Here is a 57,671-nt window from a genome sequence, read left to right on the forward strand (position 1 = left end):
ATGACTAAAACTGCTCAATCGGTATGGGAAAACTGTTTGTCCTTTATAAAGGATAATATTCAAGACCAAGCATATAAAACTTGGTTCGAACCAATCAAATCAGTTGAGCTAACCGATAACGCATTATACATTCAGGTTCCGAGTAAATTTTTCTACGAATGGCTCGAAGAGCATTACGTAAAATTATTGAAAGTTGCGCTTACCAAAGAACTGGGAAAAAACGCAAAGTTACTCTATAAAATTAAAATGGAGAACACTTATGGCAATAAACAGCCGTTTACCGAGCAGCTGCCAAGTGCCAACAGAGTGCCAATGAAACCGCAAGAGGTTGATGCTCCGTTTAAAAACTTAAATCCTGAACTAAAAAACCCGTTTGTAATACCTGGAATTAGAAATTTAAAAATTGAGTCTCAGTTAAATCCGAACTACAGTTTTGACAATTTCTTAGAAGGAGATTCCAACCGTTTGGCTCGTTCTGCAGGTATGGCTGTTGCCAACAAACCTGGAGGAACTTCATTTAATCCGTTATTGATTTTTGGAGGAGTTGGTTTAGGAAAAACACACTTAGCGCATGCTATAGGTGTAGAAGTAAAAGATAAATATCCAGAAAAGACCGTTTTATATATTTCTGCTGAGATTTTCACACAGCAGTATATTGATTCTGTAAAAAAGAACAATCGTAATGATTTTATTCACTTTTACCAATTAATTGATGTTTTAATTATTGACGACGTTCAGTTCTTATCTGGAAAATCAGGAACACAAGATGTTTTCTTCCATATTTTCAACTATTTACATCAAAACGGAAAACAAGTAATCCTAACTTCAGATAAAGCACCTGTTGATATGCAGGATATCGAACAAAGATTATTATCTCGTTTTAAATGGGGATTATCTGCAGAATTACATCAGCCTGATTACGAAACCCGTATTTCTATCTTAAAAAATATTTTATATCGTGATGGTGTTGAAATGCCAGAAGATATTTTAGAATATGTTGCTCGAAACATTAAATCAAATGTTAGAGAATTGGAAGGTGCAATTATTTCCTTAATCGCTCAATCTTCTTTCAACAAAAAAGAGGTTACGATTGAATTAGCAAAAAGCGTTGTAGAGAAATTTGTTAAAAACGTAAAGAGAGAAATCTCTATCGATTATATTCAAAAAATCGTTTCAGATTATTTCCAATTAGATATTGAAACACTTCAGTCTAAAACCAGAAAGAGGCACGTTGTACAAGCAAGACAACTAGCAATGTTCTTTGCTAAAAAATTCACTAAAGCTTCTTTGGCCAATATTGGTTCACAAATTGGAGACCGCGATCACGCAACTGTTCTTCATGCTTGCAAAACAGTTGATAATTTAGTTTCTACAGACAAACAATTTAAAAAGTTTGTTGAAGACATCAATAAAAAACTAACGCTTTAAGACGCATCATGCCTGTAAAAATCTTAATGGTATGTTTAGGAAATATTTGCAGATCTCCTTTAGCCGAAGGAATTTTAGCTTCTAAACTACCCCAAGATATTTTTTTTGTAGACTCTGCTGGCACAGGTTCTTGGCATGTTGGTCATTGTCCAGATAAACGCTCTATCGAAGTCGCAAGAAAAAACGGAATTAACATCAGCGCACAAAAAGGGAGACAAATTCAAGTTTCTGATTTTGATGAATTTGATTATATCTATGTAATGGATAATTCTAATTTTCGAGATGTATTGCATCTAGCCAAAACTCCCGAACACAGAAACAAAGTTCGTTTAATTTTAAACGATTTATTTCCAAACGAAAACGTCGATGTTCCAGATCCATATTACGGTTCGGCAAATGGTTTTGATAATGTTTACCAAATGTTAGACGAAGTAACTGATCTTATTGCAGATCAATTACTTAAAAAACACTCCTAATTCGATTCAATTATTTCTAAAAAAGAGATAATTGAATTTTTTAATTTTAAAGATAAACACATGAAACTTCTCGGAAAATTATATTTAATTCCAACCACAATGGGCGAAAGCGATCCGATGGATGTTTTACCGCAAACTGTTAGAAGAACAATAGAAGTTATTAACCATTATATTGTTGAAAACGACAAAACGGCGAGAAAATCTATAAAAGCAGTTTATCCAGAGAAAAAACAATCAGAACTGGTTCTTTTTACTTTGAACAAAAGAACAGAAGCCAGCGAACATTTAGATTTCATCAAACCTTTATTAGAAGGAAAAAGTATGGGATTAATGAGTGAAGCTGGCTGTCCTGGAGTTGCAGATCCTGGTGCTGCTATTGTAAAACTGGCTCATGAAAAAGGGATTCAAGTTGTGCCATTGGTTGGCCCCTCTTCTATCCTATTGGCAATGATGGCTTCTGGAATGAACGGCCAAAGTTTTACTTTCAACGGATATTTGCCAATTGATAAAGATGAAAAGAAATCGGCAATTCGTCATTTCGAGAAATTATCTTACGATAAAAATCAATCGCAATTATTCATTGAAACTCCATATAGAAATAATAAACTCATTGAAGACCTTTTGCAGATTTTAAGTCCGTCAACACATTTATGTATTGCGACTGATATTACTTTGCCGACAGAATTCATTAAAACCCTAAAAGTTTCGGATTGGAAGAAGTTAAAAATTGATATTGATAAGCGCCCGACTATTTTTATTATTCATAAAATGTAAACTAACTTTACAACCATCATTCATGAAAAAGTTTTTATTACTAATTTTAATTTGTTCGGCACAAAATATATTTTCTCAAAGTGACGAAGGCAGACCGTATATAAGTGATGCTGAAAGAGCTGCTTTTGAAGAAAATCAAATTTACAATACAGCAGGAATAGAAGTTAAACCTGAATTCCCAGGTGGTCAAGAAGCATTAGAACACTTTTTAAAAGACAATTTTAAAAATGCAGAAAAAGACTTAAAAGGAAAAGTATATGCCACATTTATTGTTGAGAGAAATGGATCTTTAAGTGATATAAAAATTTTGAGAGATCTTGGATATGGAACGGGTGCTGAAGCAATTAGAGTTTTAAAAAAATCTCCTAATTGGATTCCAGGAAAACTTAAAAACAAAACAGTTAGAGTTTTATATGCTTTACCTATAGTTGTAAATTAACACCTTCAACTTTTTGCAAAAACTACTGCTCTATAACCAGACTTTAATTATGAGTAAACTCCCAAACGTAACCACAAGCATATTTACGGTAATGTCAAAAATGGCAGCCGAATATAATGCAATAAATCTTTCGCAGGGATTTCCAAATTTCCCTGTAGATGAAAGATTAACTGATATTGTTTCGAGATTAGCAACGGAAAACGTACACCAATACACACCAATGGCAGGTTATCCTCCATTGATGAATAAAATTGCCAAACTAACTTTAGATTCTTATAAAAGAACGATAAATCCTGAAACAGAACTTTTGGTTACGGCTGGCGCTACTCAGGGAATTTTTACCACAATTTTAGCTTTAGTGAAAGAAAATGATGAAGTAATTATTCTTGATCCGAGCTACGATTCTTATGAATCTCCAGTTTTACTTTGTAAAGCTAAACCCGTGAGAGTTGCCCTAAATGATGACTATACTCCAAATTGGGAAACGATAGAAAAAGCCTGTTCTGCTAAAACCAGAATGATGATTATCAACAATCCTCATAATCCGACAGGGAAAATTTTAACCGAAAATGATTTTATTCAGTTAAAAAATCTTCTAGAAAAATATCCTGACATCATCATTTTGTCTGATGACGTTTACGAATACATTACTTTCGAAGAAAAACATATTTCGGCACATACCAAAGATTTCCTTTTAGATCGTTGTGTAATGGTTTCTTCCTTTGGAAAATCTTTTCATATTACAGGCTGGAAAATTGGCTACACCATTGCTCCAGAACATTTAATGAAAGAAATCAAAAAAGTTCATCAATTTTTAGTTTTTAGTGTAAACAGTATTTCACAATTTGCTATCAGCGAATATTTAAATATTGTTGACGTTAATCTTCTTGGAAAATTCTATCAAGAAAAAAGAGATTATTTTCAGAAACTGCTTCAAAACAGCCGTTTTGAGTTGAAAGCTTGTGAAGGAACTTATTTTCAAGTTGCTTCTTATGCCAACATTTCAGATGAAGACGATGTTACTTTTTGCAAAAATCTTATTATCGATCACGGAGTTGCTGCAATACCTATTTCAACCTTCTATTCAGATCATAAAGACCAAAAATTAATTCGTTTTTGTTTCGCAAAGGACAACTTCACATTAGAGTCTGCAGCAAAAAAATTATCTGAAATATAATTTTTTTCAAAATTTTATAACATTATTATGCATGCATCCTATTTTATTTAACTAATATTGCAAAAAAAGAAAAAGTATGAGCTACACAGATAAGATGTTACGTGATGATGCTTTACAAGGCAAAGTCATTGTCGTTACGGGCGGCGGAAGCGGTTTAGGTAAAGCTATGACCAAATATTTTCTCGAATTAGGAGCTCAAGTAGCCATAACTTCTAGAGATCTAGAAAAGTTAAAAACTACGGCTGCCGAACTGGAAAGCCAAACTGGGGGCAAATGTCTTCCTTTGCAATGCGATGTTCGTCATTACGAAGAAGTAGAAAATATGCTTCAGGAGACTTTAAAAGTTTTCGGAAAAGTAGATGTTCTTTTAAATAACGCAGCAGGGAATTTCATTTCTCCAACAGAGAGATTATCTGCAAATGCATTTGACACTGTGATAGATATTGTATTGAAAGGTTCCAAAAACTGTACACTTGCTTTTGGAAAACATTGGATCGATACGAAACAAAGTTCTGCCACGATTTTAAATATTGTTACAACTTATGCTTGGACCGGATCTGCTTATGTTGTTCCTAGTGCTACGGCAAAAGCAGGAGTTTTGGCAATGACAAGAAGTCTAGCTGTAGAATGGGCAAAATACGGAATTCGTTCTAATGCCATTGCTCCAGGACCTTTTCCAACAAAAGGAGCTTGGGACAGATTATTGCCAGGTGATCTAGCCGAAAAATTTGACATGGCTAAAAAAGTGCCTTTGAAGAGAGTTGGCGATCATCAGGAATTGGCCAATTTAGCGGCTTATTTAGTTTCTGATTTTTCATCTTATATCAACGGAGATGTAATCACAATTGATGGAGGCGAATGGTTAAAAGGCGCTGGACAGTTCAATTTATTAGAAGCAATTCCAGAAGAACTTTGGGATCAGCTTGAAATGATGATTAAAGCAAAAAAGAATAAATAATTACAAGTGCTTACTAAATTCAGAATATTTTTTTTAAACTATACTGATTGCACGAAATCCCGAAGGTTTACTTTCGGGATTTTTTTTTAAAATAAAAACAAACATTTTAACCATATAAGTGATATAAGTTCAGTTAAGTACTGTTTTGCTTAAAAATTTTTCCACTTAAATTTACTTATATTACTTATATGGTTTAAAACAGATAATATGTTTAGCGATTCAGTTAAATTATTATTTTTGCGAAACAAATTATAACATCAAATTTATGCTCATTATAGGAATTGCAGGAGGAACAGGAAGTGGAAAAACAACAGTAGTACATCAAATCATGAACGAATTGCCACATACAGAAGTGGGGGTAATTTCTCAAGATTCATATTATAAACAAACCGATAATTTATCATTTGACGAAAGAGCATTAATCAATTTTGATCACCCACGAGCAATTGATTTCGAATTATTGGTTAAGCATTTAAAAGCGCTAAAAGCAGGTGAAACAATTGACCAACCCGTTTATTCTTTTATTCAGCATAATAGAACAGACGACACCGTTTCGACACATCCTAGAAAAGTAATGATTGTGGAAGGAATTTTAATTCTTACCAATCCAGAATTAAGAGATATGTTTGATATTAAAGTTTTTGTTCACGCCGATTCTGATGAAAGATTAATTCGTCGTTTAAAAAGAGATATTTCAGAACGAGGACGTGATATTGATGAAGTTTTAAACCGTTACCAAACAACTTTAAAACCAATGCATGAGCAATTTATAGAGCCTTCTAAAGCTTTTGCAGACATTATTATCCCGAATGACAAATACAATACGGTAGCCATTGATGTAGTTCGCGCTGTAATTAATCAGAGAATTTTATAATTTTTATCGTAAATTTAAACCATAATAATTAGGAGCTGATTCCCGCTTTCGCCTTTATCTTTTTATGGTCTCGTTAAAGAAACGACACCATAAAAAGGATACCGGCTCTATCGGGGCTAAAAACACCAATCGATTCAAAAGAAATATTCGTTTAAGATGAAATTTAAAAATCCATACAAAGACAAAAAATGGTTCAAATACCTAGGAAACAAATACGTTTGGGTTTTGCTGTTTTTTATTGTTTGGATGTTATTTCTAGACAATTATTCTTATTTTGATCATCGCTTTTTAGACGAGCAAATTCATGAACTTGAGGATAATAAAAAGTATTATCAGGACGAGATCAAAAAAGATCAAGAGCAGATTAAGCAACTCAAGAATCCAGAACAAATAGAGAAATACGCTCGAGAAAAGTATTTCATGAAAAAAGACAGCGAGGATATTTATATCATACAATTTGAAGGAGACACCATTCAAGAAAAAGAATAATCAAACAAAATACAATGGCCACTAACCTATTCGACGATTTTAATCCGATTTCATCCAAACAATGGAAACAAAAAATTCAGTTTGAATTAGATGGAGCCGATTACAATCAGACTGTTATTTGGAATTCTCCAGAAGATATTCAGGTAAAACCTTTTTATCACAGTGACGAATTTACAAAAGCAGCAAATGTAAATACACAAGTCTCAGATTTTAAAATCTGCCAGAATATCTTTGTTTTCGATTTAGAAAAATCTATCGAACGGGCTTTAAACACTTTAGAAAGAGGTGCAGAAAGTCTTCGTTTTACTATCGAAAACGATAAAATTGATATTGAAAAATTATTAAACAATCTTCCTTTAGAAAACACAACAGTTTACTTTAATTTCAATTTTATCTCAATCGATTTCGTTAAAAAATTAGACACTATTTCAATCCAGAAAAAAGCCAATTTGTATTGCAATTTTGATCCAATCGGACAATTAGCAAGAGAAGGAAATTGGTTTACAACGTCGGAGAAAAATAATTTTGACACTTTAGATCTATTCTTTAAAAATACGACCAATTTAAATCTGCTTAGTGTAGATTTAGGATTGTATCAAAATTCGGGAGCTAATATTACACAGCAAATTGCTTACAGTTTAGCCCATGCAAACGAATATTTAAACCGTTTTTCTGCAGAAACAAAATCAATTGTTTTTCAAATTTCAGTTGGAACGAATTATTTCTTTGAAATTGCCAAACTTAGAGCGCTTCGAATGCTTTTCGATTTAATTGCTAGCGAATATAATTCCAAAATCGAATGTCATTTATTAGTAACACCAACCAAACGCAATAAAACTATTTACGATTATAATGTAAATATGTTGCGTACTACAACTGAATGTATGTCGGCAATTTTGGGCGGTGCTGATGCAATTGCCAATTTACCTTATGATGCTTTATATCACAAAGACAATGAATTTGGAGACCGAATTTCACGAAACCAGCTTTTGATTTTAAAGCACGAAAGTTATTTTGACAAAGTTAATAATCCAGCAGACGGAAGTTATTATATCGAAAGTTTGACCATGCAGCTGGCTGAAAAAGCTTTAACCTTATTTAAAGATATAGAAGCAAACGGAGGTTTCTTGAAACTTTTAAATGATGGAACAATCAAAAAGAAAATTCAAGAAAGTGCCAATAAAGAACAAGAATTATTCGATTCTAAAAAAGAAATTTTATTAGGCACCAATAAATATCCGAACAAAGAAGACAGAATGAAGCATGATTTAGAACTGTTTCCTTTTGTTAAAATCAAACCAAGAAAAACATTAATTACGCCAATTATAGAAAAGAGATTGGCAGAAAAAATGGAGCAAGAGCGATTAGAGCTCGAATAATCTCTTAAAAAAGTAATTAATCACAAATTCAAACAAAGCGTCTCAATGATTAGAAAAGACCTTACACATATAAAGCTCGAAGTTAAAAGTCCGAAACCAGAAGTTAATTCTAGTTCTGACAACTTTACTACTGCCGAAGGAATTGAAATCAAAAAAAACTATTCGGAGAAAGATATCGAAGATTTAGAGTTTCTTGATTTTGGAGCTGGCTTTGCACCTAATTTACGCGGGCCATACGCTACAATGTATGTTCGACGTCCGTGGACGATTCGCCAGTATGCAGGATTTTCTACAGCGGAAGAAAGTAACGCTTTTTATAGAAAAAATTTAGCGGCTGGTCAAAAAGGACTTTCAATCGCTTTTGACTTACCGACACATCGCGGTTACGATTCTGACCATGAAAGAGTTGTTGGAGACGTCGGAAAAGCAGGTGTTGCAATCGATTCTGTTGAAGATATGAAAGTGCTTTTCGATCAGATTCCATTAGATGAAATATCTGTTTCCATGACCATGAATGGAGCTGTTTTACCTATTATGGCTTTTTATATTATTGCTGCAGAAGAACAAGGCGTTAGTCCAGAAAAACTGGCAGGGACAATTCAAAATGATATTTTGAAAGAGTTTATGGTACGAAATACCTATATCTACCCTCCAACTCCTTCGATGAAAATAATCGCAGATATTTTTGAATTTACGAGCAAGAAAATGCCAAAATTCAATTCTATCTCTATTTCTGGTTACCACATGCAGGAAGCTGGCGCAACGGCTGATATTGAATTGGCTTATACTTTGGCCGATGGTTTAGAATACATCAGGACAGGATTATCTACAGGAATGACGATTGACGATTTTGCTCCAAGATTATCCTTCTTTTGGGCGATTGGGATGAATCATTTTATGGAAATTGCTAAAATGAGAGCCGGCCGTATGATCTGGGCTAAATTATTAAAACAGTTCAATCCCAAAAGCGATAAATCTTTAGCATTAAGAACACATTGCCAAACTAGTGGCTGGAGTTTAACCGAACAAGATCCGTTTAATAATGTGGCCAGAACTTGCATAGAAGCTTCTGCCGCGGTTTTTGGAGGAACACAATCTTTGCATACCAATGCTTTAGATGAAGCTATTGCGCTTCCAACAGATTTTTCTGCGAGAATTGCTAGAAATACCCAAATATTTCTTCAAGAAGAAACCAAAATTACCAAAACAGTAGATCCTTGGGCTGGAAGTTATTATGTTGAAAGTTTGACAAACGACATTGTTGAAAAAACGTGGAAGCTAATTGAAGAAGTCGAAGAACTTGGTGGAATGACAAAAGCGATTGAAGCTGGAATTCCGAAACTTCGAATTGAAGAAGCAGCTGCGAGAAAACAAGCAAGAATTGACAGTGGACAAGATATTATTGTCGGCGTTAACAAATATCGTTTAGAAAAAGAAGATCCGTTGGATATTCTCGATGTAGACAACCAATTGGTTCGTAAACAGCAAATTGAACGTCTGGAAGAAATAAAAAGAACCCGAGATTCTGAAAAAGTCAATCAATCACTAGAAAAATTAATCCTTTGTGCACAAACTGGACAAGGCAACTTACTCGAAATTGCCGTTGAAGCTGCAAGAAACAGAGCTACATTGGGCGAAATCAGTAATGCGTTGGAAACTGTTTTTGGCCGTTTTAAAGCACAAATCAAATCTTTTAGCGGAGTGTATAGTGCAGCAATAAAAAATGACGAAAATTTTGAGCGAGCAAAACAACTTGCAGATGTTTTTGCTAAACAAGAAGGTAGACGTCCTAGAATTATGATTGCCAAAATGGGACAAGACGGTCACGACCGAGGTGCAAAAGTAGTTGCAACAGGTTATGCAGATGTAGGTTTTGATGTAGATATAGGTCCGTTGTTTCAAACTCCATCAGAAGCAGCAAAACAAGCGGTAGAAAATGACGTTCATATCTTGGGAGTTTCATCACTTGCCGCTGGTCATAAAACATTAGTTCCGCAAGTTATAGAAGAACTAAAAAAACATGGGCGCGAAGATATAATGGTAATTGTAGGCGGTGTAATTCCGCCTCAGGACTATCAATTCTTGTTTGATGCCGGAGCATCAGCCGTTTTTGGTCCTGGAACTAAAATAAGCGAAGCAGCTATAAAAATATTAGAAGCTTTAATAGATTAGAGTTTACAGTCTAAGTCTCGGCTTTCAGTTATTAGCAATAGAGAAGTAAATAACGATTTTGAGGATTGCACATCAAAATTTTCGATTCATGAAATAGAAAAAGAGGTTGTTCCACATTTGTGAAACAACCTCTTTTAATTTAGTCGTTTACTGTTGCGTTACTGTCTGCCTCTATAAAAGAAAGATCGTAACCTGCAAAATCTCTCATATAGCTTTTTAAAGAAGTCCCGAAAGCATCTCTAAAATGTCTGCTTCCTTTGTTCTTGAAAAAATTCTTTACAGAACCAGCACCACCTAAATGCGCTGCAGCTAGAATTCCAGATTCGGTAATTTCAATACCACTGATGATTTTACCTTGATACTTTTCGATTTCGTAACGTAAAATCCATTTGTTTTTGGCTAACAAAGCTATAAAAGCTTTTTCTTGTAGAGCAGGATCTTTTAAAAAGGCTTTATTATCATTAATTCCGATTGCTCTTAAAGCTTTAGAACCAAATTGATATTTACCCATATAACCAAGAGAATTTACTAGTCTGTATTGCCCTTGCGATTCTTTAAAAGCTACTGCCTCTTTAAATCCTATTAGATGATTTCCTGTGTATGGGACGTTGGTGTTCGGATAATCATCCTTTTCTTTTGATGGAAAAATATATTCTGATCCATCTGTTTTTTCAATTAAAAACCAAGGTTTGGTTTCATGGTTAGAGGGAATAAATCCCAAACTTAAAAATGTAATAATAACGACTAAACTCGCATAAAAATACCATTTCTTTATCATAAATTGTTTTTCTTCAAGACGCTGTCACCCTCTTGAAATTTCTACGGTGCAAAGATAAGTTATTTCAAAAATATACTAAAAACCAGCAGTTTAGCGTTTTTTACGTAAAAACGTAAATCGCGATGATCCCAGTTATGATAGTGGTTTCCGAAAGATTTGAAGCTTATTTTTTTGGTCGTAAAAATTGAAAAATGGGGTCAAAAAAAATCGCATTTTATATAAATTTTAAGCTTTTTTAATAAAAAAGAAAGAATTATCTTGCATAATTATCTTGATTTTTTATGCAAATCTTGAAATGCTATTTTCGAATTTTATAAAATTCATCATTAAAAAATGTTTATTTTATTAATAAGATAAAGTACAAAATCTTCAAAATAGTAATTTGATAAATTTTAGTTCTACCGACATTTCCACCTCAAAAAGAAAATAAAAAAACCGAAGCAAAATTGGCTTTGGTTTTTAATATTATTTTATAAACTAAATTATCTTGTTACGCCCTGACTAGCGATCCAGTCTGAATATTTTTTTGCGTTTACATTGTGTTCTGCCAATGTCGCAGCAAACTCGTGATATCCGAAACGATCAACACTTGCACAGAAATAAATATAATCATTCTTTTCAGGATTTAAAACTGCTTCTAAAGCTGTAATATCTGGCATTGCAATTGGTCCTGGAGGAAGTCCTTTGTTTACGTAAGTATTATATGGAGATCTCATTACTAAATCATTATAAAAAACTCTTTTTATAACTTGATCAAAATCGTTATCTCTCAATTTTAAAGCATAGATAACTGTTGGATCTGCTTGTAATGGCATTTCTAAACGCAAACGGTTCAAATAAACACCAGCAATACGAGGTCTTTCGTCTTTTTTAACGGACTCTTTATGTACAATTGATGCTAAAATTGTGGCCTGAACTGGAGTTAATCCTTGCGCTTTTGCTTTAGCAATTCTATCAGCTGTCCAGAAATTATTATATTCTTTAATCATCTTATCGCGGAACTTTTCTGCCGAAGTATTCCAATAAATTTCATAAGTATTTGGAATAAACATTGCAAAGACGTTTTCTTCATTAAATCCGTTTTGTGCTAAAAATGTAGAATCTTTTATAGCTTTCATTAATGATAAACTGTCAGCTTCGATTTCTTTTCCGATTCTTCCAGCAAAATTTTCTAAACGCTCTTGGTTATTAAAAACTAATTTAACTGGAATATTAGAACGCATTGCACGAACTAGATCGATGTTGTTCATATCTTTCTTTAAAAGAAAACGACCCGATTTTACATTTTGCGGATAATCTCTTTTTTCAGCAACCATTTCAAAGTTGTCAAAATTCTTTATATAAGGTGCTAAAATTTTCTTTACATCGCCATAACTAGCGTCTGTAGGAACGTAAACATATACTTCTTTCTCTTCAAATTTAGTATTAGAACTAAAAATTTTGCTTACTAGAATAAAACCATATATCAATAAAACTGAAATAATGGCTACGGCACTTATTGTGATTATTTTCTTTAGACTCAAAGCTTAAAATTTAAATTTGTTTATTAATTAACTGATAAATTGCCTCATCATGATAGTGGTTATGAAACAAAATCCAGTCTTTTTTGATTCCGATTTTCTTAAAACCAAATTTAGTAAAAAGTGCAAGACTGGCTACATTTTGAACACCAATATTTGCATACAATTGATGGAGATTTAAATTGTAAAAAGAATACTTTATTAAAAGCTCTAAAGCCTCAGAACCAATATTTTTTCCTTGATTTTCTTCTTTCTGAATGACAATACCAATTCCTGCCCTATTATTTCTAGGATCAAAATCAAACAAATCAATCAATCCGATAGCGGGAAAATCTTCATCCTGACAGATTGCTAAACGAAGCTGTTTTGCCTCATAGATGTCTTGATGAGCATTTTCTAAGTATTGTTTAATCAAAAAACGGCTATAAGGAGTTTGCGTATTGCTAACTTCCCAGATATTTTCATCATTTTCTATCGAATAGATGAACTCTAAATCTTGAGGCTCAAGTGCACGCAAATAAATCGAATCTCCTTTTAATGTTATCATTTACAATTTTAGATTTTTGATTTCAGATTTTAGAATGTCAATTGGAATTTGGAACTTAAAATATTGGAATTTAACATTAAATCTCAATTGTTCCTTTAAAAACAAATTTTGCAGGTCCGGTTAAGAACACATTTGTGTAACCATCATTTTCTTTATCAAAAGAAACAACAAGTTTTCCGCCTTCAACATTTAAATTAATTGAGGTTTTATCTGTTTCGCCAATTGCATTCATCGCTATTGCAACTGCAGTTGCACCCGTTCCGCATGCCAATGTTTCGTCTTCAACACCTCTTTCATAAGTTCTTAAAGAAAAAGTATCATTATCTACTTTTTTCACAAAATTGATGTTGCTGCCTTTTTCTCCGTATAATTCTCCGTAACGAATTGCAGCTCCATTCTCCTTTACATTATAATGTTCCAAATCATCCACAATCTGAACATGATGAGGAGAACCTGTATTTAGGAAAGTATAAGAATCTTTTTTCTGGATTTCATTAACATCAATCATTTGTAAAGAAACAATTGAATCGGCATTAACAGAAGCATGATGTAATCCGTCGGTTGCAATAAAAGTTGTTTTGTCATCAATTACTCCCAATTGATTAGCGAAAGCAACAAGGCAACGACCACCATTTCCGCACATCGAACTTTGGTTTCCATCAGAGTTATAATAAACCATTCTAAAATCGGTTTCGGTATCATTTTCTAAAAGAATTAATCCGTCAGCTCCAATTCCGAAACGTCTGTCGCATAGACGTTCAATAAGTTTTACATCCTCTTTTGGAAAGAAATTGGAACGGTTATCAATCATTACAAAATCATTTCCTGTGCCCTGATATTTATAAAATTCTATTTGCATTTTTTAGTTGTTAGAAATACAAAAGTACAAACTATTAATTAATGAAATGTTAATCATTGTTAAAGAGAGTTAAACCGTTTTTACAAATAATTTTTTGAAGTAATTTTACGTTAAATAAAACATGAAACTTAAATTCTAATAACTTAATTACAAATTCTAATATGAAAAGATTTTCAGCCTTATTTTTAGTATCATTATTAAGTGGTGCTATTACTCTTGGTGCTTACAAGTTATTATTTGAAAGCAACAATTCTTTTTTTGGAAAAGGAAATTCTGTTGTAACTCTTGCCCCTAACTCTTATGGAAAAAATGTTGGTTTAGGTGCTGAAATACTAGATTTTACCGAAGCCGCAGACAAAACTGTCCATACCGTTGTTCACGTAAAAAATGTTTCGAGAAGAACCGTAAGCAATCCGATGCTTGAATTTTTCTATGGCTACGGAGGACAACAGCAGCAAGAACAAGTTGGTACTGGTTCTGGTGTAATTATTTCTGAAGACGGATACATTGTGACTAATAATCACGTAATTAAAGATGCTACAGAAATTGAAATTACTTTAAATAATAAAAAATCATACAAAGCGAAGTTAATTGGTACCGATTCGAAAATGGACATTGCCCTTTTAAAAATTAATGCCGATGAGAAACTTCCTTACACTGCTTTTGCAAATTCTGACAACGTAAAAGTCGGAGAATGGGTGCTTGCCGTGGGTAATCCTTATAATTTGACTTCAACAGTAACTGCAGGAATTGTTTCGGCGAAAGCTAGAAATTTAGACCAAAGCGGAATTCAATCTTTCATACAAACCGATGCTGCTGTTAACCCAGGTAATAGTGGTGGAGCGTTAGTAAATGCTAGAGGAGAATTAATCGGAATTAATACTATGATTTCTTCTATGACAGGTTCTTATGTTGGATACTCATTTGCTGTTCCTTCTAATATTGCCCGTAAAATTATTGAGGACATTATGGAGTACGGAAATGTTCAAAGGGGTATTCTTGGAGTTGAAGGAGGCGAATTGAATGCAACAGCTTCTAAAGAATTAGGAGTAACAGAAACGCAAGGATTCTATATTAATAGAGTTTCTAAAAACTCAGGCGCCGAAAAAGCGGGTCTAACTAAAGGGGATATTATTGTGAAACTTGATGATCAAAATATCGCAACATATGCAGATCTATCAGGTTATATCAATACAAAACGTCCAAACGATGTTGTAAAAGTAACTTATATTAAAGAAGGAAAAACTAAAACTGTTCCTGTAACTTTAAGCAAAAATGAATTTTACAGCGCTGAATTTAAAGGAATTGAATTAGAAAACATTGATGCTGCTGACAAGAAAAAGTTCAGAATTGATTATGGTGTTAAAATTAAAAACATCACCAACGAGAATTTAATGCAATATCAAAACGAATTATTAGGAAATATTATTCTAAGTATTGATAATGTAAAAGCAACCAATGTTGAAACTGTTTCTAAGCTTTTAAGTAAAAAAGACGAAGGACAAAGCGTACGAATTGAAATGATCAATAGAAACGGAGAGATTTTCAGAATTATAATTTAAGTCACATTTTTCAGTTACTAAAAACTGCAACCTGTGACTGCGACTGAAAACTTCAAAAAAAGCCATCTTAAAAAAATTAAGGTGGCTTTTTTATTTTCAAAAATAAATGCTAAAATAGTTTACGAAATCGATTGAAATAGATACTTTTGCGCCAAATTTTAAAATAGTGAGCATTTTATTTTTTCAATTATGAGTAACAAATCATTGTACCAAAAAGAGGTATCCTTACAAGTCGACCGAAGAAAAGCCGGTGTCGAATTAATTAAAGTCATAAGCGATTTATGGTATGACAAATCTATCGAGATGGTTTTATTCAAAAATCAATTATTGGATAAAAACGTCAGCGATATTATCAATCTTCATCAATATGCTGGTGAATTTGTTGGAAAACCAATTACAATATTCGATTCTGTCGAGATTGCAAAAGTGGTTTTATCTTTAGATCTTCCGCCAGCAAAAATAGATTTAGGAAAACTAACTTACGAGTATCGTTTAGAAGATGAAAAATATCCTGATGCAAGATATTTTGTTATTGAAAAATTGAAAAAAGCAAAATCTTCAAAAGAAATTAAACCAAAAGATGTTGTTTTATATGGCTTTGGAAGAATTGGACGTTTATTGGCAAGAGAGCTAATGTCTAAAACTGGAAAAGGAAATCAGTTGCGATTAAGAGCAATTGTAACCCGCGATAAAAATGACGCATCAAGTTTAGAGAAACGAGCTTCTCTATTACGATATGACTCAATTCACGGAGATTTCCAAGGATCAGTAATAGCCGATGCTAAAAATAATGCCTTAATTATAAACGGAACAACCGTTCACATCATTACTGCCAACTCGCCAGAAGACATTGATTATACTACATACGGAATTAATGACGCTTTAGTTATTGACAATACTGGAGCATTTACAACCGAAGAAGCATTAAAAAGACATTTAACCTCAAACGGAGCAAACAAAGTTTTGTTAACTGCTCCTGGAAAAGGTGTTCCAAATATCGTTCACGGTGTAAATCATAGTGAGTTTAATCCTGATGAAGTAAATATTTTCTCTGCTGCATCTTGCACAACAAATGCCATAACTCCAATTCTAAAAGTAGTTGAAGAAACTCTTGGAGTTGTTAAAGGACATTTAGAAACCATACATGCTTACACAAATGACCAGAATCTAGTTGATAATATGCATAAAAAGTACCGTCGAGGCAGAGCTGCTGCCTTGAATATGGTTATTACGGAAACTGGTGCGGGAAGCGCTGTTGCAAAAGCCTTACCAACATTAGAAGGAAAATTAACTTCAAATGCAATTCGTGTTCCTGTTCCTAATGGATCTCTTGTCGTTTTAAATTTAGAAGTTAAGAAACCTACATCTATAACGGCAATCAATAAAATTATGAAGAAGTATGCTCTCGAAGGAGAACTAGTAGAGCAGATAAAATATTCTTTGAATAACGAATTGGTTTCGTCTGATATTGTTGGAACATCTGCTCCATCTATTTATGACAGCAATGCAACAATTGTTTCAAAAGATGGAAAAAACATTGTACTTTACATCTGGTACGATAACGAATATGGTTACAGTCATCAAGTAATTCGCTTAGCAAAATATATTGCCAAAGTAAGACGTTATACTTATTATTAATTCAACCAAACTAACTTTTTTCTTAAAACCATCAGGCTTTTCTTGATGGTTTTTTGTTTTAGTTTAAATAGGGAGAACAGTTGTACTCTTCACTTCTGAAATTACAAAAACGGTATTTATTAAAGAAACCTCAGGCAGTATCGATAATTTTTTCTGATGAAAATGATGATAGCTTTCCATATCTGGAATTATGATTTTCAGCATATAATCGAAGTTTCCAGAAACGTAATTGCATTCGACAACCTCAGGCAAATTCAAAATCGACTGATTAAATCCTTCCGAAGTATCGTAAGTCTGTTTTGTGAGTGTAACTTGGCAGTAAACTGTTAAATTATTTCCAAGTTTTTTCTTATCTAAAAGGGTTACATATTTTTCTATAATCCCATCTTTTTCAAGACGTTTCACCCGATCATGAACAGGCGTTAAAGACAAATTTATTTTGTTAGCGATGTCTTTTAAAGTATAGTGCGCATCTTCCTGTAAAAGACGTAGGATTTTTTTGTCAATTTCATCTAAAGCCATAACGAAAACGTTTTATTAAAATTAGTCCGATTTAGTCTTTTTTTCTTTTTAAAGAATAAAATTTGCTTCAAAACAGAATATTTTTCTGTAAAAGTAAAAAATAAAATAATATTTTCTTATTTATTATGCATTAAACCATAATTTATTCTCTATCTGTAGATTTGTAAAACAATTTCAATAAAAACAAAAAAATATAACAAAATGATAATAGGTGTTCCTAAAGAAATAAAAAATAATGAGAACAGGGTTGCTTTGACTCCTGCAGGTGTTTCTGAGATGAAAAAACATGGACATACAGTATATGTTCAATCTACTGCAGGGTTAGGAAGCGGTTTCGCCGATGCAGAATATGCTGAGGCTGGTGCAGTTGTTTTACCAACTATTGAAGAAGTTTATGCTATAGCTGAAATGATCATCAAAGTAAAAGAGCCAATTGCTTCTGAATATCCATTGATCAAAAAAGATCAATTATTATTTACTTACTTCCACTTTGCTTCTTCAGAAGAATTAACTCACGCAATGTTAGAAAAAGGAGCTGTATGTCTAGCTTATGAAACTGTTGAAAAAACAGACAGAAGCTTACCTCTTTTAGTTCCAATGTCTGAAGTAGCTGGTCGTATGGCAATTCAGCAAGGAGCAAAATACCTTGAAAAACCATTAAAAGGAAGAGGAATTCTTTTAGGAGGTGTTCCAGGTGTTCCGCCAGCAAAAGTATTAGTTTTAGGTGGAGGAATTGTAGGAACTCAAGCTGCTAAAATGGCTGCCGGATTAGGTGCTCAAGTTACTATTATGGACCTAAGCTTACCTCGTTTACGTCAGTTAGATGATATCATGCCAGCAAACGTAAACACTGAAATGTCTAACCACTACAATATTACAAGAGCAATTAAAGATGCTGACTTAATTGTTGGAGCAGTTTTAATTCCAGGAGCAAAAGCACCTCACTTAATTACTCGTGATATGCTTAAATTAATGCGCCCAGGAACTGTTGTTGTTGACGTAGCTGTTGACCAAGGAGGATGTATCGAAACTTGTACTCCAACAACTCACGAAAATCCAACTTTCATTATTGACGATATCGTTCACTATTGTGTAGCTAATATGCCAGGAGCTGTACCTTACACTTCTACTTTAGCTTTAACAAACGCAACTTTACCATATGCTGTACAATTAGCAAACAAAGGATGGGAAAAAGCTTGTGCTGAAAATGAAGAATTAAATAAAGGATTAAACGTAGCAAATGGAAAAATCCTTTACAAAGGAGTTGCAGAAGCTTGGAATTTACCTTTTAACGAAGAAATAGTATTAGCAAACGCATAGGCTAATACTTAAACAAGTGCTTACTAAGTCACTATTACAAAAGGCTTTTCTTAATTGAAAAGCCTTTTTTTATACCATAAAAAAAACCTGTCATGAAGACAGGTTTTCAAAGTATTATTTTTTTTATTTTTTATTATCCAAAACTTCAGTCATAACTTTCGCTTCTGTTCCATTTGGAAACGTAACTTTAATTTTCTGAGCTATTGTTGGAGCAATCTCTGTAATAGCCTTCTTATCATAAGATTCTCCTTTTTTAATATGCCAACCATAAAAAATAGCAGGCACATGTGTATCGTAGCTATAAATTGTTCCGTGTGATGTTCCTGTTGGCGTATATTCTATCATTCCAGGTTTATCTACAATAACTAAATCACCATTTTGTGTCACATCATATCCTTTTGCTACAAAATTAAGAGCATAATCATTTCCAGCACTAGCTAAAACTTCTTCCTCTGTATAAACTTTTTTAACTTGTGGCTGAGTAATTAAAAACTTTTTAAAAGCATCTTTAACTTTATCAAGGTCTAATTTCTTGTCCTTAATAATCTGCTTATTAAAGAAAACATTAAAGTTTGAATAATTTTGAATCAAATCTACACCAAAAGTCTTAGTTGAAAAGTCTTGTAAGCTTTTCTTAACTTCTTTAGAAGGGTAATTATCTACATTATATTTGCGGTCTTTCAAATAAATTACATTCTCAGCACCAGCGTGATCTGCTGTTAAAAAAAGTAAATAATTTCCTTTCCCAACCGTTTTATCAAGATATGCTAAAAAATCAGCAATTGTTTGATCCAGTCTTAAGTAAGTATCCTGAAGTTCCATAGATCTTGGTCCTAATAGATGCCCAACATAGTCTGTAGAAGAAAAACTTACAGTCAAAAAGTCTGTAACATTATCTTTTCCTAACTCTTCTTTCTCAATAGCTCTTTTTGCAAATTCAGCCAACAAATCATTTCCGAAAGGCGTAGCTCGAATAACACCAGCATCATTTTTCTCATACATTGATTTTAAATCGTATGGAAAAACTGGTGCAGCACTTCCATATAATTTCCCTTCATAAGGATTATTATCAGGAAGACTTTCATTATAAACAGAGGCTGGTTTGTATAAATCCCAACCTTTATTAATATATTTTAAGTAGTTTTTTTCATTATTGAATTCCGTAACCCATTCAGGTAATTTCTCTCCATAAAAAGTACTAGAAATAAAAGAACCAGTTTTACTATACCAAAATGCCCAGTTAGCAAAATGACCAGCTGGTAATATAGCGCCACGATCCTTTAAACTCATTCCGATAACTTTTCCAGTAAAATTAGTAGCCATTCTAACTTCATCAGTAATTGTTGTGCTTTGAAGGTTTTTTGGAGACATAGCACCTTCTTCAGCTGTACCGTCACCCACTGTTTTAACACCAGCATCATCAGTACAGTACATTTCTTTACCAAGCGCTCTGCTAAACCATTCGTTACCTACAATTCCATGAGTAGCTGGAGTTGTACCTGTGTAGATTGAAGCGTGTCCAGGAGCAGTATACGTTGGCATATAATTGTAATGCATATTCTGGAAAGTAAATCCATCATTCATTAGTCTTTTAAAGCCATTTTGAGAAAAATCATCTGAAAAACGATATAAATATTCCATTTTCATTTGATCGACAACTATACCCACGACTAACTTTGGACGTTGTTGTGCACTTAAGCCTGTTACAGCAAGAAGCGCTAACAATAAAATATTTTTCTTCATGTTTAAAAAGTAATTTAAACACAAAAATACTCATTCAAATTCAAAAAGTCTAAAGTATCAATATTTAACGCCAACAATTGACTATAATTTAACACTTATAAGCTCAAGGCTTCTAATGTCAATGGCGTTTCCCTGCGGGCCGTGCTGTCCGCTGTATCTTTTGCGGATTGGCGTCTATGGGAGAAGAGGCCCTCAGCGCCCCGCAAAAGGATGCCGCTTCCATCACTAACGCGCTCCCCAATCCATCGGAAGCCGCCATCCGATCATGGGGCAGCTTTGCCCCCCCTCCAAAAACCAGAAAATCCCTTCCGACGCATCGGGAGGGATTCTTAGAGGAAAGGCTGGGCTCTAGCGCAGCTCCAATATTTTACAAAAGCAGAAAACCCCATCCGATTTGGATGGGGTTTTCAAAAGAAAGGCGACGACATACTCTCCCACATAACTGCAGTACCATCTGCGCAGGCGGGCTTAACTTCTCTGTTCGGGATGGGAAGAGGTGAGCCCCGCCGCAATAACCACCTTAAGGTTTTTAGTCTAAAGCCTAAGGTCGTAAAGTCTAAAGTTTTCACTTGAGGCTTTCAACTTTCGTCTTTAAGACTGCCCGCGACGGGCAAATATTTTAACATACTGAGATAAAGAAAAGCAAATATATTTTAGAAAGTTTCCTCCCGAGCCTTGCGGCCCGGGAAAAGGGTGTGCATAAGCTTACGGATTATTAGTACTACTCGACTATGACATTACTGCCTTTACATCTGTAGCCTATCAACGTGGTCATCTTCCACGATCCTTAAAAGAAATCTCATCTTGTGGTGGGTTTCGCGCTTATATGCTTTCAGCGCTTATCCCTTCCAAACGTAGCTACTCTGCGGTGCCCCTGGCGGGACAACAGATACACTAGAGGTTTGTCCAATTCGGTCCTCTCGTACTAGAATCAGATCCACTCAAATTTCTAACGCCCGCAGTAGATAGAGACCGAACTGTCTCACGACGTTCTGAACCCAGCTCGCGTGCCACTTTAATGGGCGAACAGCCCAACCCTTGGGACCTTCTCCAGCCCCAGGATGTGACGAGCCGACATCGAGGTGCCAAACCCCCCCGTCGATATGAGCTCTTGGGGGAGATCAGCCTGTTATCCCCGGCGTACCTTTTATCCTTTGAGCGATGGCCCTTCCATGCGGAACCACCGGATCACTATGCTCTACTTTCGTACCTGATCGACCTGTATGTCTCTCAGTCAAGCTCCCTTATGCCATTGCACTCTACGCACGGTTACCAAGCGTACTGAGGGAACCTTTAGAAGCCTCCGTTACTCTTTTGGAGGCGACCACCCCAGTCAAACTACCCACCAAGCACTGTCCTCTTCTTTGAAGAGTTAGGCCTCAGATAAACAAAGGGTTGTATTTCAACAATGACTCCACAACGCCTGGCGACGCCGCTTCATAGTCTCCAACCTATCCTACACATCATTTATCCAAGGTCAATACTAAGCTATAGTAAAGGTGCACAGGGTCTTTTCGTCCCACTGCGGGTAAACGGCATCTTCACCGTTACTACAATTTCACCGAGCTCATGGCTGAGACAGTGTCCAGATCGTTACACCATTCGTGCAGGTCGGAACTTACCCGACAAGGAATTTCGCTACCTTAGGACCGTTATAGTTACGGCCGCCGTTTACTGGGGCTTCAATTCAATGCTTCTCCGAAGATAACATCTCCTCTTAACCTTCCAGCACCGGGCAGGTGTCAGGCCCTATACTTCATCTTACGATTTTGCAGAGCCCTGTGTTTTTGATAAACAGTCGCCTGGACCTCTTCACTGCGGCCCCGATTGCTCGGGGCGACCTTTCTCCCGAAGTTACAGGTCTATTTTGCCTAATTCCTTAGCCATGAATCTCTCGAGCACCTTAGGATTCTCTCCTCAACTACCTGTGTCGGTTTACGGTACTGGTTCTTACTGCCTGAAGTTTAGAGGTTTTTCTTGGAAGCCCTTAGGCGCACTATCTCTTTGTCCGAAGACTCCGAGTACTATCGCATTTCACCAAGATCTCCGGATTTGCCTAGAGACCCTATAGCTAGGTGCTTTAACGAACTATTCCGTCAGTTCGCGGCGCTTTCATCACTCCGTCACCCCATCACAGCAATAAGAAGTACGGGAATATTAACCCGTTGGCCATCGACTGTCCCTTTCGGGTTCGCCTTAGGTCCAGACTAACCCACAGCTGATTAGCATAGCTGTGGAAACCTTAGTTTTTCGGTGTGCGGGTTTCTCGCCCGCATTATCGTTACTTATGCCTACATTTTCTTTTCTGACCGGTCCAGCATACCTTACGATACACCTTCAGCCCTGTCAGAATGCTCCCCTACCACTTTGCATTGCTGCAAAATCCATAGCTTCGGTAATATGCTTATGCCCGATTATTATCCATGCTCGTCCGCTCGACTAGTGAGCTGTTACGCACTCTTTAAATGAATGGCTGCTTCCAAGCCAACATCCTAGCTGTCTGGGCAGACAAACCTCGTTCTTTCAACTTAGCATATATTTGGGGACCTTAGCTGATGGTCTGGGTTCTTTCCCTCTCGGACTTGGACCTTAGCACCCAAGCCCTCACTGTTATCAATCATTATATAGCATTCGGAGTTTGTCAGGAATTGGTAGGCGGTGAAGCCCCCGCATCCAATCAGTAGCTCTACCTCTATATAACTAAAATAACGCTGCACCTAAATGCATTTCGGGGAGTACGAGCTATTTCCGAGTTTGATTGGCCTTTCACCCCTACCCACAGGTCATCCGAAGACTTTTCAACGTCAACCGGTTCGGTCCTCCACTGTGTGTTACCACAGCTTCAACCTGCCCATGGGTAGATCACACGGTTTCGCGTCTAACACTACTGACTAAAGCGCCCTATTCAGACTCGCTTTCGCTGCGGATCCATGGCTTAACCACTTATCCTTGCCAGCAGCGTTAACTCGTAGGCTCATTATGCAAAAGGCACGCCGTCACCCCACGAAAGGGCTCCGACCGCTTGTAAGCGCATGGTTTCAGGATCTATTTCACTCCGTTATTCACGGTTCTTTTCACCTTTCCCTCACGGTACTGGTTCACTATCGGTCTCTCAGGAGTATTTAGCCTTAGCGGATGGTCCCGCCAAATTCAGACAGGGTTTCACGTGCCCCGCCCTACTCAGGATACCGCTATCCATTATGCTCGTTGCCCATACGGGGCTGTCACCCTCTATGGCGCTCCTTTCCAGAAGCTTCCGGTTCCTTGCACATGAAATGTCGCGGTCCTACAACCCCAGCTATGCCGTAACATAGCTGGTTTGGGCTAATCCGCGTTCGCTCGCCACTACTTACGGAATCACTTTTGTTTTCTTCTCCTCCGCCTACTTAGATGTTTCAGTTCAGCGGGTTTGCCCACCTATCGGTGTGCTATATCTTCAATATAGCGGGTTGCCCCATTCGGGTATCTGCGGATCAATCAATGTGTGCTTGTCCCCGCAGCTTTTCGCAGCTTATCACGCCCTTCATCGCCTCTGAGAGCCTAGGCATTCCCCATGCGCCCTTATTTTGCTTATTGCACCAATCCTGATTATTAAAACAGGACCGTTTTTGTTTGTTTTTTATATTTTGCACGGATGCTCAATAAAAAACGCTTTCTACTTTCTTATTATTTTCTTATCTCAATATGTCAATGAACTTTATTTAGTCGAATGTCAAAAGTCGAAAGTCGTAAAGTGAATCACTTTAGGCTTTATGACTTTAGGCTTTCTCACTAAAATCGTGGAGAATAACGGAGTCGAACCGTTGACCTCCTGCGTGCAAGGCAGGCGCTCTAGCCAGCTGAGCTAATCCCCCAATTTTTAAATCTCAGATTTTAGAATTCAGATTTTAGATTTCCTTTTCTTCTCTAATCTCCTTTGGCGAATCCCAGCTTCCAGAATTTCCTTCTTTAAGTCAAATAGTAGTCCCGGGCAGACTCGAACTGCCGACCCCTACATTATCAGTGTAGTACTCTAACCAGCTGAGCTACGAGACTCTGTTTTACTTAAGTTTTATCATTTTTTTAAATTAACAGCAAGAGCAATACAATCTCAGATTCCAAACCCACAGTCCGGCATCTTATTTCCCCAGCGTGCGTTGCCGCTAACGCTAAGGCTCTAGAAAGGAGGTGTTCCAGCCGCACCTTCCGGTACGGCTACCTTGTTACGACTTAGCCCTAGTTACCAGTTTTACCCTAGGCAGCTCCTTGCGGTCACCGACTTCAGGCACCCCCAGCTTCCATGGCTTGACGGGCGGTGTGTACAAGGCCCGGGAACGTATTCACCGGATCATGGCTGATATCCGATTACTAGCGATTCCAGCTTCACGGAGTCGAGTTGCAGACTCCGATCCGAACTGTGACCGGCTTTATAGATTCGCTCCCCCTCGCGAGGTGGCTGCTCTCTGTACCGGCCATTGTAGCACGTGTGTAGCCCAAGGCGTAAGGGCCGTGATGATTTGACGTCATCCCCACCTTCCTCACAGTTTGCACTGGCAGTCTTGTTAGAGTTCCCGACATGACTCGCTGGCAACTAACAACAGGGGTTGCGCTCGTTATAGGACTTAACCTGACACCTCACGGCACGAGCTGACGACAACCATGCAGCACCTTGTAAACTGTCTTGCGAAAGATCTGTTTCCAAATCGGTCAGTCTGCATTTAAGCCTTGGTAAGGTTCCTCGCGTATCATCGAATTAAACCACATGCTCCACCGCTTGTGCGGGCCCCCGTCAATTCCTTTGAGTTTCAAACTTGCGTTCGTACTCCCCAGGTGGGATACTTATCACTTTCGCTTAGCCACTGAACTTGCGCCCAACAGCTAGTATCCATCGTTTACGGCGTGGACTACCAGGGTATCTAATCCTGTTCGCTACCCACGCTTTCGTCCATCAGCGTCAATAAATTGGTAGTAACCTGCCTTCGCAATTGGTATTCCATGTAATCTCTAAGCATTTCACCGCTACACTACATATTCTAGTTACTTCCCAATAATTCAAGTCCTGCAGTATCAATGGCCGTTCCACCGTTGAGCGATGGGCTTTCACCACTGACTTACAAGACCGCCTACGGACCCTTTAAACCCAATGATTCCGGATAACGCTTGGATCCTCCGTATTACCGCGGCTGCTGGCACGGAGTTAGCCGATCCTTATTCTTACGGTACCGTCAAGCTGATTCACGAATCAGTGTTTCTTCCCGTACAAAAGCAGTTTACAATCCATAGGACCGTCATCCTGCACGCGGCATGGCTGGTTCAGGCTTGCGCCCATTGACCAATATTCCTCACTGCTGCCTCCCGTAGGAGTCTGGTCCGTGTCTCAGTACCAGTGTGGGGGATCTCCCTCTCAGGACCCCTACCCATCGTTGCCTTGGTAAGCCGTTACCTTACCAACTAGCTAATGGGACGCATGCTCATCTTTCACCGTTGTGACTTTAATAACCAAACCATGCGGTCCGATTATGCTATGAGGTATTAATCCAAATTTCTCTGGGCTATCCCTCTGTGAAAGGCAGATTGCATACGCGTTACGCACCCGTGCGCCGGTCTCTGGCTCCGAAGAACCATACCCCTCGACTTGCATGTGTTAAGCCTGCCGCTAGCGTTCATCCTGAGCCAGGATCAAACTCTTCATCGTATATTTTAATATTATATTGCGATGCTCTTCCTATCGGTTCTTTCGAATCTTCCGACTCTACTGCTCTTATTCTTTTTGTTCTGAAATCTCTTTCAGAACGGCTGTCAATTCAATATGTCTACGAACGTGTGTTTCTTTTTGTTTCGCCTGTATCTCAAAGCGGGTGCAAAACTAAAACTTCTTTTTGTTTCCTGCAAGAAAAACTTGAAAAAATTTTGAAGCTTTTTTTTCGCCTCTTTTTCTCTATTTCCCTCTCAGCATCTCAATGAACTTTTCCGTGTTTTGCGGGGTGCAAATGTAAAAAGCATTTCTCAATCTCGCAAGCTTTTCAGAATCTTTTTTTTTGAAAATTTCTTTTCTTCAGATCCCCAATTCCTGCCAGTATTTCGATGAACGCCTTCGCTGTTGCGGGTGCAAAAGTAGAACCTTTATTTACATTTGCAAGACTTTTTTTTATATTTTTTCCATGTTTTTTCCGTTTATTTCTTAACTTTCTGATAACAGAGCATTTGCGCCCCAAACTTTTTTACGCCATTGTAGGCTTTTTCTTCTTTCATCTGTTGTTTCCTCAGTTTAAGCCCGCTTTACCATTCCGTTTTTGCAGAGTTTTTAGTTTTCAGCGCCCTTTTCTGCCGCTTTCCATTCAATTGTTCTTTTGAAAGCAGATGCCATAGCCCCGATAGCAGTGGAAATCCTTTTGCTTTTTCCTTTAAAAAGCAAAAGATTGGAACGGATAGCGGGATTAAGCTCCTAATAAATTCCATATTTCAATTTTTAAGATCCAAATTCCAAAAGCTGCATTAAAAAGGAGCTTCGGCTTCGCTCAGCTGACAACTAGACTTTCTCCTTATATATACAATTAGCATTACCTTATATATAGCAGAACAAAAAACATACTTATATATAATGAGTAAACTTGTACTTATATATTGTATGTATTTTTGTAATCATGTATATTTGCATTCACAAAATTATAAACAATGATCAAGATTACTTTACCCGATGGGTCAATTAGAGAGTTCGCTCAAGGCGTAACTCCAATGGAGGTCGCTAAAAACATTAGCGAAGGTTTTGCTAGAAACGTGATTTCTGCATCTTTTAATGGTACAACTATTGAAACCGAAACTCCATTAACGACCGACGGTAATCTTATTTTATATACTTGGAATGACACTGAAGGTAAAAAAGCTTTCTGGCACTCTACTTCGCACGTAATGGCGCAGGCTCTTGAGGAATTGTACCCTGGAATTAAATTAACTCTTGGACCTGCAATTGCTAATGGTTTCTATTATGATGTAGATTTTGAAGATCAGAAAATTTCTGAAGCTGATTTCAAAAAGATTGAAGATCGTATTCTTGAAATTGCAAGAGGAAAGTTTGATTTTAAAATGCGTCCAGTAACTAAAGCGGAAGCATTGGAAATGTATAAAGACAATGTTTACAAGACTGAATTGATTTCTAATCTTGAAGACGGAACTATTACATTCTGCGACCACTCTACTTTTACTGATTTATGCCGTGGTGGACATATTCCAAACACTGGAATTATCAAAGCTGTAAAAATCATGAGTGTTGCTGGTGCTTACTGGAGAGGTGATGAAAAAAACAAACAGTTAACTCGTGTTTATGGAACTTCTTTCCCTAAACAAAAAGATTTAACCGAATATCTTGAACTTCTTGAGGAAGCAAAACGTCGCGATCACCGTAAACTTGGAAAAGAGCTTGAATTATTTGCTTTTTCTCAGAAAGTTGGTCAGGGCTTACCTTTATGGCTACCTAAAGGCGCTGCTTTAAGAGAACGTTTGGAGCAATTTTTGAAGAAAGCACAAAAGAAAGCTGGATACGAGCAAGTTGTTAGTCCGCATATTGGTCAAAAGGAACTTTATGTTACTTCTGGTCATTACGCTAAATATGGAGCTGATAGTTTCCAACCGATTCACACACCAGCCGAAGGAGAAGAATTTTTATTAAAACCAATGAACTGCCCTCACCACTGTGAGATTTACAATGTAAGACCTTGGTCATATAAAGATTTACCTAAGCGCTACGCTGAATTTGGTACTGTATATAGATATGAGCAATCTGGGGAATTACATGGTTTAACTCGTGTTAGAGGGTTTACTCAAGATGATGCGCATATTTTCTGTACTCCAGAGCAATTAGATGAAGAGTTCAAAAAAGTAATTGACCTTGTATTGTATGTATTTGGTTCTTTAGGATTTGAAAACTTTACTGCTCAGATTTCATTAAGAGATCAAGAAGATAGAGAAAAATACATTGGTACTGATGAGAACTGGGAAAAGGCAGAAAATGCTATTATCAACGCTGCAAAAGATAAAGGTCTTAATACTGTTGTAGAATATGGTGAAGCTGCATTTTATGGCCCGAAACTAGATTTCATGGTAAAAGATGCTTTAGGAAGACAATGGCAATTAGGAACAATTCAGGTAGATTATAACTTACCTGAGCGTTTTGAATTGACTTACAAAGGCGCTGACAATGAATTACATCGCCCTGTTATGATTCACAGAGCTCCTTTTGGATCTATGGAACGCTTTATAGCAATTTTACTAGAGCACACAGCAGGAAATTTCCCACTTTGGCTAATGCCTGAACAAGCTATTATCTTGTCTTTGAGCGAGAAATACGAAAATTATGCTAAAAAAGTTTTAGATTTGCTAGAAAATCACGAAATTCGCGCCCTAATTGACAACCGAAATGAAACTATCGGTAAGAAAATTAGAGATGCAGAGATGCAGAAAATTCCATTTATGCTTATCGTTGGTGAGGAAGAAGAGAAAAACGGAACGATTTCTATTCGTCGTCACGGACAAGAAGGAAAAGGTAATATTACAGTTTCTATCGAAGAATTTGCTTCGATTGTAGACGAAGAAATAAAAAAGACATTAAAAGTATTTACAGTTTAACTTAAATTAGAAAGTCATAGCAATAAAAAGTAACAGAGGTTTTCAACCTCGAGTAGAGAAAAAAGATGCGCACAGAATAAACAATCTTATTCGTGTTCCTGAAGTACGTCTTGTAGGTGAAAACATTGAACCAGGGGTTTTTAAAATTGCAGATGCGTTACGTTTAGCTGACCAATTTGAATTGGATTTAGTTGAAATTTCGCCAAACGCTGAACCACCGGTTTGTAAAATCATGGATTACAAGAAATTTGTTTACGAACAAAAGAAAAGAGACAAGGCATTAAAAGCTAAATCTTCTCAGGTTGTTGTAAAGGAAATACGATTTGGTCCTCAAACTGACGAGCATGATTATGAATTTAAAAGAAAGAACGCTGAGAAGTTCTTAAAAGAAGGAGCTAAATTAAAAGCTTTCGTTTTCTTCAAAGGTCGTTCTATCATTTATAAAGATCAAGGTCAAATTCTATTATTACGTCTTGCTCAAGATTTAGAGGAACATGGTAAAGTTGAAGCTATGCCTGTTTTGGAAGGAAAGAGAATGATTATGTTCATTGCTCCGAAGAAAAAGAAATAAGTCGTAAAGCCGAAAGTCATAAAGTGGAAAGTCAAAACAGACTTTCAAATTTTAGACTTTTAAACTTTCAGACTAAGATATAAGTAAGTAAGAATAAATTAAAACACTAGGAAAAATGCCTAAAATGAAAACAAAATCTAGCGCTAAGAAACGTTTTAAAGTTACTGGCTCTGGAAAGATTAAAAGAAAGCATGCTTTTAAAAGTCACATCTTGACTAAAAAATCTAAAAAACGTAAATTAGCTTTGACTCACTCAGCGCTAGTTCACCAAACAGATATGAAAAGCATCAAACAACAATTAAGAATTATCTAATAATTCTTTAGGTTAAAAAAATTATTTAAATAACCTTGGAGTATGGCTTTAAGTTCCTTTGATTCAATTCAGGACGCCTGCTACAAAAACACATTAAAATTATGCCAAGATCGGTAAATTCAGTTGCTAAAAGAGCAAGAAGAAAAAAAATAATGAAGCAAGCCAAAGGTTTCTTTGGAAGACGTAAAAACGTTTGGACAGTTGCTAAGAATGCAGTAGAGAAAGCGATGAGCTACGCTTACCGCGATAGAAAACAAAACAAAAGAAATTTCCGTTCATTATGGATTCAACGTATCAACGCTGGAGCTAGATTAGAAGGGATGTCTTATTCTCAATTCATGGGGAAAGTTAAAGCTAACGGAATCGAATTGAACCGTAAAGTTCTTGCAGATTTAGCTATGAATCACCCAGAAGCTTTCAAAGCTATTCTTAATAAAGTAAAATAAAACGTTTTATAAACTCAATTTAAGATTACTTACTTATTATATAAAAACCATTCGTTTACTCGAATGGTTTTTTGTTTTTATTATCTTTCCATGCCAGCACACAATTAAAAATGAAGAAACTATTTACTCTTTTATTTATAATACAAACACTCTTGGTAAAAGCCCAAGAAAAAAAATTGGACAAAAATTCCGTTCAAACAATCATTGGTGTAATTGATAAACGCGATACAAACTGTCTCACCGAAATCAAACAAGCAAAAATTGATTTTAAAACACAAGAAATCTTCTACGAACTAATTCCCGAAGGATATCTTGACAGCGATTATAATAGGCATTATCCTCAGTTAATACGTTTGCTAAAAGAAAAAGGAATTAACTTTTCAGAATCTCGTGATTTAGACCCATCTTGGATTTCAGATAATGAAACTATATATCCACTACTATCAAATTGTTACTGCAAAACATCTAATGAACTATTAAAGGAAAAATATGGACAAAACTTCATTAAAAATATTACCAGAACTGCGGACAGTTTGTACGTAATGAGCAGAATAGAAATACCTTTTGAATATCCATTTGGTGTAGATAATTACTGTCTGATATATCCAAAAGCCAGAGATTTTTTGGAGCAGAAGATTCAAATTCAAAAAGATTTTTTCTCCTATTTTATATTTCCTGAAAAATTTACTCAAAGCGATGAAAGAAGAGATTTTATTGCCAAGGCTAAATTTACAATTAATAGAGACAATTCAGCATCTAACATTATTGTAAAGATTGAATTTAAGGATAAAAAAAATGAGCAGTTTTACAATTCAATAATGAGTCAAATCACTGAATTTATTAAACATGCAGATTGGCAAGCTGCTGTTACCAATGGCATAAAAGTAAACAGTAACTTTGATATTAATTTCTACAATTAATCTAACTAACCAAGTAATGCAAAACATACTTATCCTTCATATTAAAAAATTCATTTCTCTTGAACCTTCAGATATTGATAAATTAGAATCATGTCTAGAAGTTTCGAAAATAAAAAAGAAAGAACATATCTTAGAAGAAGGGCAAATATGCAATACAATGTATTTTATTGTAAAAGGTTGCATGCGTCAGTACATCATTAACTCTAAAGGAGCTGAACAAACGTTGCAATTCGGTATCGAAAATTGGTGGATTACGGATTATTTAAGTTACCATAATCACGTTCCTTCAAGCTTTTATTTACAGGCCATAGAGAATTCAGAAGTTATTGCTATCGAGAAAACAATTCTAGAATCACTGTTAATTGAAATACCAAATCTAGAAAGGTATTTTACAATAGTTATGCAAAAAAGTTTTGGCGCTATGCAAATGCGCATCAAGTTCTTATTTACAATGTCGGCAGAAGAAAGATACCATCACTTTAATGATCATTTCCCAGAATTTGTTCAACGCGTTCCCCAATATATGCTTGCCTCCTACTTAGATTTCTCTGCAGAATTTATGAGTAAGATACGAGCTGGAAAAGTCTGATTTGAATTTCTTGAAGTAGTTCAAGTTTTTGAAAGCATAGATTGCTGACCTTTGTAATGAACTTTTAAAACATATCAAAATGAAACCAAGAATTGTTATCCCGAATGTTGCTCCAGAAGCTTATCAAGCATTAATGAACTTAGAGAAATATATTTCTACAACTTCATTAACTCCCGTTCACAAAGAATTAATTAAAATCCGTGCTTCCCAAATTAATGGTTGTGCATTTTGTATTAATATGCATACTGCCGATGCTAGAAAACATGGTATTTCTGAACAAAGAATTTACTTAATTAGTGCTTGGCGCGAAGCTGATTTTTACACCGAAGAAGAAAAAGCAATTTTAGCTTTAACAGAACAAGTGACGTTAATTGGCAATCATGTTTCTGATGAAGTTTACGAAAATGCAGCTAAATTATTTGATGAAAAATACCTTGCAGAAATACTTTTGGCCATCATCACAATTAACTCTTGGAATAGATTAGCAATTACTACCGGAATGCGTGCATCATAATTTATAAAGATAATATTTACAAGCAATTAGAACTTAAAAGCCCTTATCGACAAAGGGCTTTTCGTATTTATTTAGAAATCAGAATTAAAAAAAGCGCTAATTGAAAATATTTTAAAATACCGTATTTATACTCTTTCATGATTTCTGGAATTTTTTATTTTTGGCGCATGATACCAAAAAGATTACAAATAATTACCTCTCTAATAACTACTTTATTACTGCTTTTTTCTTGTCAAAAGCAAAAGACAGATAACTCAAAAAAAACAAAAAGAGAGATCGAAATTCATAGACTCATAAGCAAAGCAGACCAATTTTACAATAATCACAACAACACTGACAGCGCATTTTTTTATTACAATAAAGCCAGAGCAGCTTGCGATCTTAACGAAGATGTGAAAAACTATGTTTCCTGCATGTATTACATGGCTGAAATTCAACAGGACCATGAGGATTTTGTCGGAAGCATTAAAACATCAATCGAAACAATTCCTTTTTTAAACCGAATAAAAAATCCAGATTATGTATGGAATATCTATAGTGTTTTAGGAAGAAATTATTATTACACTTATGACTATCCAACTGCTATATACTATTATTCTAAAGCTTTTACTTTAAATACCAATAGAATTAACAAACTTGAAGCTAAAAATAATATCGCAGTTATTTACCTAAAGCAACAAAAGTTTGAGAAAGCATTGCCCATTTTTCTTTCAATAAGTAATGAGAAAATTGTACAGCAAAGTCTTGAAAACTATTCTAAAATATTAGATTATATAGGTTATTGCTATTATAAACTTAAAGATCCAAAAGCATTGTCTTTTTTTGAAACGAGTTTAAAAATAAAGTCAAAAGCAAACTATACCGATGGTTTGGGCAGAACTTACTACAATCTTGCCGAATACTATCAAAACGACAAAGCTGATTTAGCAATGAAATATGCACAATTAAGCTACAAAAATTATAAATTATCGGGCAACACTGATGACCGCTTAATTGCTTTAAAATTTATCATAGAAAATAGTTCTGATATTGATTCAAAAAAATATGCGCTTATTTATACAAAAGTGATCGATAGTATTTATGAGGTAAGGCAAAAAGCTAAAAATCAATTTGCAAAAATCAAATACGACTCTAAAAAAGAAAAAGAGGAAAACCTGAAATTAAGAGCACAGAAAATTAAAAATGAGCTACAAATAGCAAAACAGGAAAGCAAAAATATTGTTTCATATGTCATAATTATATTTGCGTCATGTCTAATAGTTTTTCTATATTTTTTTCTTACTGTACGGGCTAATCGTCAAAAAATTGAAGCAACTTATCAAAGCGAAATCAGAATTTCAAAAAAATTACATGATGAGCTGGCTAACGATATTTACCATACAATGGCATTTGCAGAAAACAGAAATCTTTCTTCTGAAGAAAATAGAAATCATTTATTAAATAGTCTTGACAATATTTATTCTCGAACAAGAAATATTTCGAAGGATAATACTCCTGTTATTAGTAATCAAAATTATATAGTCTCTCTGAAAGAGATGATCTCCGGATTTGACACGCCAAATATTAATCTATTAATAAATGGTTTGAATACTATTTCTTGGGATAAAATTGATAAAAATAAAAAAATATCAATTTACCGAACTATACAGGAATTACTTGTAAACATGAAAAAACATAGCGATGCAACTTTAGCTGCATTAACCTTTAAAGAATTGGAGAATACTATAATAATCAATTATACCGATAACGGAAAAGGAATTGATACAAACAAAATGGTTTTAAGAAATGGTTTGCATAATATTGAGAACCGAATTCATGCTGCCAAAGGCCATATTGAAATTCATTCAGATTTGGGAAAAGGTTTCAAAGTTTTAATTAAACTTCCAGTATAATGATTAAAGACCTATTTTTCTTTATTCAAAAAAAGCATCTTGTTTTTTATTTGCTAATCTTCGCTCTAATTTTAGCACTATTTTTTTCTGTACAGTCTTCTGAAACAAATGAAAAACGAGTAAATTATAATAAAACTGACCATTCAGCTGAAATAAAACAAATGATGCAAAAAGCAAATGCTTTTTGGGATTTAGAAAAAAATGATAGTGCTCTTTTTTATTTCAACAAAACACAATTATTATGCGTTCCAAAAGCTAATTATGCAGATGATTATGTAGGTGCATTAAACAGTATGGTAGAAATTTTTCAGCAATATGGCAATTATTCTGAAGCAGAAACTACACTTATAAAAGCATTCCCTTATTTAGAAAAAACCACCAATGTAAAGCATGCCGTTAATGCTTATACCTTTATGGCCTACAACTATTTGTATATGTATGACTATGAGAAGGCGCTATATTATCATAGAAAAGCATTAAAAAAGGCAATCTCAACTTTTAGAAAAGCACGAATATTATCTGAAATTGCATTTGCATATATGCACCAGGAAAAGTATCAAGAGGCAATAGATTTATTAGAACCAATTTCTAGATACAGAATTGAAGATAAAATCACGCAATCAAATACAAATATTCAGCGTGCAGCTATATTGTATAATTTAGGCCTTTGCTATTTACGACTTGGAGGTCATAAAGAAGCTTCATTTAAATGCTTTAAAGAAAGTTTAGAATTAACTCTTACACTTAACGACGATTATGAACTAATTGGCAATTACTATGCTTTTTATTTATACTACTCCAAATATAACAATCCAGAGCTAAAAAAAATTAATGCAGAGAAAGCTTACTATTACTCAAAAAAAACAAAATCGGCAACAAATGAAATTAAAATGTTAGCCTATCTACTCGAAGCGGATAATGCTAGGAATTCAAAAAAACACTGGAAAGTTTATAGTAGAAAAATTGACAGTCTCCTTATTAGCAGGAAAAAAGCAAAAAATCAATTTGCTGATATTATATATACTTCTAAGAAAGATAAAGAAGAAAATTTAGAACTTAAAAATCAAAAAGCAGAAAACGAATTAGAGCTTCAAAGGCAAAAAAATAGAAGTTTTATTTCATACATAGTAATTTCTATCAGTACTTTCACTTTGTTTTTTATTGCTTATTATATTACTAATAAAGGGCGAAAGGAAAAAAATGATGCTGTTTTTGAAAGCGAAATACGCATATCAAACAAATTGCATGATGAACTAACAACAGATATCTATGATACATTAGTTTTTGCAAAAAATCACAAATTAGAAAATCTCGAAAACAAGGAAAAATTTCTTTATAACTTGAACAATATTTATTCCAAAACAAGAAATATTTCAAGAGAAAACAGTGCTATTATCATTAATGAAGATTACGAAAATGTCCTAAAAGAAATGATTTCAGGATATACAACTTCTAATTTAAATATTATTATAAATGGTTTAAACTCATTATCCTGGTCTAAAATTGATCGTGTAAAAAAAATAACTATTTTCCGTGTTGTTCAGGAAATTTTTGATCAGGCAAAAATTATCAGTAATGCTTCGCTGGCAAGTATCACATTTAAGAAGAATGAGAGCACCATAGTAATGACCTACGCTGACAACTGTACCAAAATTCAAGATGATATTAATTTAAACAAGAGATTTGCTAATATTGAAAATCGTCTTAAACCAGTACGAGGAACCTTTAGTGTTGCTTTAAATCCAAATCAAGGGTTTAAGGTTTTTGTAAAACTTCCAATATAAATAATGCTTTAACATAAGGTCCTCAAATGAAAATCTCTGCTTTTGTTCCAATTTTAGTTTCCGTTCTTTTTCTGCTGGTCATTCCGACTTCTTGCGAAAAAGAAATTCCGGCAGTTATAAAAAGAACTGACAATACCGCAGAAATAAAAAGACTGACAATAATAGCTGACAATGATTTTGACCAAAATGAATATTTGAAGGCATATAAAAACTACCTAACCATAATTCACCTTTCAGACCCTGAAAAAAACAGAATAGATTATGTTGACGCATTAATTTCTATAGCACTAATTCAGCAATATGAAGGCAATTATCTGGAAAGTGAAGCTACCGCTACAAAAGTATTACCGCAACTTAAATACCTAAAAAAACCAAGGTTTGCATGGGAAACGTACAAAATTATTTCAGAAAATTATTCTGCAACAAACGATTATGACAATGCGCTTATATATGCTAAAAAAGCATACAATCTACATGCAAGCCCCAGAAGGAAAGCAAATGCATTAGCTAATATTGCATTAGTTTACATGTATCAGGGCGATTATAAAAAAGCGATTAAAATCTATACACAACTCACCACTGCTGGATATTATGGCAATAAGAAAAAAACAAATTCTTTAAAAGATTATGAAGTATTGGACTATGCAGTAATGAGGAACAATATAGGTATTTCTTATGCTAATTTAAATGACTCTAGAGCTTTACCCTACTACCAAGAAGCTCTCAAAATTAGACTTAAATTAAATGATAGACAGAACCTACCAGATAGTTATTCAAATCTTTCTGATTATTACTTAAGTTCAAATCCTGATTTGGCAAAAAAATATGCTGAAACAGCTTATAAACATTCGTGCGTTGTAAATACCTACAAGCAAAAAAAGTATGCTCTGGAAACTTTAATAAGATCCAGTGCAGGAAATGATGTAAAAAAATATTCTAAGATTTATATTCATTTTAGAGACAGCATTAATAAAATTCGTCTAACACAAAAAAATCAATTTGCCAATATAAAATATAATTTCACAAAGGATAAAGAAGAAAACTTAGAGCTTAAAATTCAAAGAGCAGAGTATAAATTGGAAATGCAAAGGCAAAAAAACAGGAGTTTTATCTCTTATATTGCAATATCAATAACCATTTTAATATTCATTTTTCTAGTTTTTTACCTGACTTTGAAAGGCAAAAGAGAGAAAAATGATGCTGTTTTTAAAAACGAAATTCGAATTTCTGATAAATTAGAAAACGACCTTGAAAAAGATATTCATGAGACTTTATCTTTTGCCAAAAACAACAACCTTGAAAACATAAGTAATAAAGAACAATTTCTAAATTACCTAAGCCGCATTTATTTAAAAATGCGCAGTATTTCTAGAGAAAATAGCACTATACAAACCAATGAAAATTATTCAAATGGTCTAAAGGAAATGATTTCGGAGTACTCCTCTTCAAATTTGAATATCATAATAAACGGTCTAAACACTTTTTCGTGGTCGAAAATTGATCGTGTAAAAAAAATTATTGTTTACCGCGTTATTCAGGAAATTTTGGATTCTATGAAAACAATGAATAATGCTTCACTAGTAAGTCTAACCTTCAAAAAAGAAGAGAAAAATATCATGATAATGTATGCTGATAACGGCACAAACATTACCCTAAAAAGTACTATTTTAGAAAAAAGACTACAAAATGTGGAAAACCGTATTAAAACAATAAAAGGAACTCTTAATTTTGACCCATATTCAGAAAATGGTTTTAAAGTAAATTTCAAATTTCCAATATAAGAAAATATATGTTTAAAAAAGTTTTAGTTGCCGAAGATCTAGACAGTATCAGCATTGCAGTTGTTCAAGTACTTGAAGAATTAGAAGTTCCAGTAATTCATCATGTGAAATATTGCGACGAAGGATTACTTAAAGTAAAAAAGGCATTGGCTGAAAAAGAACCTTACGATTTAATGATTACAGACTTATCGTTTAAATCTGATCATAGAAAAGTAACTTTAAATAGTGGCGATGAACTTGTTGAAGCTGTAAACAAAGTGCAACCGGAACTAAAAAAAATAGTTTTTTCTATAGAAGATAAAAGTTATAGAATTAAAACTCTTTTTAATGAACTTGGCATTAATGCTTATGTTACAAAAGGAAGAAATAGTATTTCGGAGTTAAGAAATGCTATTGAGAGTACATTTAATAACGAAGAAAAAATTCTTTCTTCTGATTTGTCTTTTAATTTTAATGATAAAGCTTTAATTGAAATTGAATCCTACGATATCTCAATTTTAAAACTTTTATCTCAAGGATATATTTTAGAAAGCATTTCTAGAGAGTTTAAAGATTTATCTATAACTCCCAACGGAACAAGTAGTATAGAAAAAAGAATCAATAAGTTGAAGATTTATTTTAAAGCTAATAATAATGTGCATTTAATTGCGATTGCAAAAGATTTTGGGTTAGTATAATTTTTTATGAGGCTTTACGGTTTCCCGTAAGGATAACACTTTTTATACCCCTAAATTTGTGATGACCTATTAACCTACCAATGAAACCAAAAAGTAAAGCGAGTATTATATTTTCTAGACTTAATACTACACAAAATAGAATCCTTATGAAAACAATGTTACTTTGCCTCTTTTTATCAATAAGCTTTGCCGTTATTTCTGAGAGAACTGGATGGCTAGAAATTGATTGGAAAATAATATTTATTCCAGCATTATTAGTTTTACAAATTATAATTATAGGGACAGCTCTAAAAAACCGATATAAAAAACATTAATTAATTTTAAGAAAGGCTTAATTATTGCTGGAGGAGAAGACTTATATCTTAGTTCCATTAAATTTTTCATGAAAAAAACGCTCAGCCTCGTCTTATTATTATTTGTATTTATATCTTTTGCACAAACCAAAGTAGTATCCTGGAATATCGAAAACTTTGGAAAATCAAAATCTGATTCTCATTTAAATTATATCGCCAAAATAATTTCTAATTATGATATAATCGCAATTCAAGAAGTTGTTGCGGGAAACGGAGGCGCTCAAACTGTTGCGAAACTTGCTGCAGTGCTTAATCAAAAAGGAAATAAATGGGATTACCAAATAAGTGATCCTACTTCTGGAAGCAGTTACAAAACAGAGCGCTATGCTTTTATTTGGAAAACCAATAAAGCCAAATTGAAGACTAAGCCATGGTTAGAAAGAAAATATAGCGTAGAAATTGATCGCGAACCCTATTTTGCCACGTTTGAAATTAATAAAAAGACGATCACGCTCGTTAATTTTCATGCAATAACGCAAAAAAAACAACCCGAAACCGAAATCAAATACTTCAAGTTTTTACCAAACGAATATCCTGATCTAAATCTTGTGTTCTTAGGCGATTTTAACTGTCCCGAAAAACACACTGTTTTTAATCCGTTGAAAAAAAACGGGTATGCTTCTGTATTAAAAAATCAAAAAACTACTCTTAAACAGCAATGCAAAAACAATATTTGTCTTGCATCTGAGTTTGACAATATCTTTTATAAGACATCCAATCTACAGGTCATTAATTCTGGAATTATTAAATTCTACGAAGATTTTGATTCTTTACAAAATGCAAGAAAAATTTCCGATCATATTCCGATCTGGTTTGAGTTTTCTATAAATTAATTTAGGTTTTAAGTTTCTTTTTTCTAGCGGCTGGAAATAGAACATTATTCAAAATCAATCTATATCCAGGCGAATTAGGATGCAAATCTAAAACCGTTGGCGGATCTCCAACCTGATGTTGAAAATCTTCTGGGTCATGTCCTCCAAAAAAAGTAAACATTCCCTTTCCTTTTTCTCCATGAATGTATCTTGACTCGCCATTTAATTCGCATGTCCCCATAATCAAGATATTCGATTTTATTAAAGACGTATCAAATGAAGTAGTCTGTCCCATAAAACCTTTTACTAACTGGGTATGATTTTGACATAACATACTTGGAATTGGGTCCCATTTTGCAGAAAATTCCATTAACGTAAAATAATCTTTTTCCATCACAATGCGTCTTTTCGTTGTCATGTCGATGTCTGAAAACTCGTAAACTTCTGGTCTTCTTTCTAAAGTAAAGTTTTTGAAGGCAAAAGAATTATTATAATTCAATTTTGACTGATAATTAGATTCGCTAGGATCACCATCAAACATAGCTTCGCAAATATCAACTCCATCTGCTGCAAGGGCAATATCAAAACTATCTGTTGCAGAACACATGGCAAACATAAAACCGCCACCAATTACAAAATCTCTAATTTTTTTTGCCACTGCACCTTTTTCCTGCGACACCTTTGCATATCCTAATTTTGTCGCCAAAGCCTCAGCATCTCTTTTTTGATCAATATACCAAGGTGTATTTTTGTAGGCTGCATAAAACTTTCCGTATTGTCCGGTAAAATCTTCGTGATGCAAATGAAGCCAATCGTACATTAATAACTGATCGCTTAAAACTTCTTCATCATAAATGGGAGTAAAAGGAATTTCGGCATAAGTCAAAACCAAAGTTACTGCATCATCCCACGGTTGTTTTCCCTTTGGAGTATAAACGGCGATTTTAGGCGCTTTTTCTAAAATCACCGATTCCATATTTTGAGAAGGGCTCGAAATTTCGTTTAAAATAGAGGCCTGTTCACTATCTGAAATCACTTCAAAACTAACTCCTCTTATTTTACATTCTTTTCTAATTTCATCAGCATCAGGAAGTAAGAAAGAACCTCCACGATAATTTAAAAGCCAGCTTACTTTATAATCCCTACTCAAACACCAGTAAGTAATTCCGTAAGCTTTTAAATGATTTTGCTGCGTGGTTTCGTCCATCGGAAGTAAGATAAACGAAGCTTTTGCATTAAATGAAATTAATAGTATAAAAAGGTAGAATAAACTTTTATTCATCAGAAAATTATTTTAGTAAAGATATAAAAGCCATAAGCAAAAAAAGAACACTTAGAATCTTTTCTGACTTATAAAGAATGTTAAATAAAAAGTTGGAAGAAAACTTGATTTTTAAACAATAAAAAACAGGTAAAAACACCTGTAATTAGGAAGAATATTCTCTATACATTTGCTATCCCAGGTTCATAAAACTAATCGCTGTAAAAAAATAACCAACTATGAAGTTTAATGAAAGTAATAACCAGCAAAAGGGTCTGAATATAATTCAGAAAATAGGACTATGCGTTCTTGTAATAACAATCATATTATATTATGTGCTGTCAATTCAGTTTTTGACAGCATAATTTTTCTAGATTGTTAAAACTGCCAATTCATTCTGAATAGCATAAACAACTAAGCCAGCTATATTTCGCGATTCTGTTTTAAGTAATAAATTATTTCTGTGTCCTTCTATAGTTCTTGGACTTAAAAAAAGATGTTCTGCAATTTCTGCTGTAGTTTTCTGCTGGCAAATTAATTGCAGAATTTCTATTTCGCGCGGCGAAAGGAAATTAGTTTCTAAACCGCCTCTTGTATTTTTAGGAGAAACTATTGTTTCTTGAATTGTTTTTAAAACATTTTCATTGTAATAGAATCCTTTTTTTGCTACTTCATTGATGGTATGAATTAAATCTTTTGGAGTTGTATTTTTTATTAAGTAAGCTACTGCGCCAACTTGAATCATATTTGCAATAAACGATTTGGTATCGTAGCTAGTCAATGCAATAATTTTAATATCGGGAAACAATTTTCTAATAATTTTTGTGGCTTCGACTCCGTTTAAGACGGGCATCTTTAAGTCCATTATTATGATATCAGGTTTAGTTTCTCTTTCATTAAGTTGCGCAATAAGCTCATCACCATTTGAGGCTTCAAAGAGAATATCTATATTTTCTTCTCTCTGTAATAAAAAAGAAATTCCTTTTCGAAACAAAATTTCATCATCGACTAGAGCAATTTTAATAGCAGCATTCATCTTATTTTGGTTTTGGTCGTTTAATTTGGTTTGTCGAAATTACAAAATATGAATTAGAAAAAATCTAAATACCTTTATTTTATTGACCAAAAACCTTAATAAAACACAGAATTTGCCTTAAAAAGTAAAATTTACAACAATTCCTTTATTAATTTCAGAGTTAATTTCGATTGTTCCCTGCAAAAATGATATTCGGCTATCGATATTTTTCATACCTAAACCCTTTTGGTTTTCGGCATTTGAACAATTAAAACCAACACCATTATCTATATAATCACAAGTATTTATTCCGTCTTTATTTGCAAAAGAAATCCATATCTCTGATGCTTTTCCGTGACGAATCGAATTATTCATTAATTCTTGCAAAATCCTAAAAACATGCAAATGCCTGTCTATGTCTTTCTCATCAAAATCAATTTCATTTTTATAATACGTTTTGACCGATTTACTCGATTCAAATTCTTCGCATAATTCTTCAATACCTGCACTTAAACCAAATTTTTCAAAAACCGGCGGAAGTAAATTATGCGCAATTTTTCTAGAATTGTCTAATGCCTTTGTGGTCAAAGCAATTATGTTTTCTGTAATTTCTGCAGTTTCTGCTTCTGTAAGGTTTGGCGCTGTAAGCAAATGACTGTTTAAAGAAACAATGTTTAATTTGGAACTAATATCATCATGAAGATCTTGAGCAATTCTTTTGCGCTCTTCCTCTTGCGTTACAATAATTGCATGCAGTTGTTCTTTTTGATACCGAAGTATTAAGTCTATTTTTTCTAACTCTTTTTGAATAATTTTTTTTCTAGAAAAATAAAAGAATATAATTAATGCTACTGCAACAATTATAAAAAATAGCGAGATATATAATATTATAGCAACTAATTCTTTTTCGGGGATTGAATTGGAGTTCATAATCTATTTTTAATAATACAAATTAGGTTTGTAAACCTTTTTTTGAAAAACTTACCTTCCATTCATAAAAAATAAAAAGATAATAGATAATATTTAAAAACGCATTTAATTGCCAACTCAGATATTTTACTTCATTATTTAAAACCGAAGTTAGGTTTCCAATAATAAATAACACTGTACTTGACAACAAGTATAGAATTATTCCAATATTAACATAATAGTATGTCTTATTTTCTGTTAGCATATTATAAAAATGCAATAACGCAAAGACAACAATCAATAGCGATGTTAAGGTAATTTCAAAGAGATTAAATTTTAAAAATTCTTGAGGAGCATTAATAAACTGGGTTATAAGTACTAACAGACCCAAAATAAGACTAACTTTTACAAATCGTTTTTGAATTTTTACTTTTAAAATCGAATTATAAAATAATCCTAAAAGTATCATTTGACCAATAAAAAAACTATTCACTAAAAACAAGTTATTCATTTTAAGATAGTACAATATTTCCATTGAAATTTGTATAAAAAAAATGAATGCCAAGTAAAAAATAAAAAAAACATTAGCTTTTTCCTTTCGGAAAAAGCTAAATGAATATAATATTAGATCAATTAATAAAATCAAATAACCTGAATATATTAAAAAATCATCCATCCTTAAAAAACTTATTTAATTAATAAGGAGGACTTGGTCTTGAACCATCGTACACAATGTCATCAGCAGCACCTTCGCCACCTTCTACTCCATCTCCTTTACCGTAAACATTAATCCACTTTTTAGTTTCCTCATCGTATTTGGCTCCCACAAAAAGTAATGTTTTTTCATTTTGATCATTTATTCCCAAATAAGCCCAAACAGCTTCTGTTTGAAGTTCTAGCACTTTTTTCAAACTTTCTCTAGGTATTAAGAAAGCTTTTACTTTGTTCTTTGAGTCCTCGACAGATTTATCGTCGTCATATCTCTTTTCCCACTTGTCTGCAGTTGCTACAGGAATCTGAATAGGTCCTGGAAAGGTTTCTTCATTCATAATTTAAATTTGTTATTGGTTAATAATTTATAAAAACTAATAGTTTGTAATTGGTTTCGCTAAACTACTGATTTTTATTAGACGATTAACATAAAAACATAAAAAAAGCCTTAATAATAAGGCTTTTTTAACTTTTAAAATGGAACATCGCTGTCGTCATCATCATCATTTAAATTACTTCCGAAAGCTTCATTAGCAGATGGTAAATTTTTTGTTAGGAAAGGATTATCATCGTGATTCATTTTAGATGGCAAATCATCATAACCTCCAGTAAACTCTTCTAGGTTATCAAACTTACCTAAATGTCCTAAGAATTTAAGACGAATATTTTCCAGACCACCGTTACGGTGTTTGGCTATAATAAACTCTGCCTGACCTTGTGTAGAAGATGCTTCGTCGTCATCCCATTCTTCAATTTTATAGTATTCAGGACGATAGATAAACGATACGATATCGGCATCCTGCTCGATCGCTCCAGATTCACGAAGATCCGAAAGAAGCGGACGTTTACTAGATCCACGGGTCTCAACGGCACGCGATAACTGAGAAAGTGCAATTACAGGAACGTTCAACTCTTTTGCCAAAGCCTTTAAGTTTCGAGAAATTGTAGAGATTTCCTGCTCACGGTTTCCTCCTCCTTTTCCGCTTCCCCCTGCGGTCATCAACTGCAAGTAGTCAATAATAATTAACTTGATTCCGTGCTGTGAAGCCAAACGACGACATTTTGCACGTAAATCGAATATCGAAAGCGAAGGTGTATCATCAATAAATAATGGCGCTTTTTCTAAGTTTTTCACTTTAGTACTTAGCTGTTCCCATTCGTGCTTTTCTAATTTACCAGTTCTTAGTTTTTCTGAAGACAATCCCGTTTCAGAAGAAATAAGCCTCGTAATCAACTGAACCGACGCCATCTCCAGAGAGAAAATTGCAACTGCATGTCCGAACTGAATACTTACGTTTCTCGCCATCGAAAGAACGAAAGCCGTTTTACCCATCCCGGGACGAGCCGCAATAATAATTAAATCGGAAGGCTGCCATCCAGAAGTAACTTCATCCAACTTCTCAAATCCAGTTGCAACACCACTCAACCCTTCTTTACCAGCGATTTCTTCAATACGTTTTTTCGCTTGAAGAACCAAACTCTGAGCTGTTTCAGAACTACGTTTAATATTTCCTTGAGTTACCTCATATAATTTAGATTCGGCTTTATCCAGCAAATCGAATACGTCTGTAGTTTCATCATACGATTCTTCGATAATTTCAGATGAAATACGAATTAAACTTCTTTGAATAAATTTTTGAAGAATAATACGCGAGTGAAATTCAATGTGGGCAGAAGAAGCAATTTTTTGAGTAAGCTGAATCAGATAAAAATCACCTCCAGCCAAATCCAACTTTCCATTTTTCTTCAACTGAGTCGAAACCGTTAAAATATCAATTGGCTGCGTTTCGGTAAAAAGTTGTAGAATCGCTTCAAAAATATGTTTGTGCGCGTCTTTGTAAAAAGCATCAGGCTGTAAAATATCAATTACATCATCGACCCCTTTTTTATCAATCATCATCGCACCAAGAACAGCCTCTTCTAAGTCTATAACTTGAGGAGGAAGCTTACCTTTTTCTAGATTGATAATTGTGGTTTTGTCGACCTTAACGGGGTTTACATTTTTGAAATTTTCCATATAGCGAAAGTAGCAAAATTTAAAAAAAATCTGCTATCGAGTTATAACTAATAATTGTTTATAAATAATATCGATTTGTTCATAACCAAAAAAAAATCCGAAACCGCAGGGCTTCGGATTTTTAATCATTAAATATGAATTTACTCTTTAAACTCGCCCATATTACTGTATTTGTCCATTCTCTGGGCAATTAAATCGGCTGTTGATAAGTCTTTCAATTCGTTATATCCTTTTGTAATATATTCCGCCACTGTTTTAAAAGTAGTTTCTCTGTCATAATGCGCTCCGCCTAGTGGTTCTGGAATTACATCATCAACAAGTTTTTGTTTTTTCATATCAGAAGAAGTCAGTTTTAATGCTTCTGCTGCACGCTCTTTGTACTCCCAGCTTTTCCATAAAATAGAAGAGCAAGATTCTGGAGAAATTACAGAATACCAAGTGTTTTCTAACATATAAACACGATCTCCAACACCAATTCCTAAAGCTCCACCTGAAGCCCCTTCACCAACTATTATAGTGATGATTGGCACTTGAAGACGAACCATTTCGAAAATATTTCTAGCGATAGCCTCTCCTTGTCCTCTTTCTTCAGCTTCAAGTCCTGGGTATGCACCCGGAGTATCTACTAAAGTAAGAACTGGAATTCCGAATTTTTCTGCCATTTTCATCAAACGCAAAGCTTTACGGTACCCTTCTGGATTAGCCATACCAAAATTACGGTATTGACGTGTTTTAGTATTAAAACCTTTTTGCTGACCAATGATCATAAACGATTGTCCGTTTATTTTACCAAGACCACCAACCATTGCTTTATCATCTTTAAAACCTCTGTCTCCGTGAAGTTCTAAGAAAGTATCTCCACAGATTGCTCTAATGTAATCTAAAGTATAAGGTCTATTTGGATGTCTTGACAATTGTACTCTCTGCCAAGCCGTAAGGTTTTTATATATTTCTTTTTTAGTCTCTACTAATTTTTTGTTGATTTCCTTGCACGTCGGCGTTACGTCAACGTCAGATTCTTTTCCAATAATAACGCACTTTTCTAACTGTTCTTCAAGTTCTTTAATTGGAAGCTCAAAATCTAAATATTCCATGGATTTTTGAATTTTGTTTGTAAATCGAACCGCAAATATAAAAATATTATATCATTGGCGAAGTTAATTGTTATTTAAAGTATAAAAATGCAATTTAAAAATAAGTAAACTATTACAAGTTTTCTTTCTTGTTCTGATAATGTTTAAAAACACCGTTTAGAATAACTGTTATGATGATTATGACAGCTCCGATGTAAAATTCGATACTCATTTTTTCTTTTCCTCCCAAGATAAAATAAGCCAAAACTATCCCATAAACTGGCTCCAAATTAGTCGTTAACATTACGGTATAAGGCGTTAATCGCTGCATTACTTTTACCGAAGCGGTAAAGGCGTAAGCCGTACAAATTGAGGCCAAAATCAATAATAAGACCCAATTATTTAAAGACATTTGGAAAAAATCTGCTGTAAATTTTCCTTGAAATAAAAAATAAATAGTAATAAAGAAAACGCCCGCTCCAAATTCATAAAATGTAATTACCGAAGGTTCGTGATCTGAAATTAATTTACCATTCATTAAGGTAAATAAAACTCCTAAAATGATGGCAGCCAAAGCGTAATAAACTCCCGTAAGATATTTTATTTCAACTTGAAGTATCAATCCTAAACCAGCAATAATTATGAGTCCAAAAAAGACCTCATACCAAAGCACTTTTCTTCCATAAAATAAGGGTTCTAATAAAGAGGCGAAAAAAGCTCCTAACGAAAATATGGAAAGTGTGATTGAAACATTGGAAACATGAATTGCTTTAAAAAAGAAAATCCAGTGCAATGCTATCAATAATCCAACAAAAATCAATTTAAAAAATTCTTTCACAGGAACCTTAAAAGAATGTTTTTTAAATGCAATAAATCCGCCAAGAAAAATCATGGCAATCAACATTCTGTACCAAACCAGATTATCGGCATCAATTGTAATTAAAGCGCCTAGAATGGCTGTAAAACCCCAGATAAAAACAATTAAGTGTAGATTTAAATAACTTTTTAAATTATCGTTTCGCATTACGTAATAAGTAAACTGCTAAAATTCCGAAAACAATATTTGGGAACCAAACAGCTAATAAAGGTGAGAATGTAGATTTTTCGGCAAGTGTACCAAATATTTTATCAAAGAACACAAATGAAAACGCGATTGCAATTCCAATAGCAAGGTTCATTCCCATTCCGCCACGGCGCTTCATAGAAGAAACTGAAACCGCAATAATCGTCAAAATAAATGCTGAAACAGGAATACTGTATTTTTTATAAAGAACAACCAAATAGGTATTGATGTTTCCGGAACCTCTTTTTCTTTCTTTTTCAATAAAGTCGATCAGTTTACCCAGAGTTAGCGTTTCGGCAATATAAACTACTGGAGTTAAATCGGCCAATTCAAATTTGAAGGCAACATTTTTTTCTGGAGATTTTTCAATTACGTCATTTAGTTCTCCTACTGTTCTTTTAGTATAATCATATAAAACGTAAATCTTTTTTTTAGGATCCCATTTTATACGGCTTGCAGTAATTTTATAAGTCAATTTTTCTTTTTCAAAATGTTCCAAAGAAAAATTGAAAGCGGTTTTTGATTCTTCGTTAAAACTGTTTACAAAAATAAAATCATGATCGTTAATTTGTCTAAAAACATTGGTGTTTTCACCACGCATGAGTTCCTTTCCATTTCCTTTCAGATAGGTATATCTAAAATTGTTATAGCCTTCACTCGCAGCGGGAACGATAAAAAATCCCATTAGCAAAACAAAAATCGAAACGATAGTTGCACCTATAATATAAGGACGCAAAAAACGTGTAAATGAAATTCCAGAACTTAAAATCGCAATAATTTCTGTATTGTTGGCCAACTTTGAAGTAAACCAAATTACCGATAAAAACAAGAATATCGGAAACAGCGAATTAATAAAATAAATTGTAAAATTATAATAATAGAAGGCAATATCTCCAAACGGAATCTTGTTTTCAAGCATTTTATTTACCTTTTCAGAAACATCAATTACGATTCCGATGGGTGCAAATAAAAGAAGCATCACAGAAAATGTCCCGAGGTACCTTTTTAAGATGTATTTATCTATTATTGAAAGCATATAGTTTTATTGTTTCAAGTTTTTTTAGTTTCAGGTTTCAAGTTGTTGGATTTCGTCCTATAGAGAACCTGAAACCTGAAACTTGAAACTTTAAATTCTTAAAGACGCTGACTCATATTTTTAACCATCATTTCTTTCCATGGTCTAAAATCTCCGGCTAAGATATGTTTTCTTGCCTCACGAACCAACCACATATAGAAACCAAGATTATGAATAGTAGCAATTTGCTTTCCTAAATATTCGTTGGCCGCAAACAGGTGACGCAAATAGGCTTTTGTATATTCTGTATCCACAAAAGTATGTCCCATTTCATCAATTGGAGAAAAATCTGCTTCCCATTTTTTATTTTTGATATTGATTGTCCCGTTTGCTGTAAATAACATTCCGTTTCTTGCATTACGAGTTGGCATAACGCAATCGAACATATCAATTCCTAACGCAATATTTTCTAAAATATTAATTGGAGTTCCAACACCCATTAAATAACGAGGTTTATCTTCAGGAAGAATTTCGCAGACAACTTCCGTCATAGCATACATTTCTTCCGCTGGCTCCCCAACAGAAAGTCCGCCGATTGCATTTCCTTGTTGTCCTGCATTAGCAATATATTCTGCCGACTGGCGTCGAAGATCTTTATAAGTACTTCCTTGAACAATCGGGAAAAATGTTTGTTCGTAACCGTATTTATAAGGTACTTTTTCTAAATGATTGATACATCTGTCCAACCAACGATGCGTCATATGCATGGAACGCTGAGCGTATCTGTAATCACAAGGATAAGGCGTACATTCATCAAATGCCATAATAATATCAGCACCAATTGTACGCTGAATTTCCATTACATTTTCTGGCGTAAAAAAATGGTAAGAACCGTCAATGTGCGATTTAAATTTTACCCCTTCTTCTTTAATTTTTCTGTTTGAAGAAAGAGAATATACTTGATATCCTCCAGAATCAGTCAAAATATTACGGTCCCAGTTCATGAATTTATGCAATCCGCCCGCTTTCTCTAAAATTTCTGTCTGCGGACGCAAATACAAATGATAGGTATTTCCAAGAATAATATCCGGATTAATATCGTCTTTCAATTCACGCTGATGCACTCCTTTTACAGAAGCAACAGTACCAACTGGCATAAAAATAGGAGTTTCTATAACTCCGTGATCTGTAGTAATACTACCCGCTCTTGCTTTTGACTGCGGATCTTTTTGTAATAAATCAAACTTCATAAATTCGTTTTTCAGTCGGCAAAGATAGTTTAATTTAAAGAATTAGATAATTTAGGAATTAGAAAATTAGATAATGATTAACAAACTTAAATCTAAAACCTAGGTTTGGAATTTGGAATTTATTTTTTGGAATTTATTTTTTTCGGTGTTCCCTATCCCGACAGCTATTGAGAGACTATCCGATAAATTCCAGATTAACAAAAAATATCACTAAAAAGCCTTATTTTTTTTTAAATCGGGAGATATTGCTTCTATCCCTAACGCAGAATAAATTTAACTTCATGTCTGGACATAATGAAAATGTAAAAATTACAATTTCTGTTCTTTAATATATAACATCAACAAATATTGATTTTCTAATTTTAATACTATAAAACTACATTAAAAATTTAAAGTCTTAGAAATCATGATAAATTCAGAAGAAAAATTAGACCAGATCAAGGATGATCAAATTGAAAGAAATCTTGAAAACATGGATTATCCAGCAAACGAAGATATTTATAATCAGGACAACAAACTCGAAGACCTAAATCCTGAAGAAATTTCGGGAGAGCGCATCATCAATCAGGACAATCACGAATGGAAACAAAATAGCGACAAAATCGGAAATGATTTAGATATTCCAGGGGCTGAACTAGACGACGAACAGGAAGATATTGGTTCAGAAGACGAAGAAAACAATTACTACAGTGAAGGCGACACAGAGTAAATTGTAAAAAATAAAATCTTGCAATATGCAAGATTTTTTTATACCGCTAAACAAAATTGTAAAAAACACACTTATAAAAAGTTAGAAAGCAAAACTGCCGTGATATTTTTTTACATAATGTAAAAAAAACAGTAAAATTTAACAATTGCTGTAAAACTAAAGCAAAAAATCATTTGCCTGCCCACAAAATAACGTTTACTTTTGCTTCAGTTTAACTTTTACATATAAAATGAAGCCTAACACACAACAATTAAGCGATTTAACGATCCAAGTAAGAAGAGATATTCTTAGAATGGTACATGCTGTAAACTCTGGACACCCAGGTGGTTCATTAGGTTGTACTGAATTTTTGGTAACATTATATCAAAACATAATGGACCGCAAAGAAGGTTTTGATATGGACGGAATTGGAGAAGATTTATTTTTCCTTTCAAACGGACACATTTCACCAGTCTTTTATAGCGTTCTAGCACGCAGTGGTTATTTTCCAGTTTCAGAATTAGCAACTTTCAGATTATTAGATTCTCGCTTACAAGGACACCCAACAACTCACGAAGGTTTACCTGGAGTTCGTATTGCATCTGGTTCATTAGGACAAGGTTTATCTGTAGCTTTGGGAGCTGCTCAAGCTAAAAAATTAAACAAAGACAATCATATCGTATATAGTTTACACGGAGACGGAGAATTGCAAGAAGGTCAGAACTGGGAAGCGATTATGTACGCTTCTGCTAAGAAAGTAGACAACATTATTGCAACAATCGACCTTAATGGTAAACAAATTGATGGAACAACTGATGAAGTTCTGCCAATGGGAAGTATTCGCGCTAAATTTGAAGCTTTTGACTGGGATGTTTTAGAAATCAAAGAAGGAAACAGCATTGATGCTATCATCGCTGGTTTAACTGATGCTAAATCAAGAACAGGAAAAGGAAAACCAGTTTGCATTTTATTACATACAGAAATGGGTAATGGTGTAGATTTCATGATGCACACTCATGCTTGGCATGGTAAAGCACCAAACAATGATCAATTGGCTAGTGCTTTAGGTCAAAACATTTCAACTTTAGCGGATTATTAAAAAAAGCTTTAAGCAGTAATCAATAAGCTTTATGCCTATTGCCTATAGCCTATCGCGTATAGCAAAAACAAAATGAAAAAATACGAAAATACAGGAAGTAAAGATACTCGTTCTGGTTTTGGAGCGGGAATGACTGAACTAGGTCAAAAAAATGAAAATGTTGTTGCATTATGTGCTGACTTAATTGGATCATTAAAATTTGATGATTTCAAGAAAAATCACCCAGAGCGTTTTTTCCAAATCGGAATCGCTGAAGCGAACATGATCGGAATCGCTGCAGGTTTAACAATTGGTGGAAAAATTCCTTTTACTGGAACTTTCGCGAACTTTTCTACAGGAAGAGTTTACGATCAAATACGTCAATCTGTTGCTTACTCAGATAAAAATGTAAAAATCTGTGCTTCTCACGCTGGTTTAACTTTAGGAGAAGATGGAGCAACTCACCAAATTTTAGAAGATATTGGTTTAATGAAAATGTTGCCTGGAATGACTGTAATCAATACTTGCGATTACAACCAAACTAAAGCTGCAACTTTAGCATTAGCAGATCACCATGGCCCAGCGTATTTACGTTTCGGACGTCCAGTTGTACCTAACTTTACTCCTGCTGATGAGCCTTTCGTAATTGGAAAAGCAATTTTATTAAACGAAGGAACTGATGTTACAATCATTGCTACCGGACACTTAGTTTGGGAAGCTCTTATTGCTGCTGAAGCTCTTGAAGCGAAGGGAATTTCTGCTGAAGTAATCAACATCCATACAATTAAGCCTCTTGATGAAGAAGCTATTTTAAAATCTGTTGCTAAAACTAAATGTGTAGTTACTGCTGAAGAGCACAACTACCTTGGAGGTCTTGGAGAAAGTGTTTCTGGAGTATTAGCTTTAAACAATCCAACTCCACAAGAATTTGTAGCTGTTAAAGATAGTTTTGGAGAATCTGGAACTCCAGAGCAATTAATGGAAAAATACAAATTAAACAATCAAGCAATTGTTGAAGCTGTAGAAAGAGTTATCAAAAGAAAATAATTATTAGATTTTCTGAACATAAAAAAACCTCGGAATTTGCATTCCGAGGTTTTTTTTATACTAAAATATTCCGTTTTTAATACCACGAAAGCTGAACTTCGTGCCATGGCCCATTTCCAACATAAATTTTAAATGGTCCAGAGACATTAAAATTAGTATACCAAGCCGCTGGTGCAGTTGGCGAAGGAAGATTTGCTGGATTCCATGTCGCAATCAATGATGTTTGAGTAGCTGAAGTTGTCATCTGAAATAATGAAAATTTCCACAACACCGCATTAGAACCACTTAGACTATAAGTATCGATTACCCTAATATTTGAAGCTTCTTTCCATGTGCATCTCCAAGTAGAACATGATCTATATTGCAATGTAGATCTTAAATACATTTTACTAGATTGAATTACATTGTTCAAAACAATTGTTTCATTATAAAGATCTAGGACAAGTCTAATTCTACTTCCTGGAACATTAAAATTTTCCTCTCCCGAAACAAAGGTCTTTATTCTATTTTCATTTGGAATAACATCTCTACCTGTTGTATTTTTCACAGGAGAAGACACGCTTAACAAACTGCCATAAACTTCCAATTTTTCTTTTTCAGCAACAAGTTGTTCAGGAGTTTTGTTAATCTGATTTTTGGAAAGCAAATAAAAAGTACGTTCATTTAACCATAAAACGTTCCCATTAATTTTTACTTTTGATTCTGAATTTAAAACTGACTTTAATGCATCTGAATAGATAATTCTTGATTCAGATAAAACATCTCCTTCTATACTTGCAGAATCATCTGAAGTATTTAATAATGAAACCAACTTTTTTGAAGAAACCCAATTTTTAAGCTCATCAGAATCTAAGCTAGCGAGATCCGAATATTCTTTAACAAAAAGTTCTTCATTTTTAAATGATAACATCTTACCATCTAAAACTGAAGCTGAATCTCCTACAGCCGAAACTTCTTGATTTACCTGATCTTCGCTACTACATGACAAAGCAGTAAGTACTAAAAACAATGCAATAATTTTTTTCATTTTTGTAAAATTTTAATATTATTCTTTCAAATCTATAACAATAAGAAATAAAATCCTTACGTGATTCCGTAAAAAGAAATAAAACCTTACAATAAACGTATAACAAACTAAAAATCAACACTTAACAGCTAGACATAAATTAAAAAGCCTCGAAATTAATATTTCGAGGCTTCTATTTAACTTCTATAATTTAGTTCTTTTGATAAGGATACGTTTTATCTAAATGAATTCTTAATCTTCCTGGTGCCGTATAATCCTCAGGAACAAATTTTCTAGGATTTGTAATCGACTCCGGCTTTGTAGGATCAGTAAGTTCTCCTGTTGGCCTTCTCGGAATAGCCCACAATTCGCTTTCATCTACATTTGGAGTAGCAGGATTATCCAAAATAGGATCGTAAGGATAATATTTGCTTAATCCTGAAAAAGGAGCATCTGTAGGTTTTGTAAGTTCAAATCTGGTAGTATATCCATCTCCATCATCATCATGATCTAGAAAATCCGGAATACCATCACCATCTGAATCATCTGGATTAGCAGGTGGATTAGGATATGTAGTGGTGTCTCTATAATCGCGAACAAAACCATCACCATTAAGATCTTCCTGATAATCAAATACACCATCTGGATTTTCTAATAAAACACCATTAGAGTAACCATTATTTTCATGATCCATTCTTCTAATATCATAAAGCTTAAAGCTAAAGATTAAAGGCGCATAAGTTGGAATGGTACTTGAAGACGGTGGCGCAGCATAGTATCCTAATCCTGAAGGTATAAATAAAACACCCGCACCAAAATCTTGGTAATTTGGAGTCCCATCACCATTATAAGTCGTTGTTCCAGTTTTAAACAGAGGAAAGGTCTCACTCCATCCCTTTATAACATTACCTACATACATATCAATAACAGTCTTTGGATATATAACCTGATCAAAGAAAGTAGTTGTTAAGTGTTCTGGCTCTGTATCTGTCTTTTCAACACGTTTTAAATATTCTCCTCTATAAGCAGTTAAAACACCATCTGTATTCATTGGAGCAACACCACTACCTTCTCTTAAAATCAAATAATACATTTTATAAGTTATTCCATGTATGTATGGGATTTCTCTTAAAACCAACTTTGGATAAGTAGCACTGTCTAAGTAAGACATTATTGAGGGTTGTGAAGCAGCATCAGTTATGGGCGAAATTGTTACATCCATATTTGCTGTCACCGTAATATAATTTGTCTTTAAATACTCTTCAATATCTGCATTATCAGTATTAAATTGCTCTTGATAATCCCTCAAAGGAACCACTTCTGTTTTATCATCGTCATTTTTATTACAAGAAACGATGGCAAGACCAGCAAGTAACAAAACAAAATAATATTTAAATTTATTCATTATTATCATTTTTTTAGGTGCGCAAGATACAATATTGATTTATTTTTGTAAAGAATTTAACTTGGATTTTAGAAAAATTATGAGAATAGATAAATACTTGTGGTGCGTTCGATATTACAAGACTAGAAACATGGTAACCGAAGCTTGCAAAAAGAATCAGATCACTGTAAATGGGCAAGTTGCAAAACCTTCAAAAGAAGTTTTTCCCACAGACCGAATTACATTTAGAAAAGATCAAATTACACAAATTATAACGGTTTTAGACATTCCGCAAAATCGAGTTGGAGCAAAGCTGGTAGATATTTACCAAAAAAACGAAACTCCTCCAGAAGCTTTTGCACATTTAGAGCTATTAAAATTATCTAAAGAACATTCTAGAAGAACTGGCGCAGGACGTCCAACCAAGAAAGACCGAAGAGACATTGACGATTACGGAGACGATATTTATGATGAAGAAGAAGAAATAGAATAAATTTTCAAACTTCAATCTCCAAATTCCCAAAAAGTGATCAAATTTCAAACAATCAAAACAAACTTTCCTTAAGGATTGAAATTTGGATTTTCTATATTGGATTTTAAATTAATTATCTTAGCAAAAAAAATACACTATGAGCAGCAATATAATCTTGACCAATCAAGAAATCGAACATAAAATAAAACGTATCGCTTACCAAATTTACGAGACTTTTGTAGACGAAGAAGAAGTTGTTATTGCCGGAATTGCTTCTAACGGATTTCTTTTTGCCGAAAAAATCGCTTCGGCGCTTAGCAATATTTCAACCTTAAAAGTTTCGATCTGCGAAGTCAAAATAAACAAACAAAATCCGCAACAAGCCATACAAACTTCATTAAGCCCTGAAGAATACAAAAACAAAGGCTTAGTTCTAGTTGATGATGTATTGAACTCTGGAACTACATTAATCTATGCTGTTCGTCATTTCTTAGACGTTCCGCTTAAAAAATTCAAAACAGCAGTACTTGTTGACCGAAATCATAAAAAATATCCAGTAAAAGCAGATTTCAAGGGAATTTCGCTTTCCACTTCCTTACTAGAGCATGTTCAAGTTGTTTTCAATTCAGAAAACGGCGACTATGCTTCTTTAAGTTAATATACCTAAAATATCCTGAACCGTTTCTTCGACAGATTTATCATCAACCGAAACCTTATGTTTTGCCTGATTATAGTAAAAACTTCTGTCGAATAAATGTTTCGCGATAAACTCTTTCATTTCTTCCTCATTCATATTGGCAATCAAAGGACGTTTGCTTTTATTATGTACCAATCTATTATATAAGGTGTCAATTGATGCTTTTAAATATACAGATACCACATCGTCTCCTTTTAATAATTCATGATTATTGGCATAACACGGAGTACCCCCTCCTAGACCAATAATATTGTTGTCTGAAGATTGCAGCAATTCGACGAACATTTCATGCTCTAATTTTCGAAAATACACTTCTCCGTGCTTCTCAAAAATCTCATTTATGGATAAATTTACTCTTTCTTCGATACATTTATCTAAATCTAAGAACGGAATATTTGTAATTTTTGACAAATTTTGGGCAATTGTGGACTTTCCGCAGCCCATATAACCTAACAACACAATTTTTTTCATATTAATAAAACCTTATAAACTAAGCATTTGGGAATTTTTCCAAAAAAAAGACAAATTTATGATAAAATAGCTTGGAAACTTCAAAAAAAACTCCTTATATTTGCACCCGCATTCAAGAAATTAAATGACTCGATAGCTCAGTCGGTAGAGCACATCACTTTTAATGATGGGGTCCTGGGTTCGAGCCCCAGTCGGGTCACAAATTTTGTGGTTAACAAATTAAATTTCTTGAAAGCAATGACTCGATAGCTCAGTCGGTAGAGCACATCACTTTTAATGATGGGGTCCTGGGTTCGAGCCCCAGTCGGGTCACAAAAGGTCGGGTAATTTATTTTACTCGACCTTTTTTCTTTTTAGGCCATGTGGAGAAACGGTAGACTCGCCATCTTGAGGGGGTGGTGCTCGTAAGGGCGTGAGGGTTCAAATCCCTCCATGGTCACATTTTTATACTGCTTTAAACTTAAAACGCCTTATTTAAAAAGGCGTTTTTTTATTTGTTTACTTTTTTACACTCCATCTTATCACCACATCTGTATGTAAAAACAAACAGTAATTAATATACTATTTCTCTATAATAGACATCTGGATTTTCTTTTCTATTACTTT

General features: G+C 34.2%; 51 protein-coding genes, 5 tRNA genes and 3 rRNA genes (1 of these 59 running past the window's edge). 34 read left to right on the forward strand and 25 right to left on the reverse strand.

The genetic code is table 11. From position 1 onward, the window contains the following. The 10 genes from dnaA (at position 1) to scpA (ending at position 10,166) form a co-directional block, all read left to right on the forward strand. Positions 1 to 1,428 (forward strand): chromosomal replication initiator protein DnaA, encoded by a 1,428-nt coding sequence (gene dnaA, locus M0M44_RS00005; protein ID WP_095931847.1) that lies wholly within the window; start codon positions 1 to 3, stop codon positions 1,426 to 1,428. 8 nt (positions 1,429 to 1,436) lie between these two features. Then, positions 1,437 to 1,904: a low molecular weight protein-tyrosine-phosphatase gene (locus tag M0M44_RS00010; protein WP_248727965.1), complete on the forward strand. Its 468-nt coding sequence runs from the start codon at positions 1,437 to 1,439 to the stop codon at positions 1,902 to 1,904. A 60-nt stretch (positions 1,905 to 1,964) separates the two neighbouring features. After that, positions 1,965 to 2,678: an SAM-dependent methyltransferase gene (locus M0M44_RS00015; RefSeq protein ID WP_248727966.1), complete on the forward strand. Its 714-nt coding sequence runs from the start codon at positions 1,965 to 1,967 to the stop codon at positions 2,676 to 2,678. Positions 2,679 to 2,700: 22 nt separating this feature from the next. After that, positions 2,701 to 3,117 carry an energy transducer TonB gene (locus M0M44_RS00020; protein WP_248727967.1) on the forward strand — a complete coding sequence of 139 codons (417 nt, stop codon included), beginning with the start codon at positions 2,701 to 2,703 and terminating at the stop codon, positions 3,115 to 3,117. 49 nt (positions 3,118 to 3,166) lie between these two features. Further along, positions 3,167 to 4,294 (forward strand): methionine aminotransferase, encoded by a 1,128-nt coding sequence (locus tag M0M44_RS00025; RefSeq protein ID WP_248727968.1) that lies wholly within the window; start codon positions 3,167 to 3,169, stop codon positions 4,292 to 4,294. Between the two features lie 76 nt (positions 4,295 to 4,370). Next, a complete protein-coding gene (locus M0M44_RS00030) occupies positions 4,371 to 5,252 on the forward strand; it encodes an SDR family oxidoreductase (RefSeq protein ID WP_248727969.1) in 882 nt (293 codons plus the stop codon). 265 nt (positions 5,253 to 5,517) lie between these two features. Continuing rightward, on the forward strand, positions 5,518 to 6,126 hold the full coding sequence (gene udk, locus M0M44_RS00035; RefSeq protein WP_248727970.1) for a uridine kinase: 609 nt from the start codon (positions 5,518 to 5,520) through the stop codon (positions 6,124 to 6,126). Positions 6,127 to 6,282: 156 nt separating this feature from the next. Continuing rightward, entirely contained in the window at positions 6,283 to 6,615 is a 333-nt protein-coding gene (locus M0M44_RS00040) for an FtsB family cell division protein (RefSeq protein ID WP_248727971.1), read from the forward strand. Positions 6,616 to 6,629: 14 nt separating this feature from the next. Then, positions 6,630 to 7,994: a methylmalonyl-CoA mutase subunit beta gene (locus M0M44_RS00045; RefSeq protein WP_248727972.1), complete on the forward strand. Its 1,365-nt coding sequence runs from the start codon at positions 6,630 to 6,632 to the stop codon at positions 7,992 to 7,994. Positions 7,995 to 8,039: 45 nt separating this feature from the next. Further along, positions 8,040 to 10,166, forward strand: a complete 2,127-nt coding sequence (gene scpA / locus M0M44_RS00050; protein WP_248727973.1) for a methylmalonyl-CoA mutase — start codon at positions 8,040 to 8,042, stop codon at positions 10,164 to 10,166. A gap of 139 nt (positions 10,167 to 10,305) precedes the next feature. Here scpA and M0M44_RS00055 read toward each other — a convergent pair whose 3' ends face one another. The 4 genes from M0M44_RS00055 to dapF all read right to left on the reverse strand — a co-directional run bounded on the left by M0M44_RS00055 (position 10,306) and on the right by dapF (position 13,870). After that, positions 10,306 to 10,944 (reverse strand): peptidoglycan-binding protein LysM, encoded by a 639-nt coding sequence (locus M0M44_RS00055; protein WP_248727974.1) that lies wholly within the window; start codon positions 10,942 to 10,944, stop codon positions 10,306 to 10,308. Positions 10,945 to 11,426: 482 nt separating this feature from the next. After that, the gene (gene mltG, locus M0M44_RS00060) at positions 11,427 to 12,467 is read right to left on the reverse strand and encodes an endolytic transglycosylase MltG (RefSeq protein WP_248727975.1); all 1,041 of its coding nucleotides are present in this window, start codon (positions 12,465 to 12,467) and stop codon (positions 11,427 to 11,429) included. Positions 12,468 to 12,477: 10 nt separating this feature from the next. Beyond that, positions 12,478 to 13,011: a GNAT family N-acetyltransferase gene (locus tag M0M44_RS00065; protein ID WP_248727976.1), complete on the reverse strand. Its 534-nt coding sequence runs from the start codon at positions 13,009 to 13,011 to the stop codon at positions 12,478 to 12,480. A 76-nt stretch (positions 13,012 to 13,087) separates the two neighbouring features. Further along, positions 13,088 to 13,870, reverse strand: coding sequence for a diaminopimelate epimerase (gene dapF / locus M0M44_RS00070; RefSeq protein WP_248727977.1), 783 nt, complete (start codon positions 13,868 to 13,870; stop codon positions 13,088 to 13,090). Positions 13,871 to 14,031: 161 nt separating this feature from the next. Here dapF and M0M44_RS00075 point away from each other — a divergent pair, with 161 nt between their 5' ends. Continuing rightward, a complete protein-coding gene (locus M0M44_RS00075; protein WP_111426735.1) occupies positions 14,032 to 15,432 on the forward strand; it encodes a trypsin-like peptidase domain-containing protein in 1,401 nt (466 codons plus the stop codon). Between the two features lie 189 nt (positions 15,433 to 15,621). Then, positions 15,622 to 17,070, forward strand: a complete 1,449-nt coding sequence (locus M0M44_RS00080; RefSeq protein WP_248727978.1) for a glyceraldehyde-3-phosphate dehydrogenase — start codon at positions 15,622 to 15,624, stop codon at positions 17,068 to 17,070. A gap of 63 nt (positions 17,071 to 17,133) precedes the next feature. On the opposite strand, the gene M0M44_RS00085 is transcribed toward M0M44_RS00080, so the two are convergent. Continuing rightward, a complete protein-coding gene (locus tag M0M44_RS00085; RefSeq protein WP_073416996.1) occupies positions 17,134 to 17,592 on the reverse strand; it encodes an Lrp/AsnC family transcriptional regulator in 459 nt (152 codons plus the stop codon). Positions 17,593 to 17,793: 201 nt separating this feature from the next. Between M0M44_RS00085 and ald the strand changes: the two genes are divergently transcribed. Next, positions 17,794 to 18,912, forward strand: coding sequence for an alanine dehydrogenase (ald, locus tag M0M44_RS00090; protein ID WP_095931877.1), 1,119 nt, complete (start codon positions 17,794 to 17,796; stop codon positions 18,910 to 18,912). Positions 18,913 to 19,035: 123 nt separating this feature from the next. On the opposite strand, the gene pafA is transcribed toward ald, so the two are convergent. From pafA to M0M44_RS00120, 6 genes are all read right to left on the reverse strand, one after another. After that, positions 19,036 to 20,655 (reverse strand): alkaline phosphatase PafA, encoded by a 1,620-nt coding sequence (gene pafA / locus M0M44_RS00095; RefSeq protein WP_248727979.1) that lies wholly within the window; start codon positions 20,653 to 20,655, stop codon positions 19,036 to 19,038. A gap of 413 nt (positions 20,656 to 21,068) precedes the next feature. Then, positions 21,069 to 21,178: ribosomal RNA gene (gene rrf / locus M0M44_RS00100) — 5S ribosomal RNA — on the reverse strand. Positions 21,179 to 21,350: 172 nt separating this feature from the next. Continuing rightward, positions 21,351 to 24,232, reverse strand: a 23S ribosomal RNA gene (locus M0M44_RS00105). Between the two features lie 203 nt (positions 24,233 to 24,435). After that, positions 24,436 to 24,509, reverse strand: a tRNA-Ala gene (locus M0M44_RS00110). Positions 24,510 to 24,616: 107 nt separating this feature from the next. Continuing rightward, positions 24,617 to 24,690: transfer RNA gene (locus M0M44_RS00115), tRNA-Ile, on the reverse strand. Positions 24,691 to 24,815: 125 nt separating this feature from the next. Beyond that, positions 24,816 to 26,329: ribosomal RNA gene (locus M0M44_RS00120) — 16S ribosomal RNA — on the reverse strand. Together the 16S, 23S and 5S rRNA genes with 2 tRNA genes alongside form the textbook arrangement of a ribosomal RNA operon. A 980-nt stretch (positions 26,330 to 27,309) precedes the next feature. On the opposite strand from M0M44_RS00120, the gene thrS reads away from it, so the two are divergent. From thrS to M0M44_RS00185, 13 genes are all read left to right on the forward strand, one after another. Continuing rightward, complete coding sequence (gene thrS / locus M0M44_RS00125; protein ID WP_248727980.1) at positions 27,310 to 29,256, forward strand: threonine--tRNA ligase; 1,947 nt, start codon at positions 27,310 to 27,312, stop codon at positions 29,254 to 29,256. 16 nt (positions 29,257 to 29,272) lie between these two features. Further along, entirely contained in the window at positions 29,273 to 29,827 is a 555-nt protein-coding gene (gene infC, locus M0M44_RS00130; RefSeq protein WP_095931668.1) for a translation initiation factor IF-3, read from the forward strand. Between the two features lie 115 nt (positions 29,828 to 29,942). Next, on the forward strand, positions 29,943 to 30,140 hold the full coding sequence (gene rpmI / locus M0M44_RS00135; RefSeq protein ID WP_026727505.1) for a 50S ribosomal protein L35: 198 nt from the start codon (positions 29,943 to 29,945) through the stop codon (positions 30,138 to 30,140). A gap of 101 nt (positions 30,141 to 30,241) precedes the next feature. After that, positions 30,242 to 30,586: a 50S ribosomal protein L20 gene (rplT, locus tag M0M44_RS00140; RefSeq protein WP_008464948.1), complete on the forward strand. Its 345-nt coding sequence runs from the start codon at positions 30,242 to 30,244 to the stop codon at positions 30,584 to 30,586. A 71-nt stretch (positions 30,587 to 30,657) separates the two neighbouring features. After that, positions 30,658 to 31,506 (forward strand): hypothetical protein, encoded by an 849-nt coding sequence (locus M0M44_RS00145; protein WP_248727981.1) that lies wholly within the window; start codon positions 30,658 to 30,660, stop codon positions 31,504 to 31,506. Between the two features lie 16 nt (positions 31,507 to 31,522). Further along, a complete protein-coding gene (locus tag M0M44_RS00150; RefSeq protein ID WP_248727982.1) occupies positions 31,523 to 32,095 on the forward strand; it encodes a Crp/Fnr family transcriptional regulator in 573 nt (190 codons plus the stop codon). 79 nt (positions 32,096 to 32,174) lie between these two features. Continuing rightward, positions 32,175 to 32,609: a carboxymuconolactone decarboxylase family protein gene (locus M0M44_RS00155; protein ID WP_095931670.1), complete on the forward strand. Its 435-nt coding sequence runs from the start codon at positions 32,175 to 32,177 to the stop codon at positions 32,607 to 32,609. A 167-nt stretch (positions 32,610 to 32,776) separates the two neighbouring features. Next, complete coding sequence (locus tag M0M44_RS00160) at positions 32,777 to 34,501, forward strand: tetratricopeptide repeat-containing sensor histidine kinase (protein WP_248727983.1); 1,725 nt, start codon at positions 32,777 to 32,779, stop codon at positions 34,499 to 34,501. Positions 34,502 to 34,662: 161 nt separating this feature from the next. Continuing rightward, positions 34,663 to 36,285: an ATP-binding protein gene (locus tag M0M44_RS00165; protein ID WP_248727984.1), complete on the forward strand. Its 1,623-nt coding sequence runs from the start codon at positions 34,663 to 34,665 to the stop codon at positions 36,283 to 36,285. A gap of 26 nt (positions 36,286 to 36,311) precedes the next feature. Next, entirely contained in the window at positions 36,312 to 38,066 is a 1,755-nt protein-coding gene (locus M0M44_RS00170; RefSeq protein ID WP_248727985.1) for an ATP-binding protein, read from the forward strand. An 8-nt stretch (positions 38,067 to 38,074) separates the two neighbouring features. Further along, positions 38,075 to 38,743: a response regulator gene (locus tag M0M44_RS00175; protein ID WP_248727986.1), complete on the forward strand. Its 669-nt coding sequence runs from the start codon at positions 38,075 to 38,077 to the stop codon at positions 38,741 to 38,743. 146 nt (positions 38,744 to 38,889) lie between these two features. Then, positions 38,890 to 39,057, forward strand: coding sequence for a hypothetical protein (locus tag M0M44_RS00180; RefSeq protein WP_248727987.1), 168 nt, complete (start codon positions 38,890 to 38,892; stop codon positions 39,055 to 39,057). Between the two features lie 68 nt (positions 39,058 to 39,125). Further along, a complete protein-coding gene (locus tag M0M44_RS00185) occupies positions 39,126 to 39,929 on the forward strand; it encodes an endonuclease/exonuclease/phosphatase family protein (RefSeq protein ID WP_248727988.1) in 804 nt (267 codons plus the stop codon). 1 nt (position 39,930) lies between these two features. On the opposite strand, the gene M0M44_RS00190 is transcribed toward M0M44_RS00185, so the two are convergent. The 10 genes from M0M44_RS00190 to tgt form a co-directional block, all read right to left on the reverse strand. Beyond that, the gene (locus M0M44_RS00190) at positions 39,931 to 41,190 is read right to left on the reverse strand and encodes an asparagine synthetase B (protein WP_248727989.1); all 1,260 of its coding nucleotides are present in this window, start codon (positions 41,188 to 41,190) and stop codon (positions 39,931 to 39,933) included. 349 nt (positions 41,191 to 41,539) lie between these two features. Then, positions 41,540 to 42,205, reverse strand: a complete 666-nt coding sequence (locus tag M0M44_RS00195; protein WP_248727990.1) for a response regulator transcription factor — start codon at positions 42,203 to 42,205, stop codon at positions 41,540 to 41,542. Between the two features lie 117 nt (positions 42,206 to 42,322). Beyond that, positions 42,323 to 43,114 carry a sensor histidine kinase gene (locus M0M44_RS00200; protein ID WP_248727991.1) on the reverse strand — a complete coding sequence of 264 codons (792 nt, stop codon included), beginning with the start codon at positions 43,112 to 43,114 and terminating at the stop codon, positions 42,323 to 42,325. 22 nt (positions 43,115 to 43,136) lie between these two features. Continuing rightward, positions 43,137 to 43,604 (reverse strand): hypothetical protein, encoded by a 468-nt coding sequence (locus M0M44_RS00205; protein ID WP_248727992.1) that lies wholly within the window; start codon positions 43,602 to 43,604, stop codon positions 43,137 to 43,139. 184 nt (positions 43,605 to 43,788) lie between these two features. Then, positions 43,789 to 44,142, reverse strand: a complete 354-nt coding sequence (locus tag M0M44_RS00210) for a hypothetical protein (protein ID WP_248727993.1) — start codon at positions 44,140 to 44,142, stop codon at positions 43,789 to 43,791. A 134-nt stretch (positions 44,143 to 44,276) separates the two neighbouring features. Further along, positions 44,277 to 45,821, reverse strand: a complete 1,545-nt coding sequence (gene dnaB / locus M0M44_RS00215; protein WP_248727994.1) for a replicative DNA helicase — start codon at positions 45,819 to 45,821, stop codon at positions 44,277 to 44,279. A 140-nt stretch (positions 45,822 to 45,961) separates the two neighbouring features. Continuing rightward, positions 45,962 to 46,915, reverse strand: a complete 954-nt coding sequence (locus M0M44_RS00220) for an acetyl-CoA carboxylase carboxyltransferase subunit alpha (protein ID WP_248727995.1) — start codon at positions 46,913 to 46,915, stop codon at positions 45,962 to 45,964. A gap of 112 nt (positions 46,916 to 47,027) precedes the next feature. Beyond that, positions 47,028 to 47,918: a DMT family transporter gene (locus M0M44_RS00225; RefSeq protein WP_248727996.1), complete on the reverse strand. Its 891-nt coding sequence runs from the start codon at positions 47,916 to 47,918 to the stop codon at positions 47,028 to 47,030. Next, positions 47,905 to 48,993, reverse strand: coding sequence for an LptF/LptG family permease (locus M0M44_RS00230; RefSeq protein ID WP_248727997.1), 1,089 nt, complete (start codon positions 48,991 to 48,993; stop codon positions 47,905 to 47,907). The genes M0M44_RS00225 and M0M44_RS00230 overlap by 14 nt, the downstream gene beginning before the upstream one ends. A gap of 98 nt (positions 48,994 to 49,091) precedes the next feature. After that, on the reverse strand, positions 49,092 to 50,222 hold the full coding sequence (gene tgt / locus M0M44_RS00235; RefSeq protein WP_095931686.1) for a tRNA guanosine(34) transglycosylase Tgt: 1,131 nt from the start codon (positions 50,220 to 50,222) through the stop codon (positions 49,092 to 49,094). A gap of 406 nt (positions 50,223 to 50,628) precedes the next feature. Between tgt and M0M44_RS00240 the strand changes: the two genes are divergently transcribed. The 3 genes from M0M44_RS00240 to M0M44_RS00250 all read left to right on the forward strand — a co-directional run bounded on the left by M0M44_RS00240 (position 50,629) and on the right by M0M44_RS00250 (position 53,035). Next, positions 50,629 to 50,931 (forward strand): hypothetical protein, encoded by a 303-nt coding sequence (locus M0M44_RS00240; protein ID WP_248727998.1) that lies wholly within the window; start codon positions 50,629 to 50,631, stop codon positions 50,929 to 50,931. Between the two features lie 229 nt (positions 50,932 to 51,160). Further along, on the forward strand, positions 51,161 to 52,009 hold the full coding sequence (locus M0M44_RS00245; protein ID WP_248727999.1) for a transketolase: 849 nt from the start codon (positions 51,161 to 51,163) through the stop codon (positions 52,007 to 52,009). 72 nt (positions 52,010 to 52,081) lie between these two features. Continuing rightward, positions 52,082 to 53,035 (forward strand): transketolase family protein, encoded by a 954-nt coding sequence (locus tag M0M44_RS00250; protein ID WP_248728000.1) that lies wholly within the window; start codon positions 52,082 to 52,084, stop codon positions 53,033 to 53,035. 76 nt (positions 53,036 to 53,111) lie between these two features. Here the strand turns inward: M0M44_RS00250 and M0M44_RS00255 are convergent, their stop codons facing one another. Beyond that, on the reverse strand, positions 53,112 to 54,062 hold the full coding sequence (locus M0M44_RS00255; RefSeq protein ID WP_248728001.1) for a hypothetical protein: 951 nt from the start codon (positions 54,060 to 54,062) through the stop codon (positions 53,112 to 53,114). Positions 54,063 to 54,252: 190 nt separating this feature from the next. Continuing rightward, complete coding sequence (locus M0M44_RS00260) at positions 54,253 to 55,446, reverse strand: BamM family beta-barrel-assembly machinery protein (RefSeq protein WP_248728002.1); 1,194 nt, start codon at positions 55,444 to 55,446, stop codon at positions 54,253 to 54,255. Positions 55,447 to 55,525: 79 nt separating this feature from the next. Between M0M44_RS00260 and M0M44_RS00265 the strand changes: the two genes are divergently transcribed. Then, complete coding sequence (locus M0M44_RS00265; protein ID WP_248728003.1) at positions 55,526 to 55,918, forward strand: RNA-binding S4 domain-containing protein; 393 nt, start codon at positions 55,526 to 55,528, stop codon at positions 55,916 to 55,918. Between the two features lie 136 nt (positions 55,919 to 56,054). Beyond that, a complete protein-coding gene (locus tag M0M44_RS00270; protein WP_248728004.1) occupies positions 56,055 to 56,555 on the forward strand; it encodes a phosphoribosyltransferase domain-containing protein in 501 nt (166 codons plus the stop codon). Here the strand turns inward: M0M44_RS00270 and M0M44_RS00275 are convergent. Then, a complete protein-coding gene (locus tag M0M44_RS00275; RefSeq protein WP_248728005.1) occupies positions 56,547 to 57,065 on the reverse strand; it encodes a shikimate kinase in 519 nt (172 codons plus the stop codon). The genes M0M44_RS00270 and M0M44_RS00275 overlap by 9 nt on opposite strands. A gap of 126 nt (positions 57,066 to 57,191) precedes the next feature. Here M0M44_RS00275 and M0M44_RS00280 point away from each other — a divergent pair. The 3 genes from M0M44_RS00280 (at position 57,192) to M0M44_RS00290 (ending at position 57,504) form a co-directional block, all read left to right on the forward strand. Continuing rightward, positions 57,192 to 57,264 (forward strand) — tRNA-Lys (locus M0M44_RS00280). A gap of 40 nt (positions 57,265 to 57,304) precedes the next feature. Continuing rightward, positions 57,305 to 57,377 (forward strand) — tRNA-Lys (locus M0M44_RS00285). Between the two features lie 44 nt (positions 57,378 to 57,421). After that, a tRNA-Leu gene (locus M0M44_RS00290) sits at positions 57,422 to 57,504 on the forward strand. Between the two features lie 114 nt (positions 57,505 to 57,618). On the opposite strand, the gene M0M44_RS00295 is transcribed toward M0M44_RS00290, so the two are convergent. Next, positions 57,619 to 57,671 carry the end of a hypothetical protein gene (locus M0M44_RS00295; protein WP_248728006.1) on the reverse strand. Its footprint extends 727 nt past the window's final position, so the window shows 53 of its 780 coding nt (coding positions 728–780); its start codon lies off the right edge, out of view; the stop codon is at positions 57,619 to 57,621.

The sequence above is a fragment of the Flavobacterium humidisoli genome, from assembly GCF_023272795.1.
GTDB classification, from domain to species: Bacteria; Bacteroidota; Bacteroidia; order Flavobacteriales; family Flavobacteriaceae; genus Flavobacterium; species Flavobacterium humidisoli.

Coding starts and splice junctions, on each gene's coding strand:
- dnaA (WP_095931847.1), top strand. CDS start 1: ATGACTAAAACTGCTCAATCGGTATGGGAAAACTGTTTGTCCTTTATA.
- M0M44_RS00010 (WP_248727965.1), top strand. CDS start 1,437: ATGCCTGTAAAAATCTTAATGGTATGTTTAGGAAATATTTGCAGATCT.
- M0M44_RS00015 (WP_248727966.1), top strand. CDS start 1,965: ATGAAACTTCTCGGAAAATTATATTTAATTCCAACCACAATGGGCGAA.
- M0M44_RS00020 (WP_248727967.1), top strand. CDS start 2,701: ATGAAAAAGTTTTTATTACTAATTTTAATTTGTTCGGCACAAAATATA.
- M0M44_RS00025 (WP_248727968.1), top strand. CDS start 3,167: ATGAGTAAACTCCCAAACGTAACCACAAGCATATTTACGGTAATGTCA.
- M0M44_RS00030 (WP_248727969.1), top strand. CDS start 4,371: ATGAGCTACACAGATAAGATGTTACGTGATGATGCTTTACAAGGCAAA.
- udk (WP_248727970.1), top strand. CDS start 5,518: ATGCTCATTATAGGAATTGCAGGAGGAACAGGAAGTGGAAAAACAACA.
- M0M44_RS00040 (WP_248727971.1), top strand. CDS start 6,283: ATGAAATTTAAAAATCCATACAAAGACAAAAAATGGTTCAAATACCTA.
- M0M44_RS00045 (WP_248727972.1), top strand. CDS start 6,630: ATGGCCACTAACCTATTCGACGATTTTAATCCGATTTCATCCAAACAA.
- scpA (WP_248727973.1), top strand. CDS start 8,040: ATGATTAGAAAAGACCTTACACATATAAAGCTCGAAGTTAAAAGTCCG.
- M0M44_RS00055 (WP_248727974.1), bottom strand. CDS start 10,944: ATGATAAAGAAATGGTATTTTTATGCGAGTTTAGTCGTTATTATTACA.
- M0M44_RS00065 (WP_248727976.1), bottom strand. CDS start 13,011: ATGATAACATTAAAAGGAGATTCGATTTATTTGCGTGCACTTGAGCCT.
- dapF (WP_248727977.1), bottom strand. CDS start 13,870: ATGCAAATAGAATTTTATAAATATCAGGGCACAGGAAATGATTTTGTA.
- M0M44_RS00075 (WP_111426735.1), top strand. CDS start 14,032: ATGAAAAGATTTTCAGCCTTATTTTTAGTATCATTATTAAGTGGTGCT.
- M0M44_RS00080 (WP_248727978.1), top strand. CDS start 15,622: ATGAGTAACAAATCATTGTACCAAAAAGAGGTATCCTTACAAGTCGAC.
- M0M44_RS00085 (WP_073416996.1), bottom strand. CDS start 17,592: ATGGCTTTAGATGAAATTGACAAAAAAATCCTACGTCTTTTACAGGAA.
- ald (WP_095931877.1), top strand. CDS start 17,794: ATGATAATAGGTGTTCCTAAAGAAATAAAAAATAATGAGAACAGGGTT.
- pafA (WP_248727979.1), bottom strand. CDS start 20,655: ATGAAGAAAAATATTTTATTGTTAGCGCTTCTTGCTGTAACAGGCTTA.
- thrS (WP_248727980.1), top strand. CDS start 27,310: ATGATCAAGATTACTTTACCCGATGGGTCAATTAGAGAGTTCGCTCAA.
- rpmI (WP_026727505.1), top strand. CDS start 29,943: ATGCCTAAAATGAAAACAAAATCTAGCGCTAAGAAACGTTTTAAAGTT.
- rplT (WP_008464948.1), top strand. CDS start 30,242: ATGCCAAGATCGGTAAATTCAGTTGCTAAAAGAGCAAGAAGAAAAAAA.
- M0M44_RS00150 (WP_248727982.1), top strand. CDS start 31,523: ATGCAAAACATACTTATCCTTCATATTAAAAAATTCATTTCTCTTGAA.
- M0M44_RS00155 (WP_095931670.1), top strand. CDS start 32,175: ATGAAACCAAGAATTGTTATCCCGAATGTTGCTCCAGAAGCTTATCAA.
- M0M44_RS00160 (WP_248727983.1), top strand. CDS start 32,777: ATGATACCAAAAAGATTACAAATAATTACCTCTCTAATAACTACTTTA.
- M0M44_RS00165 (WP_248727984.1), top strand. CDS start 34,663: ATGATGCAAAAAGCAAATGCTTTTTGGGATTTAGAAAAAAATGATAGT.
- M0M44_RS00170 (WP_248727985.1), top strand. CDS start 36,312: ATGAAAATCTCTGCTTTTGTTCCAATTTTAGTTTCCGTTCTTTTTCTG.
- M0M44_RS00175 (WP_248727986.1), top strand. CDS start 38,075: ATGTTTAAAAAAGTTTTAGTTGCCGAAGATCTAGACAGTATCAGCATT.
- M0M44_RS00180 (WP_248727987.1), top strand. CDS start 38,890: ATGAAAACAATGTTACTTTGCCTCTTTTTATCAATAAGCTTTGCCGTT.
- M0M44_RS00185 (WP_248727988.1), top strand. CDS start 39,126: ATGAAAAAAACGCTCAGCCTCGTCTTATTATTATTTGTATTTATATCT.
- M0M44_RS00190 (WP_248727989.1), bottom strand. CDS start 41,190: ATGAATAAAAGTTTATTCTACCTTTTTATACTATTAATTTCATTTAAT.
- M0M44_RS00195 (WP_248727990.1), bottom strand. CDS start 42,205: ATGAATGCTGCTATTAAAATTGCTCTAGTCGATGATGAAATTTTGTTT.
- M0M44_RS00200 (WP_248727991.1), bottom strand. CDS start 43,114: ATGAACTCCAATTCAATCCCCGAAAAAGAATTAGTTGCTATAATATTA.
- M0M44_RS00205 (WP_248727992.1), bottom strand. CDS start 43,604: ATGAATAACTTGTTTTTAGTGAATAGTTTTTTTATTGGTCAAATGATA.
- M0M44_RS00210 (WP_248727993.1), bottom strand. CDS start 44,142: ATGAATGAAGAAACCTTTCCAGGACCTATTCAGATTCCTGTAGCAACT.
- dnaB (WP_248727994.1), bottom strand. CDS start 45,821: ATGGAAAATTTCAAAAATGTAAACCCCGTTAAGGTCGACAAAACCACA.
- M0M44_RS00220 (WP_248727995.1), bottom strand. CDS start 46,915: ATGGAATATTTAGATTTTGAGCTTCCAATTAAAGAACTTGAAGAACAG.
- M0M44_RS00225 (WP_248727996.1), bottom strand. CDS start 47,918: ATGCGAAACGATAATTTAAAAAGTTATTTAAATCTACACTTAATTGTT.
- M0M44_RS00230 (WP_248727997.1), bottom strand. CDS start 48,993: ATGCTTTCAATAATAGATAAATACATCTTAAAAAGGTACCTCGGGACA.
- tgt (WP_095931686.1), bottom strand. CDS start 50,222: ATGAAGTTTGATTTATTACAAAAAGATCCGCAGTCAAAAGCAAGAGCG.
- M0M44_RS00240 (WP_248727998.1), top strand. CDS start 50,629: ATGATAAATTCAGAAGAAAAATTAGACCAGATCAAGGATGATCAAATT.
- M0M44_RS00245 (WP_248727999.1), top strand. CDS start 51,161: ATGAAGCCTAACACACAACAATTAAGCGATTTAACGATCCAAGTAAGA.
- M0M44_RS00250 (WP_248728000.1), top strand. CDS start 52,082: ATGAAAAAATACGAAAATACAGGAAGTAAAGATACTCGTTCTGGTTTT.
- M0M44_RS00255 (WP_248728001.1), bottom strand. CDS start 54,062: ATGAAAAAAATTATTGCATTGTTTTTAGTACTTACTGCTTTGTCATGT.
- M0M44_RS00260 (WP_248728002.1), bottom strand. CDS start 55,446: ATGAATAAATTTAAATATTATTTTGTTTTGTTACTTGCTGGTCTTGCC.
- M0M44_RS00265 (WP_248728003.1), top strand. CDS start 55,526: ATGAGAATAGATAAATACTTGTGGTGCGTTCGATATTACAAGACTAGA.
- M0M44_RS00270 (WP_248728004.1), top strand. CDS start 56,055: ATGAGCAGCAATATAATCTTGACCAATCAAGAAATCGAACATAAAATA.
- M0M44_RS00275 (WP_248728005.1), bottom strand. CDS start 57,065: ATGAAAAAAATTGTGTTGTTAGGTTATATGGGCTGCGGAAAGTCCACA.